Below are 57,303 nucleotides of genomic sequence, written 5' to 3' on the forward strand. Positions count from 1 at the left end.
TCTGCGGGAACGGGCTGAACGATTGGTCTTCGATGAATTCTTCGATGTAGCCGGTTTCCAGCACGGCTTCCGTCCGCACGCTCTCCAGGCGGCGCATGACGAGCTCGAGCAGCTCCGGGCGGACCACGCCTTCCACGTACGCGACCACGACGTTCGTCTTGGTCATCGTGCCGAGCGTGACCGGGCTCAGCTTGAGCTGCGGCGTTCGGATGCGTCTGCGGAGCAGGCTCGTATTGACTTGCAGCGTCTCGGTGAAGCTCTCCCGCGGGCCGCGAATGGCCATCTCGCTGGCCGGCTCGTCGACGGCGCGGTGCTCCCATCCGGCGGAATCGAGCAGGAGCGCTTCGGACTCGCCTTCGATGAACACGGCCAGACACGCCTGCAGAATCGATTCGGTAATCGCCCGCAGACCGCTCTCGCCGCGGATAGGCCGGACGACGGAGAAATGCTCCTTCACGGTGGGCGTGTCGACTGTTTGCTTGGCGCCGGGATGCGCCTTCTCCAGGACCCAGGATTGAAAGAGCGGCGATTGGAATACGTTCTTGTCGATCAGCCCGTCGATGTAGACCATGAGAATCGTGCAAGCGTCCGACAGCTCGACCCGTTGATAGACGATATCGTAGCAATGCGCGAAGAGCTGCCGCAGCAGCGCCTCGTTCTCGCCTAGGCTGGCGCCGATCGTGTCCCGGGGATAGGCGGCGGGATTCCGCGAGGAGCGCATGTCCACTCAACCCCCTTGAATTTTCCATATTATCCTTCGGGGCACGAAATTTATGCAGGGCGCATAGCGTTCGGCTGCCGACTCGGCAAACGTATAATTCGAGGGGATCGTAGTCAAGATACAGGCTAGCAAGCCCGATAGATGACGAATTGCAAAGGAGAAGGAAGCGTGGGAAAACTCGACGGGAAAGTGGCGCTCATCACGGGGGGCAGCAGCGGCATCGGACTTACGACCGCCAAACTGTTCATCGCGGAAGGCGCGAAGGTCGTGATCACGGGCCGGAAGCAAGCGGCGCTGGACGCGGCGGTGAAGGAGCTCGGCGCCGGTGCCCTGGCAGTTCAAGCGGAGGCGGCGGATCCCGCCGGCATGGAGCGGGCGGCAGCCCAAGCCGTCGAAGCGTTCGGCCGCTTGGACATCGTCTACGCGAATGCCGGCATCTCCTCGGCTACGCCGCTCGGGAGCACGGAGGTGCCGGTATTCGAGGACGTGCTCCGGATTAACGTGACCGGAAGCTTCGTCACGGTGCAGGCCGCGCTGCCGCACTTGAAGGAAGGCGCTTCGGTCATCCTGACCGGCTCCACGCGCGCGACGGACGGCGCGCCGGCGCGCGCCGCCTACGCGGCGAGCAAAGGGGCGATCAGCAGCATGGCGCGCGTGTTCGTCGCCGAGCTGTCGCCGCGGGGCATCCGCGTCAACACGATCGTGCCGGGGGCGACGCGCACCCCGATCTGGAATCAAGCGACAGCCGAAGAGACCGCTCGGCTGGAGGCCGCGCAGGCGCGCACCATTCCGCTGAACCGGATGGCCGATCCGGACGAAATCGCGCTCGCCGTGTTGTTCCTCGCGTCGGACGATTCTTCCTTCGTCCAGGGAGCGGAGCTTACCGTCGACGGGGGAGCCCGCTCGGCGCCGCTCGGCGCGCCGGTCTTCCGGCGGTAAAGAGCCGTAAAAAACGGCTATAATCGTTCTTTCGCTTGCCGGCCGGCGTCTGCGTATGCGTTAATATAGATGTCGGCCGACGAAATCTTCGCGAAAGGAGATGATCCCATTGATCACGCATACGGAGGTGATTTCCGCCTAACCGCGGAAATCGCCATCAGGAGGGAGGCCATTTCGGCCTCCCTTTTATTGCATCGCATAGTCGACGGATGGATCCGTTTTCATTTATAGTTAGATTAGGTGCGCATTCGCGCGCGAACATTCTGCGAGGACGAGAGGGGGAAGGAAACGTGAACAAGTTGATTTTCGGCTGTGGTACGACGGGCGAAACGATGAAGGAGGTTTACGTTGGCCTACAAAAACGGAAGAGATGTGCTTCCCCCTAATCTATTGGAGGAGCTCCAGCGTTATATTCAAGGCGAGCTGCTGTATATCCCGAAGCCGGACAACGAGCGCGCCGCGTGGGGGGAGAAGAGCGGCTCGCGCGTGCTGATCGCGCGGCGCAACGAGGAGATCTATAGGTGCTACCGGGACGGCAGCACCGTGCGGGAGCTTGAACGGCGGTATCATTTGTCCGGCGAAAGCATACGCAAAATCATATCCGCGATGCGATAACGCGATCGCGCCAAACGGCAGCCCTGCGAAGGGCTGCCGTTTTTTGCGCGTACGGGCGGCTTCGGCGCCTGCGACGGACGCACCCGCGCAACCGCTTCCTGAATAAGGGAAGTCCCGCGTGCGAATACTTCGTACAGTTCCTTAATATGGATTGACGCCGGGAGGTACGGATGGAACAGGTGAAGACACGGATCGCGGCCTCGGTTACCCGGAATGTGGACGCGCTGCGCCGCGAGTTCGCGGATAACGACCATATCTGCTTTCACCTGTTCGAGTCCGGCGCGGGCGAAGCCGCGGCCGCCCTGGCATACGTGAACGTTCTGGTCGACCAATCGAGGCTGCAGCAGCATATCCTTCCAAGGCTTAGCGCGCAAGCGGCCGCCGCCTCATTTGCCGAGGCAGCCCGTGCGCAAGGCATCGCGGGACCGGTGCCGGATCTGAACGAAGCCGTGCGCTTCATCGCGAATGCCGGTATCGTGCTGTTCATCGAGGGCAGGACGGACGCGCTCGGGATGTCACTGCCGGGGTACGGCAAGCGGGCGCTCGAGGAACCGGTGCTGGAAGTGAACGTGCGTGGGCCGCGCACGGGCTTCATCGAGGATCTCGACACGAATCTGGGATTGATCTACCGCCGGCTCAAGACGCCGAAGCTGAAGGCGAAGTCGTTCGTCGTCGGAGAGGAAAGCAAAACGGACGTCGCGGTGCTGTATCTGGCGGATCAGGCGGATCCCGAGGTGCTGCGCGAGGTCGAGCGCAGACTCGCCTCCATCCGGCAGAACGTCGTGGTCGACAGCGCCCAGATCGAAGAGTGGATTCAAGACAACCCGTATTCGCCGTTCTCGCAGATTCTGAACACGGAACGGCCCGACCGGGTCGCGACGGCGCTCAATCAGGGGAAGGTCGCGATTCTGACGGACGGCAGTCCCAACGCGCTGCTCGCGCCGTCCGTGTTCACGGATTTTCTCCATCCCAGCGAAGACCTTTACGAGAAGTTTTACTTCGCCAATTTTTTGCGCGGCTTGCGGCTGCTCACGCTCTTCATTTCACTATTCCTGCCATCCATCTACGTCGCGCTGACCACATTCCACATGGAGATGATTCCGACGCCGCTGATGCTGACGTTCCTCTCGACGAAGGCGGGCATCCCGCTGCCGACGTTCCTCGAAGCGCTGCTGATGGAGATTGCCTTCGAGGTGCTGCGGGAGGCGAGCCTGCGTCTGCCGCGGTCGATCGGCCAGTCCGTGAGCATCGTCGGGGCGCTCATCATCGGGGAAGCCGCCGTCCAATCGGGCATCGTCTCGAAGCCGGTGGTCATCGTCGTCGCGATGACCGGCATCGCGTCCTTTACGATCCCGTCCTTCAGCACGGCCATCACGCTGCGGCTGCTGCGGTTTCCGCTCATCATCATCGCGGCGTGGACCGGCGTGCTCGGCATCTCGCTCTGCATGTTCGCCGTCGTCCTGCATCTCAGTTCCCTGACGTCCTTCGGAACGCCGTACTTGCCGACGCTGGAATGGAAGCGCTGGAGAGAATGGGCCGGACGGTACGTCATGCTGCCGATCAAGCTCCGCCCGCTGTCCCGGCGCGAAGCCATGCCGGCGGGGGAAGGATCCGATCATGAGGAAGGTTAGGCGCGCGCTGCTCGGGTGCATAATGGCGGCCATGCTGGCCGGCTGCTCGCCGGATATGCAGGAGATCAGCGATATTGCCCTCGTCATGCTGACGGCGATCGATTACGACGCGCAGAAGCAGGAATTCATGTTCACGGTCAACTGCCTCAACGCCTCGACGAACAGCACCCAAAATACCCGGAAGCTCGAATGGGTGGCCAGCGCGACAGGCAAGTCGATCTACGACGCCGCCCGAAACTTGCGCAGCCACGCGGGGAAGGTCCTGATTTGGCAGCACGACAAGTTTTTTCTCGTCGGCGAGAATGCGGCCCGGCATTCGTTGTACGAGGTCGTGGACTTCCTGACGCGTTCCCGCGATATCCGGCTGACCAGCTACCTGATCATCGGGGACGGGAACGCGGCGGATCTGATGCGGTCGAGATCGGAATCCGGCGATTTGATCTCGAACGAAATCGTCGGCAAAATCAAAAACGAGCTCTTCTGGGGCAAAAGCATGACGCTGACCATTAAGGATATCGCGAGCGATTACATGAGTCCCTATCGCGGGGTAGCTACCGGAAAACTGAGCAAATCGAAGTCGCCGGATCTCGAACGGGACGTGCTCTTCCTGAACGGCGGATCTGTAATCCGCCAAGGGAAATTGGCAGGGTGGCTCTCGGGTAAGGACGTGCTCACGCTTCATATACTCCTTAAGAATAAGGAATGGGCGGGCTTGATGTTCGCGGAGACGGTGCCGTACCGATCCGCCAAGCTCAGTCTGCAGATGAAGGTGGTCAAACGCTCGATCCGCATGACGCAGACGCGCGGCCAACCCGGCTTCGACATTCGAATCGGCTTGTCCGGCGACATCAAGAATGTGGACCAGCCGGTGAATGCGGCGGATCCGGCCGTACTTCGGGAGATGGAGGAGGCCGCGGGCCGGCATGTCGAGCAGCAGCTGAGAACCAGCATTCGCGGGTTTCAGCACGACCTGAAGGTCGACGTCATCGGCCTCGCCGACCTCGCGAGACGCTATCACCCGACCGCGTGGGAGGGGATGAAGGATCGATGGGCGACCGACATCTATCCGGCGCTGCCGATTCGCGTCTCGGTCGACGTCGCGATTCCGAACATCGGCATGAGCGAAACGCTGGGAGGGACGTAGGATGATGGCTTATGCGTTTGTGGCGGTTTTTTTGGCGGGGACCGGCTGGAAGACCGTCCGCTTATGGCGGCGGCATCTGCGGCGAGAAGCGTTCGTCGCCGTCCTGCTGTCGCTCGCGGCGGCAGGCTACTTGATACCCGCGACCGGGCGCATGATGCCGACGGCGGCATCCCTGACAGCAGGATTGTACGAGCCGCTCTATACATTCGTATCGCGGCTGCTCGGCATCGAGGAGGCGATTCCATAACGTGAATACCGCGCGAATCACGCCGTTCCAGCTGACCTGCTTATGCTTCGCGTTTCTATCCGGCTTCTCGACGCAGTATTTGCTGGAAGCGAAGCTCGTCATGCAGGACGTGTGGCTGGCCAACGTGCTGGCCGTCTGCTGGATCCTGCTCGTCTTGAAGGTCAATACATACGTGCAGCGGCAATATCCCCACCGGAATATGACCGAAATCATCGAAGTGCTGTATGGCAAGTGGTTCGGCAAATTGCTGCTGGGCTACTATTCGATGAACATGGTCGGCCTCTCGGTATTGTCGCTCCGCTCGATCTCGCTCTTTTACACGACGGCCATCCTGCCGAACACGTCGCCGAAACTGATCATGCTGCTCGTCGTGATCGTGACGACATATGCCGCATCGCTCGGACTCGCCGCGGTCGCGCGCTCCGTGCTGGTCATTCTCCCGTTCTTCGCGGTAGCGATTCTGATCATCGGCGTATCCCTCTTCCGCAACGTGGACATGAACCCGTTCGTGCCGCAATTCCGGCACGGACTTCCGATCATGGTCTTCGGCACGATAATGTCGTACGGATTTCCGTTCGGCAAGTCGGTCGTCATGTCCTACTTGTTCTCCGAGGTTACCGAGCAGAAGAAGCTGTTCAAATGCTGCAGCATCGCCGTCGTCTTCTCCTGCGCCTATTTGCTGCTGGCGACGTACCTCTCGCTCGGGAGCTTGGGCGAACAGCTGTTCAGGGCGGCGACGTTCCCGTTCTTCTCCGCCGTTCAACTGGTCAAATTCGGGGAATACATCGAACGCATCGAAATCACCATCATCGCGATATGGACGATCTTGACGATGTACGAGATCATCACCGTCCAATACGTGTTCGTGAAGATGGCGGGCAGGCTGTTCGGGCTGAGCACGCTGAAGCCTTTGTATATTCCGGCCGGCGCGTTCATCCTTGGCGTCGCGGTCAACAGCTTCCCGAACCCGGCGGCGCTGATCTCGTACGATAACCGCATCCTTCCGGTCGTCAGCCTCGTGTCGGCTTTCCTGCTGCCGCTTTGCACATTGGGCTTGACGCTGCTCCGGAGGCAGGAGGCGCGGATTCCGCAGACGTGACCCGGCGGCGGCTCGCTTATCGAGTCTGCGTACCGGATTGGCCGTTGTCGTCCGTCGACCGGTCTCATCCAAGAAAGCCTTTTCATGATAACGGGATTCGCGTATACTAGCCGTGAAAGCGAGGAGAGGAAAACAATGGCAAAAGAACTGATTATCGGAGATGTCCGGCATGAACTGGCCAATACGCGCCGCATCCTGGAACGGCTGCCTGAGGAGCAGCTGGACTGGAGGCCGCACGCGAAGTCGATGACGCTCGGCGGGTTGACCACGCATCTGATCAACCTGCTGAATTGGCAGGTCGCGATCCTCGAGCGCCCGGACTTCGATCTGGCGACCGTGCCGCGCCGGCGTGAAGCGCTGACCCGGACCGCGGACGTCCTGGCGGAGTTCGACGCGAACGCCGCCAAACTCGAGCAGCTGCTGGCCGCCAGCGACCAGCAGTCGCTCGGCGAGGAATGGACGCTGCGAAGCGGCGACCGCCTCATCATGAGCCAGCCGCGGGCGCTCGCGCTTCGCACCGTCGGCATCAGCCACATGGTCCACCACCGGGCGCAGCTCGGCGTCTACCTGCGGCTGCTCGACCTGCCGGTGCCCGGCTTCTATGGGCCGTCGGCGGACGAGCAGGTCCAGTAACGCAGAACCGCAGATTAAGAACCGAAGCTGCCGCCGCGGCCGGATGCATCCGTAATTGACAGGCATGTCCGACTTGGCGGCGACGACATCGTACAATCGAAAAACGCTCATCCGGCGGACGGATGAGCGTTTTTCGATTGTGTCGAATCGCGGGCCGGGATTGCGGCTGGTCCTGACTCGAAGAGCGCCCCGGCGGCCGCGGGCTCGCGTTGGAGAGGCGCCGGCGGCAGACCGATCGGGCACCGGTTGACAAATATGTAATCTAGCGTTATTTTGTTTAAGTACAAATTAAATATTGTTAGGATATTTATTCGCCGACGATGGCCGGAGCATTCCGGTCTTTACCAAGCCGTATAAGGGGGCTGGCTGAGCATGACGGAACGCCATGAGGAAGGGAAGGAGCTCGACCTGCGGCTGACGCGCGTCATTCGCAACATGGTGAGCGAGCTGTACGGAAGCCTGGAACGCGATATTCGCGGGTACGGTCTCAGCCTGGAGACGTTCCGGATCCTGGAGTTTCTCTACAGCAAAGGACCGCATCCGGTCCAGAAAATAAGCGAAACCTTCGCGATCCCGAGCGGAAGCATCACTTACGTGGTCGATAAACTGGAGAAGCAGGGCTACGTGGAGCGGCAGCCGATTCCGGACGATCGGCGGAAGACGAATGTCGCCTTGACCGGGGAGGGCCGGACCTACTTCGATGCGATCTTCCCCCGGCACGCCGCGACCATTACCGACAATCTGTCCGACGCGACGGACGAGGAGAAGCTCGAGCTGATTCGCGTGCTGAAGAAGATTGGCTATGGCATCAAGCAGCGCAGGACCGCCGCAACCGGCGACGGAACGGCTTCGAACGGATCGCATCACGGCAATTAACTAGCATGGGGGGACTTTAAAATGGAAATCGGAATCGATTCTTTTGTGGAAACAACGCCGGACCCGCAGACGGGCCAAATGATGAGCCATGCGCAGCGATTGCGCGAGGTCGTGGAAGAGATCGTGCTGGCGGATAAGGTCGGCCTGGACATCTTCGGCGTCGGCGAGCATTATCGGAAGGAATTCGCGGACTCCGCTTCGCCCATGGTGCTGGCGGCAGCGGCGTCCATGACCGAGAACATTCGGCTGACGAGCTCGGTGACGGTGCTCTCCGCGGCGGATCCGGTGCGCGTCTTCCAGCAATTCGCCACGCTGGACGGCATCTCGAACGGACGGGCGGAGATGATCGTGGGCCGCGGCTCGATGGTCGACGCGTTTCCGCTGTTCGGCTACAACCTGGACGATTACGAGCAGCTGTTCGAAGAGAAGCTGGAGCTGCTGCTCCAAATCAGAGACGCCGAGCGCGTCACTTGGAGAGGCGGCCATCGTCCGGCGTTCACGAATCTGGGGGTGTATCCGCGACCGGTTCAGGATCAGCTGCCGGTCTGGATCGGCAGCGGCGGCAATCCGGAATCGGCCATTCGCGCCGGCGTGCTCGGCCTGCCGCTCGTGCTGGCGATCATCGGCGGCAATCCGCTGAAGTTCGCGCCGGTCGTGAAGCTTTACAAGGACGCGGCCGCCCGCGCCGGACACGATCCGTCGAAGCTGCGCATCGCGCTGCACTCGCTCGGCTTCGTCGCGGAGACGGATTCGCTGGCGGCGGACCTGTTTTACCCGCCGACCAAGGCGTCGATGGACTACTTCGGCCGGGAGCGCGGCTGGGGCACCTACAGCCGGGCCTACTTCGACGCCTCGTGCGGCCCCGAAGGCGCCATGTACGTCGGCGATCCCCAGACGGTGGCCGACAAGATCCTGTTCATGAGCGAGCAGCTCGGATTCTCGCGGTTCTTCCTGCATCTGCCGACCGGCACGATGCCGCACGACCAAGTCATGAACGCCATTGAACTGATGGGCACCGAGGTCGCGCCGCGCGTTCGCGGGAAGCTCGCCGTTAAGGGCTGAAACGGTTTCGCTTGACTTTGTACCTACTAAAAGGTAGACTGCAGCTATGACCAACAACAAAAACACGGCGGAGTTGATTCTCGATACGGCTCAAGCCCTCGTGCAAGAGGTCGGATTCAATGGATTCAGCTACGCGCATATCGCAAGCAAGATCGGCATTCGCACGGCGAGCATTCATTACCACTTCCCGAACAAGGAGGATCTGGGGGAAGCGCTCATCGCCAGGTACCACAGAGAGTTCCGTGCCGAGATTGCCCGAATCGACGCGGCGTCGTCGAACAACCTAGAGAAGATGCGCAGCTACGTGAAGATCTTCAGCATCCCGGTCGATACGTACTGCACCTGTCTGAGCGTCATGCTGTCTTCCGATCTGGCAACCTTATCGGAGCAGGTCCGCGAGAAGCTGAGCGCGTTCTTCACGTCGAACTTGGCGTGGGTGGAGCGCGTGCTGGAGGAGGGACGCCGCGAAGGGCATTTACGCTTCGAGGGCGCCGCGGACGTCCGGGCGCATCAGATATTGGCGTCGCTTCAAGGGGCGCAGCTGCTCGCGAGAACCTTCCGGGACGCGAACCGGTTCGGCATGATCTCTGAGAGCGTCTTATCCGCTTTAACGTAAGGGCGAAGCGGATTCTTTTTCCTCTTGTATCTACCTTTTAATAGATAGATTTATTAAGGCAACTTGCGATAGGAGGTGAACATGATGCTGTACGAATTGAGAATCTACGATGTGATGCCAGGCAAAATGCCGGCGCTGCTCGACCGGTTTCGCGATTCTGCGATCGGGTTGTTCGAGAAGCACGGCATGACGATCACGCAGTTCTGGCAGGACGCGGACGAAGCCCGCAACCGGCTGTATTATGTCGTCGAGCATCCCGACATGGAGGCGCGCAACGCGAATTACGAACGATTCCGCAGCGATCCCGAATGGCTCGAAGTCAGACGGGCATCCGAGCTAGGCGGCCCGCTCATTCAGAAGCAGGAAAGTCTATTCATGCATCAAGCGGCCTTCTTCCGCCGCCAATCCTAACCATAGAATGGAGCAACCAAAATGAAAACATTAGTGATCGTTACGCATCCTAACCTCGAGGCATCCAACTGGAACAAAGCATGGGTGGAGGAGCTGCAGAAGCAGCCCGACATCACGATCCACGACCTGTATAAGGAATACCCGGACGAGAACATCGACGTGCAGCGGGAGCAGCGGCTCGTCGAAGCGCATGACCGGATTATTTTCCAATACCCGCTGTACTGGTACAGCACGCCTCCGCTGCTCAAGAAATGGTTCGACGCCGTGCTCTTGTACAATTGGGCATACGGTCCGGAGGCGACCAAGACGACCGGCAAGCAAATCGGGGTCGCGATCTCGACATACGGCACGGCGGAATCGTACCAGCCGACAGGCTCCAACCGGTATACGCTGGATCAGATCCTGGCGCCGGTTCAAGCGCTGGCCCGGTTCATCAGCGCCGTCTATCTGCCGCACTTCGCGGTGAACGACACGTCCGACGTGACGCCGGAACGCCTCGCGCAAAGCAGCAAGGACTATGTGCGTCATCTGAACACCGTTCAACCGTTGGTGGAGGCGTAACATGAACGATAACGTAACGATCGACGTCTATCTGGATACCGTCTGCCCCTGGTGCCGCATGGGAACGGCAAGCCTGCGCGCCGCGCTCGAGATGCTGCCCGAAGGCAAGACCGCCACGATCCGCTATCATGCCTTTCAGTTGAACCCCGGCATCCGCCCGGAAGGCGAGGACTACCGTAAGATCATGATCGGCCGGCTGGGCGGGACGGCGCAGTTCGAAGCGCGAATGAAGCAATACAACGAGACCGGCGCGCATTTCGGCTTAACGTACAACATGGACCTGGTGAAGGTTACGCCGAACACGACGCTGTCGCATCAATTGATCGCCTTGACGCCGCCTGAGCTGCAATCGGAATTGATCGAACGTCTGTTTACAGCGTATTTCGAACAGGGCGTTAACCTCGGCGACGCGGATGAGCTTGCGGCGATCGCGGCCGCGTCCGGCGTGACGGACGATCCCGCCACCCTCAAGAACCGGCTGCTGCAGGGCGAAGGACTGGACCACGTGGAAGAAGGGCAGCGCAGCGCGCAGAAGCTCGGCATTCGAGGCGTGCCGTACTATATCATCAACGAACGGACGGCCTTAACGGGCCTGCAGTCGCCCGCCGACCTGGTTCGCGCCATCGGGCGGCACTAAGCTAAGCAGCCGGAATAGCCGGAACAACCGGAACAGCCGCGAACCGCCGCCTTCGGACGCGGCAAGCATGGAAACCCGCTCTTCAACCATACTAATCCTAACTTTCACCAAGCGAATGGAGGATATTTACATGCCGATCGTTACGATTCAAGTCACCCGCGAAGGCACGACGCCAGACCGCGATTCCGTTACGGCGGAGGAGAAGGCCGCGCTTATCAAAGGCGTCAGCGAATTGCTGCGCGACGTCCTGAACAAGCCGATGGAGTCGACGTTCGTCGTCATCGAAGAGGTCGACACCGACAATTGGGGCTGGGGAGGACTCCCCGCGCTGGAATACCGGCGGAAGCTCGCCGCTAAGAAGCAAACGGGCGAAGGCTGATCCGCACCTGCGCCGCATACACCATCGGACCGCTCGTTCAAGCCCGCCTCACGGCCGCTAGCCGGCCAAGCTCGCAGAAAGTCCGCGCTCAGCGCGGGCTTTTTATTTTTTCGGCGCTGCCGGTTCTATTCCGGAAATGCCGCCCGATTCGGGCGAATCGCCGGCCGGCTCGGCCGGCGGCGGCACCGGCTTGCCCTAGGCACGTGCACCTGAAACCGGCATATAGTATAGAGGCATCGAGTTAGGCGCTTATAAGGCTCACGCGCAATGAGAGTCAAAAACGAGGTGGGACGATGCAAACCTGCGAAATCGCGTATTTCTCGGCGGAGTTCGGACTTGATGAATCCTTACCGATTTATTCGGGCGGTCTTGGCATATTGGCAGGCGATCATATTAAGGCAGCGGCGGACTTGAACATAGCGCTTACGGGCGTCGGCATATTTTACGGCAATGGGTATTTTCAGCAGCGCATCGACGAAAGCGGCGCGCAGCAGCATCTCTATCCGGCGGTCGACCCGGAGGCCAGCGTCTATCCGGTTCGGCTCGTGGAGGACGATGACGGGCGGCCGCTCCTCGTCGAAGTGCCGCTGGGCGGCAGGAAAGTGCGGGCCAAGGCGTGGGCCGTGCGGCTCGGCTCCGTCTCGCTCTACCTGCTGAGCACGGACGTCGAAGCGAACGACGAGGCGGACCGGCGGTTAACCGACACGCTGTATCCCGGCGATCACGACATCCGGATCAGTCAAGAGATGCTCCTCGGCATCGGCGGCACGAGGCTGCTCGCGGCGCTCGGCATCCGGCCGGACGTCTGGCATATGAACGAAGGGCATTGCGCGTTTCTGACGCTCGAACGCATCCGAATGTTATCCGCGGAAGGCATGCCGTTCGAGACGGCGCTTGAAGCGGTCAAGGCCAGCACCGTCTTTACGACGCATACGCCGGTCCCGGCCGGGCACGACGTCTTCTCCCTCGAGCAGATGGACCGTTACTTCGGCGACTATTACTGGCAGCTCGGCACGGACCGCGAGCGCATCCTGTCGCTCGGCCGCGCGGACGGCGCGTTCAACATGACGCGGCTCGCCTGCAGCACCTCGTCGAAGGTGAACGGCGTAAGCAAGCTGCACGGCGACGTCACGCGGGAGCTGTTCCGCCGGTGGATGCCGCATATTCCGAAGCCGGACATTCCCGTCGATTCGGTCACGAACGGCATCCATATCGGGACATGGCTGGCTCCCGGCATGAAGGAGCTGTTCGACCGCTATCTGCCGTCCGGCTGGACCGCGCGGACCGCGGATCCCGAGGCTTGGCAAGCCGTCCGGCATATTCCGCAGCAAGAGCTGTGGCAGGCGCATCTGCAGGCGAAAGCGAACCTCATCGCGGCCTTCGGCCTGCCGCTTGACGCGTCCGGGGAAGGGCCGCTGATCATCGGGTTCGCCAGGCGGTTCGCGACGTATAAGCGGGCGCTGCTGATCTTCAGCGACCCGGATCGGCTCGCCCGCCTGCTCGGCGACGAGCGGCGTCCGGTGTGTCTCGTGTTCGCCGGCAAGGCGCATCCCGCCGACGGACCGGGGCAGGAGCTGATCCGCGCCATCGCGCGCTTGTCGCGGGAGGAACGGTTCAAGGGCCGCGTCCACCTGATCGAGAATTACGCGATGGACCGCGCGAAGAAGCTCGTGCAAGGCGTCGACGTCTGGCTGAACACGCCGACGAAACCGATGGAAGCAAGCGGCACGAGCGGGCAAAAGGCCGCGCTAAACGGCGTGATCAACTGCAGCGTTCTGGACGGCTGGTGGGTCGAGGGGTATAACGGGCGGAACGGCTGGGCGATCGAGAGCGCGGCGGAAGCCGACGCGGAGCTGCAGTCGATCCGGGACAGCGAGGCGCTCTACCGGCTGCTCGAGGAAGAGATCGTGCCGCTCTATTACAAGCGGGGCGACCGGAAGATCCCGATGGAATGGGTCCACGTGATGAAGGAGTCGATCTGTTCGCTCGCGCCCGTCTTCAATACCCATCGAATGCTCGACGAATACCGGCGCCGCGTATACGAACCCGCAAGCGCGAGGGGCATACGGTTCGCCGCGGACGGGTTCGAGGTCGCGTCGAGAGTGGCCGCCTTCAAGCAATTCATCCGCAGCGAGTGGGCGGGGGTTGAGGTCCGGAAAGTCGAGCTGCTGGCCGACAACAGCAGCCGGATCGGTCTGAACAAATCGGCGTTCCGGGCCGAAATCGGACTCGGCGCGATCTGGCACAAGGACGTCCGCGTGGAGGCGGTCGGCTCCGACGGCCGCCAGGGCATCTGGAAAGCGAAACTGGAGCCGGTTCAGCAGCTGGCCAAGGGCGTCTACATCTACGAGGGATCGAGTCCCGACGGATCAATCGACCTCTGGAAGGCGAACGTCAACGTGCGGGTCACACCGGTCAGCCCGGATTTCGCCAATGAGTTCGAGATGGAGCTATCCGCCTGGGGATAGATCGATTCGCTATTCTTGAACGGCGAGGATAGAGAGGCACGCGCGATGGATATTGTTTCCCCATGCTGCGACCTCGTATACCGCGCTCAGCGCCAGAGAGCGCCTTCACGACGGAGGCCGGCATCCCGCCGTCTTCCATCGCGGGAAGGCGCTCTTCTGGGAGCTTTTTACCGACTGTTCGCGCTCGTCCGCATGCGGCAGGCCCGTTTCTTGACCAATCGTTCCCGACATGCTACATTGGCTTCAACGGAAGGGGGACGAGCGCAATGGCACGGACTAAGGAATTCGATCAAGACGCCGTCATGGACAAGGCGATGCGGCTTTTCTGGGAGCGGGGCTACGAGAAGACATCCATGAAGGATCTGGTCACGCACATGGGGATTCATAAAGGAAGCATGTATGACACCTTCGGCGATAAGCAATCCTTGTACTTTAAAGCCTTGGACCGCTACAGCGACAAGGCCGAGCAGACCTTGCTGAGCCGCATCGCGGAGACTCAAACCGCGAAGGCAGCCATCCGGATGCTGCTGGAATGGACCATCCAAGAGGGGAATCCGTCCCCGAACGGCTGCTTCATCGTCAATACCGCGGTCGAGCTGGCCAAGCACGATCCGGAAGCGAAGGACCGGGTACTCCGGAACTGGGATCGAACGGAGCAGTGGTTCCGCGAGCTGGTCGCGCGAGGCCAGCGATCGGGCGAAATCGGCGGCGCGCTGAGCGCCGAAGCGCTGGCATCCTCCCTAATGAACGCCTACATCGGCCTGACTGTCATGGCGAAAACGGTAACGGACCGCGCGAAATTACGCACGATCATCGACACGCATATGAAGCTGCTGGACTAATCCGTACGTGATCCCGAGTCGGACGAGCCCGCTTCCGCATGTCAAGGGAAAAGGATCATGGCCTTTAGCCGTGATCCTTTTTTGGGTGTAAATCGCCGGCCTTCCGGGTAAATTATCGGGGATGAGTACGAATTTCTCGAAATTCAACTCAGAACCGAGCGCCGGAGGGATCATGATGAAAAAATACTGGACAATGATCGCGTTATTCGGAATGCTATCGAGCATCATCGCGGCAACCGCAACAGCCGCGCAGGCCGATGCCCGCGAAGCGGCCGGGAAGATCCGGCAGCTCAGCGCGAGCGACGCGGCGATGGCGCTGAAGGCGTTGAACAGCTTCTATAAACCTGCGCTGGCGGGTCAATTCCCGGGCGGTGCGAGGGGGCTTGTCATCGGAACCAGCACGCGGCAAAACGTCATCGCCAAGCTCGGCCAGCCGGATAAGAAGCGAACGGACGCGGACGGGTTCGACTTGTATCACGCGGAGATGGGGCATCCCGGCTATGCCATCGCCTACAAGCTGAACAAGGTTCGGGAGATGCGCTACTTTGGTACCCAGGTCGAACGGCAGACGAATATCGGCGGGATCTCGAAGCAGCTGCTGTTCCGGCAATGGGGAAAGCCTTCGGGTTCGGTCGTCATCCGGAACGGTTCGCTGGTGCAGCAAAAAATCACCTACAACCGCGGCAAGTTCAAGCTTTCGTTCGTCTTCAACAGCAGCACGAACCTCGACCATATCAATCTGCTGAAGCGTTAATCGTCCGAATCGTAACAAATGTAATCCGATTGCAATGTTGCGTTGATCCTGCCATGATGAAACCAGCCTATACTAGAACTCGACCCCCTTGATGTAAAACACTTTGGCCCGCGGTTTATGCTGCGGGTCTCTTTTTTGTCCTTGGCACGCTCAATCCGGAGCACAGGGACTAATTAATGATATCAATTTATTAATGACGTTAACTTACTTGGTTTACATAATAATTATTATGTTACTGCATGACCGAACCGCCCGCTCCTTTGGTTAATAGCATTAAACAATTAATCGGCTCCATCCTTTAGCGCCTCGCCGAAGTAGAGCGTATGGCCCTGGTCGTCCTCGATCACGAATTCCCTCGTGCTCCACGCGGTCTCGTGCACGTCCCGCACCAGGCGCACTCCCCGGGCTTTCAGCGCCGCTGCGAGGGACGCGGCATCGTCCGTCGCGAAGTAGAGCTGGAAGTGCCCGCATTCGCGCACATAGGCAACGGAAGGGTCCGGTTCATCGACCAGCTTGAGGTGGAATTCCTGATTGCCGGCACGAATGCCGGCATAGAAATCTTCGTGCCGGAAAGACAGCTCCATGCCAGCCTGAGTCGTGTAGAAGCGGATGGATCCATCGAGCTCCGTCGTGCGCAGTTGCGCGGTAATACCGGTTACGCGCATGGTTAGCCTCCTCGTGGGCGGCGAGTCGCCGCCGGGATATGTCCACCGATGTGACAACATCATCATACCATCGAAGCCGCTTCGATTGCGGGGGTTCGCATGCTCGGGAAGGGACATTTTTACTGGTCTCGAACTTGCCGATCGGACAGCCACTGCGATGTCGTCGGAAGCATCCGCGAACGGGATGCAACCGCTGAACCGGTCTACGGGGTCACGAGCGAGAAGGGTATTACCGGGCGTAGTACCCTACCCCGGATGCGGCTATGAAAGTTGGCACTGAGCAGCATTCCTCTTCGGGCTTACAATGGCGCTATAGAGAGGAGAGGTCAGCCATGAAGACGAAGAGAGCCGCCTCGCATCCCGACATCATCCTGCTGATCGACGGAGATTGTCCGCTCTGCCATTGGCTGGCGCGGTTCGTCAGCAAGCGCGATGCCGCGGGACGGTTCCGGTTCGCCGCGCTCGATTCGGCGGCGGGAAGACGATTTTGGGCGAAAGCCGGGCAGCCAGGGGACCGCGCGCATGCATTCGGCAGGCCGGGAACCATTAGGGGAGACGGCCGTTCGCCGGCAACCGGACTGAACCGGCGAAGCCGCCAAGACTCGGCGCCGGCGGACACGTTCGTCTTGATCGCGAAGGGCCACCGCTACGTCAAATCCGGCGCGGCTCTTCGCGTCCTGCGCGAGCTCGATGGGCCGTGGCCGCTGCTGTACGGCGCAATCCTGATCCCCGCGTTCATCCGCGACCGCGCGTATGACTTCATCGCGCGCCGGCGATATCGGTGGTTGGGCGGGGAAGGCATCCATTGTGCCCTGTACGATTCAAAGCTGCGCGGAAGACTGATCGAAGACGGGGAGGGGGACGAGCCATGACGGAGACGGGAAGGCCGGGATCGGATACGTCCGAAGCTGCAGGCGTGATGCGGCTTGCCCCTTCCGGCCCTGGGACGCCTGTGACGCAGTCCTGGTTCCCGTTCCGCTTCCGCTGCCGTTACCGCATGGCTTCGAGCACGCGATCCTCGGCCGTTCATCGCCTAATTTGCGACGAAGCTGAGCAAAGCATCCAGATCCTGGTTGACGCTGTCCGAAAGCGCGTGATATAGTTTCCTTATTCCAGATCCCATCCAAACGGATCGAGCAAAGGAGGTCTTCCCAATGGCAAACCAAATCGCAGCGATTCCATCCAACCGCATAGGCTTGAAACCATTGGCTGACCCTGCCGTGCGTATGCATTGATTCCCCTGTATACCTCGCTCCAGGCGGTTGCGCCTGGAGCTTTTTATTTTTTCCTCCAGGTCCCCGCCTGCACGGCCACGGTCAGCCGCGACTGCCAACGACAGAAAGGGGTTCTCCGCATCATGCCGCACAATCGAACGCGTGCATTCAAACCGCCCAAACCATCCATGACCTGGCTATTCCGTTACTTGCGACCCGTCAAATGGCGGATGTTCGCGCTCCTGCTCCTGCTGCTCGTCACGACGGTACTGCAGCTCTTGAATCCGCAGATCGTCCAGCGGTTCATCGACCAGGCGACCGGCTCGGGAAGCGTCTCCGGCCTGCTGTCGCTGGCGGGACTGTATCTCCTCGTTGCCGTATGCAATCAGCTGTTCACGGTTTCGGTCGACTACCTGGGGAACGACGTCTCCTGGCGGGCGACCAACCAAATCCGCGCCGACCTGCTCCAGCACGTCCTTCGGCTCGACATGCGGTTCCACAACGTCAAGACGCCGGGCGAGATGATCGAACGCATCGACGGCGACGTGACCCATATGTCGAATTTCTTCGCAATGTTCATTGCGAAAATCGTGGGCAGCTTCGTCCTGCTCACGGGCATCCTCGGCTACATGTACGTCTACAACTGGCCGATCGCCGCGGCGATGACCGCCTTCACCGCCTTGTCCGTCGGCGTCATGTTCCGCCTGCGGGACATCGGCGTGAGCGCCTCCCAGACGGAGCGCCAAGCGAACGCGTCCCTGTACGGCCTGATCGAGGAACGGATCGCGGGCATCGAGGACGTGCAGGCCAACGGCGGCGTGCCGCGCCTCATGAATCGCTATCACCGGGCGATGCGGGCGGTCTTCCTCGCCGGCCGCAAGGCGTGGATGCGCCGCGTCCTTCCGTGGAACGCCACGGTCGTACTGTTCACGATCGCCGTGACCGTGGTGCTGATGCTCAGCGTGCGCATGTACCTGACGGGGCAGATCACGCTCGGCATGCTGTTCCTCTTCTTCCAGTACACGCAGATGCTGAACGATCCGATCGAGCAGCTCGGCGATCAGCTGCAGGAATTCCAGAAGGCGAAGTCCGGTATGCGCCGCGCCCAGGAGCTGCTTTCCCTGCGAAGCGAGATCGCGGAGGGGGAGGCGGACGATCTGCCGCCAGGCCCGCTGTCCGTATCGTTCGAGCAGGTGAGCTTCGGTTACAACGCGGACCAGCGAATCCTGCACGACATCAGCTTCCGGCTGAGGCCGGGAGAACGGCTCGGCCTCATCGGGCGGACCGGCAGCGGCAAGTCGAGCATCAGCCGGCTGCTGCTCCGGCTCTATAACCTGGACGGCGGCGTCATTCGGGTCGGCGGTACGGATATCCGCGACTTGAAGCTGGCGGCGCTCTACCGCAGAGTCGGCATGGTCACGCAGGACGTGCAGTTGTTCGACGGTACGCTCCGCGACAACCTGACGCTGTTCAATCCGCAGCTCACGGACGAAGCGATTCTCGCGACCACCGAGCGGCTCGGGCTGCGCCCATGGATCGAGGCCATGCCGGGCGGGCTGCACGCGCGCCTCTCCGCCGGCGGCGCGTCGCTCTCCGCGGGGGAAGCGCAGCTGTTCGCGCTGACGCGGGTGTTCCTGACCCAGCCGAGCCTGGTCATCCTCGACGAGCCGTCCTCGCGCCTCGACGCCGCGACGGAGGCGATCCTGCAGAAGGCCGTAGACCAGCTGCTCGAGCGTTGCACGGGCATCGTGATCGCCCACCGGCTGGCCACGCTCGACCGCGTCGACAAAATCATGGTGCTGCGCAACGGCCGAATCGTCGAGTTCGGCGAGCGCGCGGCATTGGCGCAAGATCCGGCATCGGAATACGGCCGGCTGCTGAGAGCCGACCGACAGGAGGAATTAGCATGACCGTCACGCAATTCGTGGGGAGGTTATTTCGCTACAACCCCATGCTTTATCTCATAAACGGCCTCTTGTGGGGCATCTTCCACGCGATGCCCGTCGGCATCGGGCTCGGGATGAAATGGTTCTTCGACCGCACGACGACCCAATCCCACGACTACCTCTGGCTCGCGCTGCCGCTCATCGTCGTCGCGTTGATCCGCTTCGCCCGGGTCGGCATGTTTTTCGCCGCCTTCTACGAGTGGGTGACGTACATCTATCACCTGCAAGCCATCCTGCGCCGCAATATGCTGGCCGGCATCATGCGCTGGCCGGGGCGCAACCTGCCGACTTCGCCGGGGGATGCGATGACCCGGTTCCGGGAAGACGTGGACGAAGTCGTCGAATACGTCGAGTCGTGGGTCGACTTCTGGGGCCGCTTGATCTATGCGGCGGCCTGCATCGTGATCATGACGCGCATCAATTGGCAGATTACGCTGGTGGCCATTCTCCCGCTCGTCGTCGTCACGCTGCTCAATAACTTGTCCGGCAATCGGGCGCGGCGGTATTCCCGGCTCAACCGGGAAGCGACCGGCCGCATTACCGGCTTCATCGCGGAGACGTTCGGCGCCGTGCAGGCCGTGAAGCTCGGACGGGCGGAGGACCACGTGATGAACCGGTTCCTCGAGCTGAACGAGAGCCGGCGGAAGGCGGCCTTAAGAGATAATTTGTTCAAGCAGTGGATGCGCTCGATGAACCAGCACGTGCTCACCGTCTGCACGGGCGTCATCCTGCTGATGTGCGCATCGGAGATGAAGGCGGGCCGCTTCACCGTCGGGGATTTCGCTCTCTTCACGTCCTATCTGACTACCTTCTCGTTCAGCGTCTCGCTGTTCGGCTACATGGTCTTCCAGCATAAGCGGCTGCGCGTGGCGCTCGACCGGATGCGGAGGCTGTTCCGCCCGGGCGAGGAGGACCGCGTCATCGAGCACAGCCCGGTCTACCTGTACGGAGATCCCCCGGAGGCGGAAGCCACGGCCGCGAACGAAGGCGATCGCTTGCAAAGTTTGGAGGTTCGCGGCCTGACCTACACGTATCCGAACTCGGACAACGGCATTCGGGACGTCGGCTTCCGCCTGGAGCGCGGCAAATTCCTCGTCGTCACCGGCCGGATCGGCTCGGGCAAATCGACGCTCGTCCGCACGCTCCTCGGCCTGCTGCCGAAATCGGCAGGCACCATTCAGTGGAACGGGCGGCTGATCGAGGATCCGGCCGCATTCCTGAAGCCGCCGCGCACGTCGTACACGCCGCAGGTGCCGCGGCTGTTCAGTGACACGCTGGGCGAGAACATCACGCAGGGCGCGCCCGTCCCGCAGGAGGCGCTGGACCGCGCCATTCGGCTGGCCGTCATGGAGCAGGACCTTCGCACGCTGGAGAACGGGCTCGAGACATTCGTCGGCCCCCGCGGCGTCATGCTCTCCGGCGGACAGATCCAGCGCGCCGCCACGGCCCGGATGCTTCTGACGCAGTCGGACGTGTTCCTCTTCGACGATCTGTCGAGCGCGCTCGACGTGGAGACGGAGAAGCTCCTGTGGGAGCGGCTCTTCCGGGAGCCGGACGTGACCTGCATCGCCGTATCCCATCGCCGCGCGGCACTCGCACGCGCCGATCATATTCTCGTCCTGAAGGACGGGCGCATCGAAGCCGAAGGCACGCTGTCCGAGCTGCTCGCGACGAGCGTCGAGATGCAGCTGCTGTGGCAGGGCGAGGAATCGAAAACGGACGCCGAGGAAGAACAGGCCGAGCAGCCGGCATGAGGCGTCCGGCGGGCCTAGAGCGCGATCCGCATCGCAAGCGAACGAGCCGATCCGCGCGATCGGCTCTTTTTTTTTCGCGCCCGCTGAAACCTCCCCGTGCCGCCGCGCATCTAACCTACGTCTAACGGGAAGGAGGGAGACGCCTTGGACGAGGCCAAGGAAGTGAGAAGAGCGCAACAAGGCGATGCGCAATCCTTCGCGCGCCTGATTCAAGCGCATAAAACCGTGATGTACCAAGTCGCCAAGACGATACTGAAACGGGATGCGGATTGCGCGGACGCCATACAGGAAGCGATCGTCAAGGCGTTCGAGAAGATCGGGACGCTCCGGGAGGCGGCGTATTTCAAAACCTGGCTGCTGCGTATTCTGATCAACGAATGCAATCGCATCCACCGGCAGCGCAAAACCGTCGTCGCGCTCGACCGTTCGGCGCTTCCTGCCGCGCGCGACCATGGCTACGAACAAGTGGAGCTGGACCAGCTGCTGGGCACGCTGCCGGATGAGGAAAGCCGGCTCCTCGAGCTCTATTACCTGGACGACATCTCGGTGAAGGTGCTGGCCGAGCTCTACCGAAAGCCCGAGAACACGATCAAGACGTGGCTGCGCCGTGCGCGCGGAGCAGCACGCCGGATATGGGGGGAACAGGAGGGATACACGTGGAAAAATGGGAGCGATACGTGAGGCAGCACGTGAATCGCCCGCTGCCCGAGGCAGTCGATCAACGGATTCAGCAAACGCTGGACGCGCTCAAGCCGGCACGCAAACGGGCGTCGGGACGGAGACGGCTTGCCGGCACCGTGGCGGCAGCCACCGCCGCCATCGCCATTGTGGTGAGCGTGTCGTCGATGTCGCCGGCTATTGCCGAGGCGATGCGGTCCTTGCCGCTCATCGGGTCCGTCCTCGAGTTGGTCGGGGACGCCGGTATGAAGCGAGGCAGCGAGCTCCGATTGGCAAGCACGGTCGACCGGCAGGTTCGAATCGGCGATGAGGAGATCCGCTTCACGGAAAGTCTCTATGACGGCTCTTCGATTCTCCTCGCTTGGGTAGCGCAGGACGCCGACCGGGATCCATACGCATTCATGAACGATGTCGTCTACGCGGTAAACGGGAAGCCGCTAACCTACAGCGGAAGCGCCCCCGCCATCAAGCTGGAAGACGGCACCTATGCCGGGGCGATTAGCATTCGCGCGGCGGACCCGCTGCCGGATAAGTTCCAGCTTGAGCTGAGATCCCGTGAAGACGGGTCCGTCTACGCGCGGCTGCCGGTCGAGCGGCGTGGCCATTATCGAACCGCGTCCATCTCGAAGACCGGCACGTGGAATGGCATCGGGATGAAGTACCATGCGCTGTCGCTGTATCCGACCGCGACCGAATTGACCTTTGGCCTGTCGCATGCGGATCTGAACGAGGCCGCCGTCCTGAAGTTCAAGGTGAGCGACGAACGGGGCTATGTGTTGAACGGATCCGGCTCCTTCGCCTATCGCGCCGCCGGCTCGCCGAAGGAGAGCGGGGAATACGCGTATTTCTTCGATCCCTTCGAGACGGTGCCGGAGCAGATCGAGATCACGCCGTATATCAGCACGGCTTATTCTACGGTGCGCGTGGACGGCACCTGGAAGGGGACACCGATCGCATTGGATCAAGGCGCCATCGGCTCCGTCCTCGTCGTCGATCAATCGCTGGAGGATCGAACGTTAACGCTCGTGTGCGACGTGACGGGCGAACAGCTCGACGAGCAGATCAATCGGATAGGGGTCGAGGACGGCAATGGTAACGCGCTGCCGCGAGTTAGTCCGCCCGTTCGCATCCAAGGCCGCGCGCACGCGTACGAGCTGAAGTTCGGCGACGTCGACCGCGGCGACGTCATTCGGATTACCTCGCCCGTCTTTAATCCGACGACATATTTGAGGGATCTCAGCGTGACGGTCCAGGTGCCCGCGACGGAGGGGGGAAGCGGTTAGAGGCGGCGCCGGCGGCGCTTGGAACCGAGCGGTGAGAGACGAGTCGCGTGCTGATGGAAGGTCTAGGCATTTCAGAGCGTCCGCAGTTCACCCGCCAGGGGATACCCAGTTAAATGGAATCAGGCAGCCGACGGTTTCGCCGGCTGCCTGAGTTCGTTAGGGGGAATCATCTCGTTATGCCACGCTCATCTTCTGTAAAGTAGAGAGCCAGAGACTCTTACATATATCGCACTAGTTCTTCGCGGTTGTTCTTCATGGCTTCCACGAACGCTTGCTTCGCGGCGGTAAGCTTGCCTTCGGTCAGTCGCTCGTAAACCTCGGAATAGAGCTTGCGGCTGGTATACGGGCGATTCGGACTGTTGACGGTACGGTACAGGACGACGAAATACAGAATCTTGTCCTTGTATGTATCGAAGGTTTGCAGGATGCACTGATTGCGCGACGCAGCGAGCAGCGTCCGGACGAACAGGAGGCCGTTCTCGTAATAGTCGCGGTAGCGCTTGCGTTCGCTGGCATCGGCCAATTCGTCCAAGTACCGCTTCATCGTCGGCAGCACTTCCTCAAATTGCCGGGGTTCGAGGGCATCCAGCACGTAGACGTACAGCGCCGTCAACAAGTCGAACATGTCGTACAATTCCTTGATGTCGATGCCTTTGACGAGAATGCCGCGTTTCTTGAGCGTTTCGACGAAGCCTTCCCGCGACAGCACGGCCATGGCATCGCGTACCGGCGTCCGGCTCATGCTCAGCTCCGCCGCGAGTTCGTTCTCGGACAGCAGGGTTCCGGGCACATAATCGCCGTTCAGCAGCTTTTGGCGAATATGCCGGTAGGCGATGTCCACCAGCGGCAAATCGGACATGTGCAGCGTCTCCTTCTACGATTCGTGGTTGATCGGCGCTTCCCGGCGCGGCCGAGCCGGCAGGGAGACGAACGATCCTATATGCAAGCATTATGGTTCTTGTATGTAAGTCGAATGTTACGGGAGGATTAAGGTTTTGTAAAATTTCCGGAAGTCCCGCAGCAGCGTCCCAATTATTGCATGCGCGGCTGCCGCAGCAGCTAGCCATACTAACCACGAATCCCATTTCTTCTGCCTTTAGCGCTACATCCGACGGTATAAAGGAGCCCATCATCCATGAACCATTTGTTTAACGCGTTTCGAATAAAAGGCTTGGACTTGAAAAACCGCGTCGTCATGCCGCCGATGTGCCAGTACGCCGTCACGGCCAAGGACGGCATCGCGAACGAGTGGCATTATCTGCACTACGTCAGCCGCGCGATCGGCGGAGCAGGCCTCATCATTATCGAGATGACGGATGTCGAACCGGACGGCCGCATCACGAATTTCGACTTGGGCCTGTGGTCCGATGAACACATCGCGCCGCTCAAGCGCATCGTCGAGGCATGCCATCAATACGGCGCCAAAGTCGGGATTCAAATCGCGCATGCGGGCCGCAAAGCCGAAGACGCGGAGACACCCGTCGCGCCGTCGGCGATTCCGTACGACGAGCAATCCAAAGTGCCGCGGGAGCTGACGAGCGACGAGATTAAAGCCATGGTCGAGAAATTCCGCCAGGCCGCCGAAAGGGCCGTCAAAGCAGGCATGGACACGATCGAGCTCCACGCCGCGCACGGCTATCTGATTCACGAATTCCAATCGCCGTACACGAACAAACGGTCGGACGAATACGGCAGGGACAAGACCTTGTTCGGCCGCGATGTGATTCAAGCCGTGAAGCGCGTCATGCCGCACGAGATGCCGCTAATTATGCGCATTACGGCGCATGAATACGTGGCAGGCGGCTATGGCATCGAGGACAGCATCGCCTTCTCGAAGGCGTACCATGATGCAGGGGTCGACCTGTTCCACGTGAGCTCCGGCGGCGAAGGCCCGATTCTGGCGCACGGAAGACCGGGTACGCACGTGGCCTACCAGGTGCCGTTTGCCAGGGCGATCAAGAATGCCCTGAACGTGCCGGTCATCGCCGTCGGCCGGTTGGATGAGCCTTCGCTCGCGAACGCCGTCATCGGCAACGAAGACGCGGATCTCGTGGCCGTTGGCCGCGGCATGCTGCGCAATCCTTACTGGACGCTCGAAGCAGCCGCCAGGCTCGGCAAGGAAACGGCGATCCCCGGCGTATACGGCATCGGGTTCAAGGATTTGAACCGGTAATCGGCTATGGATCAACCATCACGACTTGACTCAACCACCGCAGGCTGCCGATCGAACGGCAGCCTGTTCGGCATTCGGCTGCGACCGCCCCGGACTAGAGGTTCCGGTCCAACAGCAGGCCCAGCTGCTTCGCCACCACGCCGGCCGGTTCCGACAACCCGCCGGCCAGCCACGATTCGACGAGCCCGACGATGGCCGTTCCGAGGAAACGGAGGACGATTTCCCTGCTGAATCCCTCGTTCACGCCTTCGGCGATGTCGACATAATCATCCAGCCGCTGGACGACATATTCCAAGAATCGGCTGCGAAAGGCAGCGGCTTCCTGGCTCCGCAGCATCGCCGCGAAGAACGCCGCGTTCCGCTCGAAATAGTCGAACCAAACGAGACTGCCTTCGGCAAAGCTCGCTTCGGTTGCCGCTTCGCAAATTCTCCGCAATTCAGCGATATGTTCCGCGACGAGCCGATCCAGGAGATCATATTTGTCCTGGTAGTGGAGATAGATCGTCCTCCGGCCGACGTTCGCCTTGTCCGAAATATCCTGCATGGTGATGTGCTCGAATTTCTTGCTGGCCATCAAGTCGACAAGCGCGGTCTTGATGGCTTCCCGCGATTTCGCGATTCTTCGGTCGACCTGTGCCATCGTTTCCCTCCCGTCATGGTCCGTTCCCGCACAATGCCGCGCGGCTTGCGCAATAATGCTCCGTTCGCCTGCATCTGATCCTTGAAGCATGCCCGCATCCGACTATAATCATACACAGATGTGCAACACTACATGCGCATGCACGCTACTCGAAAGGAAGGATTGAAATGGATCTGAAGCTTCTGGGAAAAATCGCGGTCGTCACGGGAGCGAGCGCCGGCATCGGATTGGCCTGCTCGAAGGCGCTGTATGAGGAAGGGGTGTCCGTCGTCATGGTGGCGCGCGACAGGGATCGCCTGCAGGAGGCGGCGGATGCGATCCGTTCGGCTCAGCCCGCGGCAGCGGCGGCGCGTCTCGTGCCGGTCGCGGGCGACATGACCCGGCCGGAAACCGTTCGGCAAGCGGTCGACGCGGCGATCGAGCACTTCGGGCGCATCGATATTTTAATCAATAACGCGGGGAACGCGCGTTTCGGCCCGTTCTTCGAACTGTCCGACGAAGCCTTTCAGGAATCGTGGCAGCTGAAGCTGCTCGGCTACATGAGAATGGTGAAAGAAGCGGTGCCGCATATGATTCGGCAGCGGGACGGACGCATCGTGAACATCGTCGGCAATTCCGGACGCACGCCGAATCCCGGCTATCTCCCGGGCAGCACTTCGAACGCCGCGCTGTTGAACTTCACGAAAGGCATCTCCAGCGAGCTGGCCGCATCGAACATCAGAATCAACGCCATTTCGCCCGGAGCCACGGCAACCGAACGGGCGGTTAGGTTCGCCCGGCAGCAGGCGGACGAGCAAGGAACCGGCGTTGAGGCCCAGCAGGCCGCTATGAGCGCGGCCATCCCGCTGAAGCGCCTGGTCGACCCGGCCGAGATCGCGTCCATGGCGCTGCTGCTCGTCTCCGATCGGCTTCCTTCCGTCACGGGCACGGAAATCATCATCGACGGCGGTCAAACGCCGGGCGTCTGACAGTTAACGAAGCGCTAGTCCCCTATATCGATCCTCTACGGACACCGGGAACGGTGTCCTTTTGGTGTTGGCCATTGAAGCCGTCGAATTCGAGGTACTGGCGGAAGCGCTCTCGCGCTCCAAGGAAAAGCTCGAATCGCTCAAGGACTTGAACGAATACGCCGTCAGCTTCCAGATGCTGATGTACAACCGGGCGAACCTGCCGCCGCAGCGGCTGCTGCAGAAGCAGGTCGAGCTCTTGCAATCGGCGCTCCGGCTGAAATACGCCCAGTGGAATACGCGAGTGCGCTTGGTGCACCTCTTCGACTAAAAGCTTCAGCCGCTGCTCGACGAATGCGGCATCGGCCGGCGCAGGCCGGTACCTGTTCATGCCGATGATCCAACGATTCTGCGTCACTTCACGTACGTGCTGGAGCAATGGATGCTTATCGGCGCGGTCAGACCAACAGCCACATAGACATATAGCCACCCAGACAGCCGGCCGACATGGCCGGCTGTCTGGGTGGCCGGGCCGCGGCTTGATGACGGATGCGATCGCGTGTATAGTTACAAACACGAGCATCGAGCGCCGCAATGGCGATCATGCCGAATGTTCATCATCATCGCATCGAAGGGGAGGGGTCATGACCGAATATTTGCGAAGCGAGCTTTATTGAACATTAAATTCGAACCCGCCGACAGACTCGCCCGCAAGTAGAACTAGGGGAGGAAGAGGGAATGGCTCCGAAACATATCGTCTCTGCGGCAACCATCGTCGTGAACGAACGCCGGGAAATCCTGCTGATCAAAGGACCGAAACGAGGCTGGGAAATGCCCGGAGGACAGGTCGAGGAAGGCGAATCGTTACGGGACGCGGCGATCCGGGAAACGAAGGAAGAGAGCGGAATCGAGATCGAGGTGACCAAGTTTTGCGGCGTGTTTCAAAATGTGAGCGCCGGTATCTGTAACATGCTATTCTTGGGAAGGCCCGTCGGGGGCGCGTTAACGACGTCGTCCGAGTCGCTGGACGTCGGATATTTTCCGATCGAGACCGCTTTAAGCATGGTCGAATGGGGGAATTTCAAGCAAAGAATCGAGCTTTGCTTGAACGAAGAACAGCATCCCTTTTATGTCGAGTTCTCGATTCCGCTGAAGGATTGCTAACGCACCCGGACCTTACCGTTCATGAGGCGCGCATACGCGCGCGGATAACGGGACATCATGTCAACAAACATAGAGAAAGCTCGGCTGCCGGCCTGGATCCGGACGAGTCGAGAGAGGAGAGAACATATGGCTAAACTGATGGTAATCTACGAGAAGCCCCTGGATGTCGAAGGCTTCGAAAAACACTATTTCGGCGTTCATATGCCGCTCGTGAAGAAGCTCCCGAAATTGATCGGAGCCTCAGCGCTTCGCGTCGCGAGCGCTCAGAATACCGACGAGGAGCTGTACCTTGTCGTCGAGGCTGAATTCGGCAGCACCGCCGATCTTCACGCGGCGCTGGCAAGCGCGGAAGGGCAGGCAGTGACCGCGGACGTCGCGAACATCACCCCTTTCCTGAAACGTCCGCCCGTCATTCTGATCGCGGAGTAAACGGCCGTTCCGGTCGCCAGCCCGCGCTCCATAAGCCCGGCCCGATTGCTTCTTAGGGAGCAGCGTACCGGGCTTTTTCCAGTGTGGTTCGCTTCCCTGGCAGGGCTGGTCAACATCGCATCGCAATGTTCATGGAATCTTCATCCAAACGATGTCCGCATGCCGAAGGCAGGGATACAATAATAGTAACGAATCGTTCCGCACCGCATCCTGTCCACCGTACGGCGTCTTCGCGCGGATCGATCCTGGCGACAAATCGGAACAGGCGGTGAGCTCATGTTTTTACGCTCCAACAAGCGCAAGAGTAAGCTTGCAAACCCGAACGCGCGCGAAGCGCTTCCCGGCGAAGCGCTTCCCGGCGATGCGCAGTCAGATGGCGATGGGCAGCCAGACGCCGGCATGGAAGTGGTGTCTTCGCACGAGACCGGGCAAGCGGAAGCGTCGGCGCGAAGCTATTGGAACGCCGGCGTGACCGTTCACGACTGGGTCAGCGAAATCTTCCAAGATGAGTGGAAGAAAGGCACCTTCGACGACTTGCCCGGCAAAGGCAAACCGATCGACGTGCCGTCGGGCGATATTACGAACGGCCTGCTGCGCCAGGCGAATTTCCTGCCGGGTTGGCTGACGCTGCAGCATGACATCCGGGACCGCTTGCGTCAATGGCTCCTTCGGGCCGGCAGCGGCAGCGATGAAGCGCTCGAAGATGAGCTTCGCGAGATCAATGCGATGATCGTCAAGTACAACGGCATGGTGCCTCATGCGGCCCTGCAGAAATTAACGATCACGCGGGAAAACGCAAGCCGCCTGCTCTCGCATTGGGAGTAGGATGGGGAGCAAGCACGTTTATGAAAAGCAGCCGCCGGATTGCGGATGCTTTTTTTTATGGTGCATTTACGGTGCATTTACCGGTACATGCGAAAAAATTGCGGCGGTTTCCCGGGAGGCTGCCCCATTATGCTGGTGTTCCGTTATAATTGTAATGAACGTTTACGAATCGCAGCACAACTTGAAGACAAAGGAGGCTGTATCGATGGTTAACGGCTTGAACTGGATATCGGCCGGCAAATTGGAAGCGCTTCAACAGGCGGGCGCGAAGGTGATACGCGGCGGCATCGCCGTCTTTTATCACGAAGGGCAAGTGCGTGCGGTAGACAATCGCTGTCCGCACCTCGGCTTCCCGCTTCACATGGGGAGCTTGTGCGACGGCATCTTGACCTGTCACTGGCATCATGCCCGCTTCGATATTTGCAGCGGCGGCACGCTCGATCCGTGGGCGGACGACGTGCCGTCGCATGCCGTGCGCATCGAGGACGGCGAAGTCTGGGTCAACCCCGCGTCCGCAAGCGCGAAGGACGCGAACGTCTACGCGCAGAAGCTGCAGGAAGGACTCGAGCAAAATATCGGCATCGTCATCGCGAAGGCAGTCGTCGGCCTGATCGAGGCCGGCGTATCCGAGCAGCGCATCGCCCGGATCGGCATCGCGTTCGGGACGACGCAAGGAACGGGCTGGAATGCCGGGCTTACCATCCTGACCGCGATGACGCGCATCGTCGGCAAGCTGGACAAGAACGGCAAGATCCTCGCCCTGTACCAAGGACTTGTCCATGTCGCGCGCGCGAGCGCGGGCCGCGCAACGCGCCACTTGCTCCCGGCGCTGCCGTCCGCGGACGTTCCGGCCGAACGGTTGACAGGCTGGTACCGGACCTGCATCGAGGTCCGGGATACGCAGGGCGCCGAGAAAGTGCTGAACACCGCCGTCCTGGCGGGCATCGACGCACAGCGGCTGGCCGACATGATGCTGATCGCCGCCACCGATCACTTCTACTTGGACGGCGGGCATGTATTCGACTTCCATAACAAGGCGTTCGAGGCGCTGGAATGGGCGGAAGCTTCGCAGACGCAGCGAATCTTAAGCTCGCTCGTCCCCATGATGGCCCGGCCGACGCGGAGCGAGGAGCTTCACCAGTGGCTGGCCCCGCTTAACCTCGTCGAGCCGATCCTTAATGCCGTTAACGACTTGACGCGGCACGCGGAGCAGGCGAAGCTAGACGGCCGTCCGGCGGCAAGCGGGGCGCCATTCACCGCCGAGGCGAAGATGCAGCTGCTGCAGCTGCTGCTCGGCGATTCGCCGGAGCAGACGATCGCGGCGCTGCGCGACCAGCTCTTGGCGGGCACGGCACCGGCGCAGCTGGCGCAGCTCGTGACGCTCGCCGCCGCGGAACGAATCGTGCGCTTCCACACGCAAAACGATTTCGGCGACTGGATCGCGGTGCTCCATACGTTCACGTACGCGCACGCCGTCCACGAGCGACTGCGGCAATCCGACGAACCGCTGCTGCAGCGGGCGATATTCCACGGAGCCGCCAGCGTGTATCTGGACCGGTTCCTGAACGTGCCGGCAGCCGCGCGGCCCAAGCCGTCCGGCGCCTCAGCCTCAGCGCCGGCCGACCATCAGGAGCTGCTCGAACTGCTCGACCGGCGCCAGCAGGTCGGGCCGGCCGCGCAATGGGTCGTGGACTACCTGCACGGCGGCGGCGAACCTGGAGGGCTGCTCAACACGCTCGGCCATGCACTGCTGCGGGAGGACGCGGAGTTTCATACGTTCCAGCTCTATGAGGCCGCGGTGACCGAGTACGACCATTGGCGCGCCGAAGCCGGTCCGTTCGCGGAGCAGGCCCGGGAAACGATGCTGCTCGCCTGCACCCGCTACTTGGCGGCTCACGCGCCGACGGCGCGCGAGCTCCCGCAAACCGCCCGAATCGCCTGGAGGCTGCATAAAGGCGAGCGATTGTTCGAAGAAGAATAGCGTCCCGAACGCCTCAAGCCGGAAGACAAGACGCGCGTCATCGATTAAGTCCAAACTCGAAAATCATGGAGGCACGATCACGATGAAAGTACTGGTAACCGGCGCATCCGGCAACGGGGGGCAAGCGGTGTGCCGCGCCCTGCTGCAGGCGGGCCATCAGGTGAGAATGGCGGACGTCATGCCCGCGAAAGCGGCGGAGTCGTCAGCGGCTGAATTCGTCCGCTGCGACACGCGGACGGTCTCGGACGTGCGGGATGCGGTTCGGGGCATGGACGGCGTCATTCATCTGGCGGCCTGGCACTGCGCCCATCAACCGCCGGTCAGCGACGACACGATCTTCGCGGTCAACGTAGACGGGACGTACAACGTGCTGGAAGCATGCCGGAAGGAAGACATCCGCTCGATCGTCTACGCGTCGTCGATGGCTTACGGCTGGTGGTCGGTCTACGGCGTCAGCAAGGTCATCGGCGAAGAGCTGTGCCGCGCCTATCGCGAGATGACGGGCGCCTCGATCGCGATGCTTCGCTATCATGAATTCATCCCGCGGCCGTACCTGGAATTCGGAGCGCGGCTGCTCCGCAACGGCGTGGACCGCCGGGATGTCGCGGCGGCCACGGTCCTGGCGCTGGAAGCTGCCGCCAACGAAGCGTTCGGCCTGTTCCGGACGATCGTCCATACCGACCACGGCATGCCCGAGGACGTAAGGGCCGACTTCGCGCGGCTAGGGCCAGAATGGTGCGAACGGCAGGTGCCGGGCGGGGCAGCGCTGCTGGAGCGGTACGGCATCGAGCTGCCGCAGGAGGTCGAGCAGCATGATCTATCCGAAGCTAGCCGGGTGCTCGGCTGGCAGCCTCGGGTCGGCTTCGTCGACTTCCTGCGGGATTTAAAGCGGCGGGAGGAGCAGGGACTCGCGATCCGAGAGTTGATCGTGCCTTCCGAGCTTCCTCCGTTGAACGGATAAGAATCGCAAGAATGGTTATCGTTGAACCTGTCACGATGGATACGACGGCTCGCGATGGACATGGATGCAATAGACACGATCGACACGATGGACATGATGGAAAAACGTACATGGAAGCAATACGGCATTATCGGGAGCTTGCGTGCCTCTGGGCGCGCGGGCTCTTTTTTTGTCATCGTCAAGCAGCGTGCTGAAATATCGCCAGTTATGGTCCTGCTGCCGCTGGCTTGGGCGCTCTCCGGCGGTGTGCCGCGTTTACGATGGCGTAGGACAGGGGAAGAGTGATAAAAGCAGACGTTTGGGCAATTTCCGGTTCGTCCGCGCAAAAAGCCCTATAGAAAGGAGACGCCCGGCGATGTCCATCCTGCATAACTTCCCGCTCCTGGCCGCCCTCCTCGCGATCGTGGCCGCCCAAATCGTCAAAGTACCGGTCTACCTGATTACGCACCGGACATGGAACATCGGACTCGGCTTCAGCACGGGCGGCATGCCGAGCTCGCATTCCGCGGGTGTCACGTCGCTCGCCACGGCGATCGGGTTGCAGGACGGATTCGATTCCAGCGGGTTTGCCATCGCGGCGATCGTGAGCGCGATTACCATGTTCGATGCCGCCGGCATCCGACGGCATGCCGGCATGCATGCCTCAATCTTGAACCAATGGGCCAGATCCGTGCCGGGCCTCATGCAGGAAGGTAAGCTATGGCGCGAATTGAAGGAGCTGCTCGGTCACCGGCCGAGCGAAGTGTATGCGGGGGCGTGTTTCGGCATTTTGGTCAGTTTGCTGCTGTATTACGCCGCGTTATTGCCGGTTTGATTCGGTCGGCTGATCTTGAATGGAGCCGTACGCGGCGCGATAAGCCTTCCATGCATGAAAAGCACGGCTTCGTGTCAATAATAGGAAGGACAGACGCGATAGCGACATACGGACGAGGAAGTGAAGCGGGCATGGCGACGAAATCGGCAGCCGGACGAAAAACAGAACGAGAGGGGAACGCGCTGTTCCTCACCATGAAAATCGGCGCATGGATGGCCCTCATTGTGGGCGCGTTTTTATGCGTTACCAATTACGCCGATTTCAGCGACCACAACCGGCGATTGATGGCCGGCATCGGTTTTCTGGTGGGCAGCGTGTTCATCTACATGATTGGTACGGCGATCAACCTCGTGGACAAGCGCAAGACGGACTCCGAATAAGCGGCGAACGAGTAAGGATTGTTTCCTTCGTTGGGGAACGGTCCTTTTTCATTGTCATAACCTGCCGCGGCGGACGCTGTAATATTGAACCGCTATCCGGGGAAAAATAATGCAATCCAAGGCGAGGATTAGGAGATGAGGAACTTATGTTTACTTCGAAGCTGATGCGGCCGCTCACCACCGGCGGCGTCTTGGCGAGCACCGTCCTGTTCGCATCGGGCTGCAAATCGATGATTGTCTTCGATCCGAAAGGGCCGATCGGCGAACAACAGCGTGATCTGATTTATTTCACCATGCTGCTTTGCCTGATCCTTCTCGTTCCAGTGCTGCTCATTACGGCCTGGATCATCTGGCGCTACCGCGACCGGAAGAACAACCGCGCGCCCTACCAGCCCGTCTGGTCTCACAGCACCAAGCTGGAAATCGTCTGGTGGGGCATTCCGATCGCCATCATCGCGATCCTAGCGGTCGTGACGGCGCGCTACACGTACGCGCTGGATCCGGCCAAGCCGCTCGTGTCCGATAAGAAGGCTGTCACGATCCAGGTCACGTCGCTGGACTGGAAATGGCTGTTCCAATACCCGGACCAAGGGATCGCCACCGTCAACTACTTGGCGATTCCGGAGAAGACGCCGATCAAGTTCGAGCTCACCTCGGACGGCCCGATGAACGGGTTCTGGCTGCCGCAGCTCGGCGGCATGATCTACACGATGTCCGGCATGTCGACGACGATGTACCTGCAGGCCGACGAACCCGGCAATTATATGGGAACCGGCGCGAATTTCACGGGACGTGAATTCGCGAAGATGGGCTTCACCGCCAAAGCGATGCCGCAGAAGGACTTCGATCAATGGGTGGCCGACGCGAAGGCGAGCGGGAACGCGCTCACCGAAGAAGGCTACCAGACGCTCGCGATGCCCGGGACGTCGGGCCGGATGACGTTCGCTTCCATCCCGTCCGGCCTGTTCGAGCGCATCGTCCATGACTATTCCATGAGCCGCGGAGCGCCTCCGGGCGTGACCCTGAAGCCGATGACGCTCAGCGATGAGAAGCGGCTCGAACGCGAGCAGGAGGGCCAGCTGCCGCCCGGAAACAACGCGCAGAAGGATGCCCCGGACGTCGGCAGCTTCGGACAATCCGACCCGCGATCGGGCCATATGCACATGATTCACGGCAAATGAGAGGAGGAGCTACCGTGTTTGATTCACTTACCGATTTCGCCTCGTGGTTCTTCGTCTCGGGCGACCCGCTGATCTACGGCGCGGACGTCGCGATTGCGCTGACGACGATCGCGATCGTCTTCGTCCTGAGCTACTTCGGCAAATGGGGCTGGCTGTGGCGCGAATGGCTGACGACAGTCGATCACAAGCGCGTCGGGATCATGTACATCATCGCGGCGCTGCTGATGCTGTTCCGCGGCGGCGTCGACGCCTTGATGATGCGGACGCAGCTGGCGTTTCCGGACATGAAATTCCTGTCGCCGGAGCATTACAACGAGGTATTCACGACGCACGGCGTCATCATGATCCTGTTCATGGCGATGCCGCTCATGTTCGGCCTGTTCAACATCGCCGTCCCGCTGCAGCTCGGGGCGCGCGACGTCGCGTTCCCGTTCTTGAACTCGCTCAGCTTCTGGCTGTTCTTCTTCGGCGCGATGCTGTTCAATATGTCCTTCGTCATCGGCGGCTCGCCGAATGCCGGGTGGCTGTCGTATCCGCCGCTATCGGAGCTGACGGGCAGCCCTACGGTAGGAGAAGACTTCTACATCTGGGGGATTCAAATTTCCGGGATCGGGTCCCTGATGACGGGCATCAACTTCATCGTCACCATCGTCAAGATGCGCGCCCCCGGGATGACCTGGTCGCGGGTGCCGATCTTCACGTGGTCGGTGCTTTCGAGCTGCATCGCGATTATCGTCGCGTTCCCCGTCCTGACGGTCACGCTGGCGCTGCTGTTCCTGGACCGCTTCCTGGGCGCGCACTTCTTCACGATGGACGGCGGCGGCAATGCCATGATGTACGTCAACCTGATCTGGATGTGGGGCCACCCGGAAGTGTACATCATCGTACTGCCCGCCTTCGGGATCTTCTCGGAGGTCGTCGCGGCCTTCTCGCGGAAGCGGCTGTTCGGCTACGGCTCCATGGTGTTCGCGATGCTCAGCATCAGCATCATGGCGTACTTCACCTGGCTGCATCACTTCTTCACGATGGGTTCGGGGGCGAACGTCAACCTGTTCTTCGCGATATCGACGATGATCATCGCGATTCCGACCGGGGTGAAAATTTTCAACTGGCTGTTCACGATGTTCCGCGGGCGGATCTCGTTCACGACGCCGATGCTCTGGACGATCGCCTTCATTCCGTGCTTCGTCGTAGGCGGCATGACCGGCGTCATGCTCTCGGTGGCGCCGGCGGATTTTCAGTTCCATAACAGCTATTTCCTCATCGCCCACTTCCATCAGGTTATCATCGGCGGGGTCGCGTTCGGCTACTTCGCGGGCTTGTATTACTGGTGGCCCAAAATGTTCGGCTTCAAGCTGAACGAGACCATCGGCAAATGGGCGTTCTGGATCTGGAACATCGGGTTCTACGTCTGCTTCATGCCGCAGTACGTGGTCGGTCTCGACGGCATGACCCGGCGCCTCAGCTCGTACGGCTGGGATTCGGGCTGGTGGGCGCTCAATTTCACGTCGACCGTCGGCGGCTTCCTCATGGGACTCGGCTTCCTGTTCCAGGTCTGGCAGATCGCGCACAGCATCAAGTTCATGGAGAGGGACGCGACTGGCGATCCGTGGAACGCCCGCACGCTGGAATGGTCCATCCCGTCGCCGGCGCCGCTCTATAACTTCGCCACCACGCCGATCGTTATGGACCGCGACGATTGGTGGGAGGAGAAGGAGCGCATCGCCGCGGGCAAGGCGCCCAAGGAGAAGCCGCCGCTCGAGCCGATCCATATGCCGAAAAACTCGCCGATCCCGTTCATTCAATCGGTCTGCTGGTTCACGGTCGGCTTCGGGCTCGTGTTCCACTGCCTCTGGATCGCGATTCCCGCTTTTATCGGCATCCTCTTGACGATGCTGGCCCATTCGTTCAATTACGACACCGATTACTACATTCCCGTAGACGAAATTCGCCAAACGGAAGCTAAAGCGGGGAGGATTGTCTGATGGCGCACGCTCATCATCCAACTGTCGGGCACGAGGGCGGTCATGAAGGCCATCACGATTTGGAGGAGCTTCGCAAATTCGGCTTCTGGATCTTTCTGATCACCGACTGTATCTTGTTCGCGACGCTGTTCGCCACCTTCCTCGTGATTCACAAGAATACGGCCGGCGGCCCCGGGCCGAAGGAGCTGTTCGAGCTGCCCGGCGTCATCGTCGAAACGTTCATCCTGCTGACGAGCAGCTTCACGAGCGGACTCGCCGTGCTGGCCATGAATGCGGGCAGCCGGAACGGACTGGTGGGCTGGCTGATCGTGACGATCCTGCTCGGGGCCAGCTTCGTCGGCATGGAAGTGACGGAATTCCTGAAGCTCGTGCACGAGGGGCATACGATTCATTCCAGCGCGTTTCTTTCCGGCTTCTTCACGCTGGTCGGCACGCACGGGCTGCACGTCTCGCTCGGCATCTGCTGGATCACGGCGCTGATCGTACAGCTGTCCCAGCGCGGCCTGACGCCGGTTACGACGCGGAAAGTGCAGATCACGAGCTTGTATTGGCACTTTCTGGACGCCGTGTGGATCTTCGTGTTCACGTTCGTATATTTGATGGGGGTGATCTGACGTGGCGAAGCATAACGCAATCGGACACGGAAGCCACGGCGGACATGCCGGGCATCACGGCTCGCTGAAGGAATATGTGATCGGCTTCGCGCTCTCCATCGTCCTGACGATCATTCCGATCCTGGCCGTCGTGGACGACTGGTTCGGGAAGACGGCCACGATCGTCGTGCTGCTGATCACGGCGGCGCTGCAATTCGCGGTGCAGCTGCTGTTCTTCATGCATCTGCGGGAAGAAGAGGGGCCGCGCTATAACCTCGTTACGCTCATTCTCGGCTTGATCATCGTCATCGTCGTCGTCTACGGATCCATTTGGATCATGGAGCATAACGCGATGTATTAAGCGCCCGAGCGCAGGAGGGGAAGGGCGGTTCTGCGATGTTGGCTAGGGATTACGAAAAAAACGTGCCTTTACCCTTGAATCTTCGCATAGAGTGAAGAGGAAAGGAGGTGAGGCGCAATGTTGTTCGATATCCAAGCCTTCATGCATTCCCTCTCCAAATGGCTCATCTTGCTCGGCTATGGCGGGTAGGTTGACAGGAACGTTACTTATATAAAGAGCCTCGAATCAGCGATGATCATGTTGAACGCTGTCGAGTTAATCAAGTTTAACGCGAAGCCCCGTTAGCGATTGTGCCTGCGGGGCTTTTGTTTTACCGTGCACATGTCCGATTTCCCCTTATTGAAAGTCGCGTTCCCCCCTACATGGAAGCTTGCATCCGGCTTATACTGAGTGCAAGAACGTAAGCAAGCGACATGGAATGGAGCGTGGGCGTAAAAATGAGTTTAATTGTGGAATCGCTTACATGCGAGTATCGCAAGAATCTGCTGGGCACGGACGTCAAAGTGCCTCGATTCGGATGGAAGCTGCGGTCGGACCGCCGGGGCACGCTGCAAGCCGCGTATCGGCTGCAGGTTGCGGGGGCTGACGGCGATTTCTCCGCGCCGGTCTGGGATTCCGGCTGCGTCGCGTCGGAGGCGTCGATTCAAGTTGCGTACGCCGGGCCCGAGCTGCGGTCGCGGACGGGCTACCTGGCGCGGGTGAAGGCGTGGGACGGCTTCGGCCGCGAATCGGCGTGGAGCGAGCCCGTCCGGTGGGAGACGGCGTTCTTGACGCCGTCGGAATGGCAGGCGAAGTGGATTACGCTGTCCGCGGCGGCGATCGATCCGCAAGCGAAGCCGGCCTTCCTGCTGGCGAAGCGATTCGCCGCTAAGGCAGACGTCGTATCCGCCCGCGTCTACGCGACGGCCGCGGGGGTGTACGAGCTGTACGTGAACGGCGAGAAGGTCGGCGACGAGCTGCTCGCGCCGGGCTGGACCAGCTACCGGAAACGGCAGCAGTATCAGACGTACGACGTGACGGACCAGTTGGCGGCCGGCGGCTTGAACAGCATCGGTGCCATGCTCGGCAACGGCTGGTACAAGGGCCGCCTCGGCTGGGCGACGGCCTCCGGTCTGTACGGCGACCGCCGGGCGCTGCTGCAGCTGCACATCGTCTATGCCGACGGGACGGAGGAGATCATCGGCAGCGATGATTCGTGGAAAGCGGCCGAACGCGCGATCCGCGAGGCTGAGCTGTACGACGGCGAGTCGTACGACGCGAACCTGGAGCAGCCCGGCTGGAGCACGGCGGCATTCGATGATTCGGCGTGGTGCGGCGTGGAGTGTCTCGCGCTGCCCGTCAAGCATCTCGTCGCCCAAGAGCATCTCCCGATGCGCGTCATCGAGACGATCAAGCCGCAGGCGCTGATCCGAACGCCGCGAGGCGAGGTCGTGCTCGACATGGGCCAGAACATGGTCGGCCGCGTTCGGATGACGCTGGACGTCCCGGCCGGCACGACCATTACGGTGAAGCATGCGGAGGTCCTCGATAAGGACGGCAATTTCTACGTCGGGAACCTGCGATCCGCCAAGCAGTTGATCGTCTACACCGCGGCCGGCGTGCCGGGCGAGACGTATGCGCCGACGTTCACGTTCATGGGCTTCCGCTATTTGTGCATCGAAGGATGGCCGGAGGCGCAGGAAGCAGGACTGCCAGGCGCCGTCGTAGGCGAAGTCATCCATACCGACATGGCGCCGACCGGCGAATTCGACTGCTCAAGCGAGATGATCAACCAGCTGCAGCGCAATATCCTATGGGGTCAGCGGGGCAATTTCGTCGACGTGCCGACGGACTGCCCGCAGCGCGACGAACGGCTAGGCTGGACAGGGGACGCGCAGGTTTTCGTGCGGACGGCCGCGTTCAACTATGACGTGGCGGCGTTCTTTACGAAGTGGCTGCGCGACCTGAAGGCCGACCAGAATCCGAACGGCGGCGTGCCGTTCGTCATTCCGAACGCGCTGAACGAGACGGACCCGCCGACGCCGCAGGAGAAGATCCCGTCCTCGGCCGCTTGGGGCGACGCCGCCGTAATCGTGCCGTGGACGATGTACCTCTGTTACGGCGACGTTAGGCTGTTAGCGGAGCAATACGAGAGCATGCGCGCGTGGGTCTCGTACATTCGCAGCCAAGGCGAGCACGAATATTTGTGGAACACCGGCTTCCATTTCGGCGACTGGCTGGGCTTGGATGCCAAGGAAAACAGCTATGTCGGCGCAACGCCGCGCGATCTGATCGCCACGGCCTTCTTCGCGTATTCGACCCGGCTCGTCCGCGAGACGGCGGTCGTGCTCGGCAGGGCGGCGGACGTGCGCGCCTACAGCGAGCTGTACGACCGGATCCGGGAAGCGTTCAACCGCGAATTCGTCACGCCGAACGGCCGTCTGGCCGCGCCGACGCAAACCGCGCACGTGCTTGCGCTGATGTTCGGCCTCGTCGAGGGCGACGTGAAGAAGCGGGTCGCGCGCGAGCTGAACGACCTGGTCGTACAAAACGATTACCATCTCACGACGGGCTTCGTCGGCACGCCGTACCTGTGCTTCGCCCTGTCGGATAACGGCTACCACGCGACGGCAGTAAAGCTGCTGATGCAGGAGACGTATCCGTCTTGGCTTTATTCCGTTACCAAAGGCGCGACAACGATATGGGAGCATTGGGACGGCATCAAGCCGGACGGCTCGTTCTGGAGCGACGACATGAACTCGTACAACCACTATGCATACGGCGCGATCGGCGAGTGGATGTACCGCTACGTGGCGGGGCTCGACATGGACGAATCGGAAGCGGCGTACAAGAAGCTTCGCATTCGCCCTCGATTCGCGGACGGGGCGCTGACGCACGCGCGCGCGGCGCTGGAATCGCCGTACGGCCGGATCGAAGCGGGCTGGGCGCAGGAAGCGGAGGAGACGATCGTGCGCATTATCGTTCCGGCGAACGCGACGGCCGAGCTGGTGCTGGACGGCATCGCGCTGGCGGAGCTGAAGGAGGACGGCCTCGCGGCTGAGCTGGCCGAAGGTGTCACGGCAGCCGAAGAAACGGACGGCGGCGCAAGGCTCACGCTGGGCTCGGGCAGCTATGCGTTCCGCTATCCGGCGAAACGCCCGGCGGAGCAGGAGACGGTCATGGCTTAGCGTGAAGTTAACGGCATGAATTAACGACTTAAAGTAAATGTAAAAACCGTAGCGGTCCGTTGTTGCGACTGCTTCGGTTTGGTGCGATTATGCGGCGGTTGAGGGAGATGACGCCATCTATTAACCCCGTTAAGTATATCGGGTGAATCTCGCCGTATTCCTCCCGATATAGAGCGCCGTTTCGGCTGCCTATCTTGCGTATGCGGTAACGTTCAAGTATAAGCGTGTTTTCCTCGTCCGCGCAGAGCGCGATATGATAGGATGAATGGGAGATGATGGCAGGGCCATCCATTTCATCCTAATACGCAATCTGCGACCGACCGAGAGGAGACCTTTATATGGCCGATCAACTATTCGAAGAACCGCGCCTTGCGGACCTTTACGATCTATTCGATTCGCCCGAACGGGAGGATCTGGATCCTTATGTCGCCATGGCGGCGGAATTTGACGCGCAGTCGGTTCTTGACCTTGGCTGCGGGACCGGCAATCTTGCCTGCCGGCTGGCTGCCCTGGGCAAGACGGTCACCGGCGTCGATCCGGCGCTTGCGTCGCTCGCCGTTGCCCGCCGCAAGCCGTTCGCGGAACGGGTCCAGTGGCTCCACGGCACGGCGGCCTCGATTGCCGGCATGCGCGTCGATATGATCACGATGACCGGCAACGTCGCCCAGGTCTTCGTCACGGACGTAGAATGGGCAGCCACGCTTCGCGATTGCCGGGCGGCGCTGCGGCCCGGCGGTAGGCTGGTATTCGAGGTTCGCGATCCCGCCCGTGAAGCCTGGCAGAATTGGAATCGGGCGCGGACCTATGAGGAGATCGTCACGCCTGCCGGCGAAAGAGTAGAATCTTGGACCGATCTGCTGGATGTGCAGCTGCCGCTCGTCACCTTCCGCCATACCTTTGTCTTCCACGGCGACGGCCAGGTGCTGACCTCGGACTCGACGCTGAGGTTCCGAAGCAAGGCCGAAATCACGGACGACTTGACGGCAGCCGGCCTGTGCGTCGAAGACGTCCGGGACGCGCCGGACCGCCCCGGACTGGAATTCGTCTTCGTCACGACGCGCCCCTTGTCCGAGTGACCGTCCGGAAACGCTGCCGGCAAGCAGCGAACCAACTCCATCCGAGAAGGAGCCGATTCCATGCTAGAAAGCATCAGCGAGCATCTGTATCTCTACGAAGACACCTGCAACGTGTACGTGATTCGACAGGATAACGAGGCGGTCCTGATCGATTTTGGATCCGGGGCCGTGCTGGAGGAGCTCCGGTCCATCGGCGTGGAACGGGTCACAGATATTTTGATGACCCACCATCACCGGGATCAGGTTCAAGGACTGAATCGGGCCGTCGCCGCCGGAGCGCGGCTATGGGTGCCGCATCATGAGCAGGACTTGTTCACGAATGTCGATCTTCACTGGCACGGACGCGAAATTTACAATAACTACGATGTCCGCCAGGATAAATTCTCCTTGTTGGAGCCGGTCGCGATTGCCGGCACGTTTACAGACCATTCCCGTCATATGTTCGGCGGACGCGCCTATTCCATCTTCCCGACGCCCGGTCATACCATCGGCTCGATCTCGATCCTTACTGAGGTTGACGGCAAGCGGGTGGCGTTTACGGGCGACTTGATCGCCGCGCCCGGCAAGGTATGGTCGATGTCGGCGACGCAATGGTCCTATAACGGATGCGAAGGCGTGATGAGCACCGTCCTATCGGCGATGGATTTACTCGGCCAAGAACTCCAGCTGCTGCTTCCTTCCCACGGCGAAGTCATGCGGGATCCCGCTTCGGCCCTTGAGCTGCTGACGGACCGGATGAAGCGTCTCTTGCGCCTGCGCGGGCAGGATGCGGGCTTGGAGGAGGTGTTGAATCCCGTCTTCACGGAAATCACGCCTCATCTGATCTGGAATCCCCGTTCCTTCGCCAATACGTACGCGCTGCTGTCCAAGAGCGGCAAAGCGCTGCTGATCGACTTCGGCTATCCGAACGTTCATCAAACCTTCTACGCGGGCACTGACCGTTCTTCGCGCCGTCCGGGGTTGCGGCAGATCGAGCAGTTGAAGCGGCGCTATCGGCTGAAATCGATCGACGTCGTCATCCCGACGCACTATCATGACGATCATGTCGCCGGCCTGAATTTGCTGCGAGACGTGGAGGGCGCCGAGACGTGGGTCGCGGACAATTTTGCCGATCTGCTCGAACATCCGTCGCGCTACGACGTGCCGTGCATCTGGTACGATCCCATCCCGGTCGACCGCAGGCTGCCGCTCGAGCAGCCGATCCGGTGGGAGGAATACGAGCTTCAGCTGTATGCGCAGCCCGGCCATACGCTCTATGCGGTCGCGATCGCCTTCGAGGTCGACGGGAAGAAGGTCGTGGCCATCGGCGATCAGCAGGGCACGGACGGGAAGCTGAACAATTATGTCTATAAAAACAAGTTCCGTACGCACGATTATACGTTGAGCGCCGAGCTGTATCGCAGGCTGAACCCCGACATCATCGTCTCCGGACATTGGGACCCGCTGCACGTTACGGCCGAATACTTGGACCGGCTTGCCCGCGACGGCGAGGAGCTGAGGGCGCTCCACGAGCTTCTGCTGCCGCTCGATCGGATCGATATGGGGGCCGAAGGGTTCTGTGCCTGGATCAAGCCGTATCAGCTGGAACTCAAGGACGGGGAAGCGGCCGAGATTACGGTGGACGTGTTGAATCCGTTGGCAGCCCGTGAGAAGGCCACGGTGACGCTGGTTGCTCCGCAAGGCTGGGACGTCGAGGATAACGGCCGGCAGCTCGAGATCGAACCGAAGGCTATCGAACAGGTACGGTTTCGCTTAACCGCTCCCGCCGGTCTCTCTGTGAAACGGGCGCGAATCGCCGCCGACATCACGGTCGGCGCGCGACGATTGGGCCAGCAAGCCGAGGCGCTGATCACGGTAACGGGCTGTCAGCCATCATAAATTTTCCGAAAAAGCGCCGATAAGGTGCTTTTTCTCGTCTGCGATCCGTCTGCTGATTCGTCACAGCTGCCCAAGAACAGATGATCGTACATGATTTCTGGATGATGATCGATCGGGCATCGGGCTATCAATGAAGCATTTATTCATAGCGGCGGATGTGGTAAGTTTGGAGGAGATAAGCAGGTAGCGTAAACAAGGAGCTGGGCCGCATGTATTTGAAAAACATCTCACTCGAACGGAAGGAGGACGCGGATCCGCGTGAATATCCGTTCTCGATTCCGGCCGTCCGTTCATTAACGACATTAAATTTCACCTCGAACGTCACGTTCTTCGTCGGAGAGAACGGCTCCGGAAAGTCGACGCTGCTGGAAGCGATCGCCTACCAGTGCGGCTTCAACACGGCCGGGGGCGGGCGAAGCAACGCGTACGAGGTGGACGCTTCCGCCTCCGCGCTCGGCCGCCATCTGCGGCTGTCGTGGATGCCGAAGGTTACGAATGGCTTCTTCCTCCGGGCCGAGACATTCTATAATTTCGCCAGTCATATCGACACGCTGCCGGGATCGCTGCCGTATTACGGCGGCCGGTCGCTGCACGCGCAGTCGCACGGCGAGGCGTTCCTGTCGCTATTCAAACATCGGTTCGGCGGACGCGCGATCTATCTGCTGGACGAACCGGAAGCCGCGTTGTCGCCGGCCAGACAGCTGGCTCTGCTGCGGATTATCCATGATCTCGAGCATGATGCGCAGTTCATCATCGCCACGCATTCGCCGATCTTGCTCGGGTACCCCGGCGCGCACATCTGCGACTTCGATGCGGTGCCGATCCGCGGCATTCGGTATGAGGATACGCTGCATTATTTGCTCACGAGAAGATTTCTGGATAACCGAGAGCGCGTGCTCCAGGAACTGTTCGAGGACAGCGAAGACGACGATAGCGATTGATGCGGCCGGCAGCTATATGCGCCGCCGAGCATCCGGTGGCGCGCCGCGCTTCGCCTATACAGCTATACATAGACGCGCATCACGCAGCGCGTAACGAAAACCCCCATGTTCGCAGCGGCCATCCGCTGAACATGGGGGGTGTCCTTGCGTATCCTTGCGACGATTTGGCGGCCGGTCAGGCATCCTTCGATAGGCGGCCGACGAGCAGCAGCATGAGGAACGAGAGCATGATCATCGCGCAAGCCCAAGCCCAAGCCATCGTCATGCTTCCGCCGTCGGACGCCACGTAGATGGCGGTCGGGATCGTCTGCGTCCGGCCGGGGATGTTGCCCGCGACCATGAGCGTTGCCCCGAATTCGCCGAGCCCCCGGCAGAAGCCGAGGATGTAGCCCGAGGCGAGCGAACGCGCGGCGAGCGGCACCGAGATATGGCGGAACACCTGCCATTCGTTTGCGCCCATTGCGCGTGCGGCGTTCTCCAGGTCGGTGTCGACGCCTTGCAGGCCGGTCTTGATCGTCCGGTACGCCAGCGGGAACGCGACGACCGCCGCGGCGATGACAGCGGCTCCCCACGTGAACAATATCGGTCCGCCGGAGAGCGACTCATACGCTTTGCCGATCCAGCCGCGCCGTCCGATCACCACGAGCAGGATGATACCGACGACGGTCGGCGGCAGCACGAGAGGGAGGAGTAGGACCGTTTCGAGCACCCGCTTGCCGAAGAACCGGGCCCGCGCCATCGGCCACGCGATGAACAGCGAAGCCGCGAACACAAGGACGCTGGCGACGATGGCAATTTGGACGGATAATCCGATCGGATTCCAGAAGGTAGACCAATCCATGTTGAACTCCTTGAAGAAAATAGGATCACGGCGGCTGCAGCTTTGTATGGAAGTTATCGTAACATATCCCTTAGAGGTTTGAGTAGTATTCAGGATGATTTAGACCTATTTAGACATAATTAATAAGCGGAGTGGACCATAAAAAAGCATCCGCAAGCTGACGGCGGAATGGCCATCAGCTTACGGATGCCGGAGGCAAGCGAGCGCTGTGATTGCATAATGGTTTACATAATAATAATTATGTTATTCCTAAATGAAGATAACGAATGCGCCACATGATTATTTTGACGCTTCAAATGGCTCGATATGAATATGGACATGCGAAATCTGATGCAGATCGAACATTTGCCGTTCGACTTGTTCGGTGATGACATGGCTTTCTTCGACGTTGAGCCAACGATCGACGCCGATCGTCACGTCGACGAGCTTGTTGTTTCCATGAGCCCGTGCTTTGATGTCGATGATTTTTTCGACGCCGGGCACGCTCCGAATCGTCTGCTGCATGATTTGAAGCTCGCCATCGTCAAAGCCGTCCGTGAGCGCATGCGTCGCGTCGCGGAAGATGCACCACGCCGTCCGGCAAATAATGAGGCCGACGATGCCTGCCGTAAGCGGATCCAGCCAAGGCAATCCCCATCCGGCTCCCAAAATGCCGACGAATGCGCCGATACTTACGAGTGCGTCCGAACGGTTGTCCTGCGCCGCGGCCATAAGCGCCTGGCTGTTGATGCGTTTCGCGAGCCTAAGATTATACAGATAGACGAGATAGATTGCCGCAGCCGAGAACAGCGCCGTCCATGCCGCGATGCCGCCTTCCGTAGCGAGCTTCGGATCGCGGAACGAGCCAACCGCTTGTACCAGCACCTGAATGCCGACCGCGAACATAATGAATGAGGCGACTAGCGCGGATATCGTCTCCGCCCGGAAATGACCGTAGCGATGATCGGCATCCGGCGGCTTGCGCGAGATGCGCAGACCGATTAGGACCGCTAACGACGCAACGATGTCCGTCGAGTTGTTCAGTCCGTCCGCCGACAGCGCCTCCGAACCGGTCCAGAGACCGATCGTGAGCTTGAGCGCAGCGAGGCATAGATAAGCGGCAATGCTGACCCATGCGCCTTTTTCGCCTTTCTTCATATTTTCGTAAATGCTTTCCATTCCCAACCTCCATCGATAGTGCTTCGTTGGTAATGATATAAGACGATTACCATGTGGGTCTAGAGAAACAGTGTTGTCGGCATCCTCAAAAATAAGCGGGCTTCAACAATGTTGCGCATGTCCAAATTGTCGTTAGTTTACATAATATTAGTTATGTTTTTTAATGCAGCGAATTAAATTCCGTTCACTGCCGAGGCGCTACGCTTCCGGCTATTAGCAGTCTTCCCAGGAAAGCGGCGTTTTGCGCGTTAGGGATTTATATTAAGGGCGTTAATCATATGAAATGACATGCACTTGTAAGGCAGCTTTTTTTATTTTGGATAGGTCAAAATAAGCTTAAGGATATCCAAATAGCGGGGACGATACCCTTCTTGACTTTGAGTATACTCCAAGTTATAGAATGCAATTGATCAGGCCGACTACCGGATAAACCGGCTTGCAGAAAGGAGCGAGTATGGAGACATTCACGATCTCGGACATTGAGCAACGGACAGGGTTCAGTCAAGATACGATTCGCTATTACGAAAGGATTGGGCTGCTGCCGGAGATACGGCGTAAAGCTAACGGACGGCGAGAGTACAGCCAAGCCGATCTCGATTGCTTCACGTTTGTCGCTTTTCTAAAGCGTGCCAACATGCCGTTGAAGGAAATCGAACGATATATCATGTTCTATAATGCCCAAAATTACAAAGGATGTATTACCGTTCTTCAAGACCATAAGATCATGATTGAAGAGCAGATAGCGGACATGTTGACGGCTTTGGATATGATGAAATACAAGATCGCGAATTATCAGGAGCTCATGGGCCACGACCCGTCGCAGACGGGACCCGCGAATGAAGGGGGACATTTACTTGAGGATAACTAATGAATATACGATCACGCCGCAGGAACCGATACGATCCGGCTATGGACATCATACGACCGCGAAGGAGGCGCTTGGCGGACGTGATTTGTCGGGAAAAACCGCCGTCGTAACGGGAGGTTACTCGGGAATCGGACTGGAGACCGTTCGCGTTTTGACGGAGGCGGGTGCTGCGGTCATCGTGCCGGCGCGAACATTGGATAAGGCCCGTGCTTCTCTCGCCGGCATGTCGCACGTGGAACTAGAGGAACTAGATCTCATGAACCCGGCATCGATCGACGCCTTTGCACAGCGATTTCTCGATTCTGGCCGCCCGCTTGATATGCTCATCCACAGCGCCGGCATCATGGTACCGCCGTTAAAGCGCGACGCCAGAGGGTATGAGTCCCAGTTTGCTACCAATCATCTGGGTCACTTCCAGCTTACCGCCCGGCTGTGGCCGGCATTAAAAAAGGCGGGTGGAGCTAGAGTTGTCGTGGTCTCATCGTCAGCTATCAGCATGGGCGGGGTCGATTTCGACGATCCTCATTTTGAGCGTAAGGAATATGACCGTTGGATTGCTTATGCGCAGTCCAAATCCGCCAATTCGCTGTTCGCCGTTGAACTCGACAAGCGCGGATATTCATCTGGCGTACGTGCCTTTGCTCTTCACCCGGGTATAGTAGAGACCGATTTGGCGGTCAACCTGACGGATGACGAAATGCTAGCGATTTATGCACACGATAATAAGGGGCGCCGCAGCGAGAACCCCCTTTTAAAAACGGTCGAGCAGGGAGCCGCAACTTCCATTTGGTGCGCGACAAGCCCGCAACTTGACGGAAAAGGCGGCGTTTACTGCGAAGATGTCGATATCGCCAACATTTCAACTGCTGATTCCTCGTCTGCGCAGTCAGGAGTGACGCCATGGGCCATCGATCCCAGCTTGGCTTCGCGGCTTTGGCGGCTTAGCGAGAAATTGACTGGCATCACATTTGAAACCTGAGTAGTAACTAGATTGCTGAAATTAATAGAAGATTCGCGATATTGCGCAATAATAATGGATAAAAACTCACAAATGGAGGTTACACAATTGAAAACGCAAAACCATACCGTACCGCAAACGCCGATTCCATCCGGATTCGGGCCTCGAACGACTGCCCTAGAGGCTTTAGGCGGTCAGAACTTGGCCGGCAAGACCGCCATCGTGACAGGGGGTTATTCCGGACTTGGTCTGGAAACGGTAAAAGTACTTGCATCGGCCGGAGCGTCCGTCATTGTTCCAGTGCGTACACCCGAGAAAGCAGATGCCGCTTTAAAGGAAGTACCTGGCGTGGAGGTAGAGCGAATGGATTTAATCAATCCGGCTTCCATTGATTCGTTCGCTGAGCGTTTCTTATCCTCCGGTCGTCCGTTGCATATCCTTATCAATTCCGCAGGAATCATGGCATCACCGCTTAACCGTGACTCGCGGGGCTATGAATTGCAGTTTGTTACGAACCATTTGGGGCATTTTCAGCTTGCATTACGCTTATGGCCCGCGCTTAAAGCAGCGGGAGGCGCTAGAATCGTTACCGTATCTTCGCGCGCTCATCAACTTGCCGGCATCGATTTTGAAGATCCCAACTTTCAGGATCGCCCCTATGACAAATGGCTGGCGTACGGGCAGTCTAAAACGGCTAACGCTTTGTTCGCCGCTGCGATTGACAAACGAGGGGAGCCACACAAGATTCGGGCCTTTTCGGTTCATCCAGGTACGATCGTGACAGACTTGTCCCGTAATCTGAGCACGGATGAATTGCGGGCAATGGGAGCGCTGAATGAACAGGGGGAGCACGTATTTACGGAGTACAACGATGAACGAAAGACGATCGAAGAAGGGGCGGCAACGGTGATCTGGTGTGCAGTTCATCCCCAACTCGAAGGGAAGGGAGGCGTCTATTGTGAGAATGTCGATATTGCGGTTATCACGGACACTCCCTACGCCCCTGGTGTATTTGAATGGGCAGTGAACGATACGGACGCCGAACGGCTTTGGACTTTAAGTGAACAATTGAGCGGCTTGAAATTCATCGTATAAATAAATAGTCGGAGGTGATTTCGTGTCGGTATATGTGCTCATCCACGGCGCTTGGCACGGGGCGTGGTGTTGGCGGAAAGTGATTCCTTTACTCGAATCAGCAGGCCACCGTGCCATTGCCATTGATTTACCAGGGCACGGGGAAGACAGAACGCCACTATCAGAGGTAACGCTCGAAGCCTATGCGAAACGTGTTACCTCTGTCATTGATGGAATCGATCAAGAGGAGGTTATACTGGTCGGCCACAGCATGGGCGGGATGGCAGTATCGCAAGCTGCTGAATATCGACCCAATCGAATTAAATCGATTGTTTATATATCGGGATTTTTATTTAAGAATGGTCAAACTATGCTCGATGTGATTCCGCCTCATCCATATGTCCATATTTCTGATGATGGTGCTACGATGACCGTTTCAAAACTTAAAGTAGAAGATATGTTATACAACAACTGTCAAATGGAAGACATTCTAGAGGCTATATCCCGGTGGGAGGTGATACAGACCATACACCGATATTTTCAACTCCTGACCAACTAAGCAGCATTCTTCTATATCTAGAAGCTCGGTGATTTGGCGAGCGGAAGAAGCAAACCAAACCGTTCATCCTAATAGGCTGGCGGTTTGGTTTGTATATATTTAACTATTTCACAAAACCCGTATTTTATACAGATGTCTATATAATTACTCAATGCCTTGCCTTGCCGTTTCGTGTAACGACCTCTCTTCGTAATCTTCGTTTGTCCCTTGTGTTTACCGGACGTGTTTACTTTTAGATTCAAGCCGGCGAGCTTAACGGCAGCCTGTTTTGATATGGATGCCGTTTTGATTAAGTTTCAAAGCCAGCGCTTTAAAGCTTACCAATGGCGCAGGGTCTCGGACAGCGTACGGTGCTCGTCAAGCTGGCAGCCGGTATCATCATTATTTCGCTCGCCGGCGGTTCCGTCGCCATCGCGGGGCCAGTCGGCTTCATCGGGTTGATCGTTCCGACGGCCGCCCGCCTGTTCGGCGGCAACGATTATCGCTGGCTCGTCCCCTACAGCGCCGTGCTCGGTGCACTCCTAGTCGTGGCGGCCGACATCGCCGGCCGCTTCGTCATTCGGCCGGAAGAGCTTCCGGTCGGGGTCATGACCGCGATTATCGGCATTCCGGCCTTTATCTTTATTGCTCGAAGGGGAGGCCTCAAGCGATGAAATCTTCTTCGTCCATTCGGTCCAACCCACCTCCCTTGTATCAAGCAGCCCCGAAGAAACCGATATCGTTCGTGCTGCCGCTCGCCGTTATCGCTTTGACGACCATGTTGGCAGGGGCTTCGCTCGGCGACATGCGCATCCATCCGTTCGACGTAATCCTCGCCCTGTTCTGCAGCGGCTCAGAGGAACATGAACTTGTCGTTCTATCGCTTCGGCTTCCCCGGATCGTGGTCGGCTTCCTCGTCGGCATGGCGCTTGCCGCGGCCGGTTCGATTCTGCAGGGCATTATTCGCAATCCGCTCGCCTCCCCCGATATGATCGGCATTACGAGCGGGGCTTCCGTGGCGGCAGTCGCGTTCATTAGTTATCTGTCGGGGACGGTCGGCATTATTTGGCTGCCAGCGGCGGCAATGGCGGGCGCGGCCGTAGCCGCGATCTTGATTTACCTGCTTGCCTGGAAACGAGGCGTAACCTCGATCCGGCTCGTGCTGGTCGGTATCGGAATCAACTTCCTGCTCGCTGCCGGAACCAAGGTGATGCTGCTCAAAAATCCGGAGTATTCGTGCCTCCAATAGTTTGTGATTAATTTCACATAATTCGAGAAAAGAAAACCAAGTTCTTGATTAAGAACTTTGGTTTTCAAAAAGCAACCGCGAGTTACATCGGCAAATCGTAGCCGGTGATCGACTTCGTCTCCAAGCAGTCTTTCAGCCCGTGCACGCCGTATTCGCGGCCGATGCCGGAATGCTTGTAGCCGCCGAACGGAGCTTTCATCTCGAAGCCGGCGCCGTTGATGAGCACCGAACCGGCTTGAATCCGGCTAGCCAGCTCGTTCGCTTTCTCCAGGTTGCTCGAGCTGATATACGCGCCAAGGCCATAGTCCGTGTTATTCGCCATTTCGATGGCTTCTTCTTCGGTTTTGAACGTCAAGATCGAAAGTACCGGTCCGAATATTTCTTCCTTGGCGATCGTCATGTCTTCCGTAACGTTGGCGAATACGGTCGGTTTTACGAAGTTACCTTGCTCCAGTCCCGCTGGGTGGCCTGTACCGCCGACCACGAGCTCCGCGCCTTCTTGTAGGCCGACGTTAATATAGTGCTGAACTTGATTGTATTGCTTCTCCGACACGATCGGACCGAGATTCGTATCGGCTTCGGTCGGCAAGCCGACTTTCATCGATTCGACCGTCGCGCGTGCCAACTGTTTTACTTCTTCCAAGCGATGCTCGGGGACGAACAATCTCGTGCCGGCAACGCAAGCTTGACCGTTGTTCGAGTAGCACGATTTGACGGCGGCCGGAATCGCTTTGGAGAAATCCGCGTCGTCGAGCACGATATAAGGCGATTTGCCGCCCAACTCCAAAGTCACGCGTTTCATCGAGTCTACCGTTGCTCTGCGGATTTCTTTGCCGACCCGAGTCGAGCCGGTGAAGTTGACCATCGCGACGTTCTTATTGCGAGTCAATTCCGCCCCGACCGTTGCGCCAAGACCGTTAACGACGTTAATGACGCCTGCAGGAATACCGGCCGCATCGAAGCATTCGGTCAACAGCTGGGTTTGCAAGCCGCTCATTTCGCTCGGTTTAATGACGACCGTGCAGCCCGCGGCGATAGCGGCGCCAAGCTTCGCCGTAATTTGCGAATAGCTCGCGTTCCATGGCGTGATGATCCCCATGACGCCAACAGGCTCGGAGACGACTTTGGCTTTGCCGATATAATGAACGAATTCGAATTCCTCGAGCGCTTCTTTGCTGATCATCAAGTTCATCGCGGCCAGTTGCACGCGAGGAACGGAGAGCATTCTGGGAGCGCCGTATTCGAGAATGTTGGCTTCCGCCAGTTCGTCGGTTCTCGCCAAGATGGCATCGTTCAGACGTTGCAGCATTTCCGCTCTTTCTTGCACGGTCGTTCTGGAGAAAGCGGGGAATGCAGCTTTGGCAGCCGCGATTGCAAGTTTAGCATCTTCCTCGTTGCCGAGCGCCAATGTCGCGAATACTTCCCTCGTCGAAGGATTCACCAATTCTTGGCGCTCCGTGCCGCGCGGGGTTACGAATTCGCCGTTAATATAAATTTTGTCAATGTGTCTCATTAGGAAGCACCGCCTGTTATTAGTTTTTTGTTGCGGATGGCGACGTTGCGCGCATCTTGTTGCTGGAAAAAAGCAGGAATCCGACGGCAACCGCGGCCAAACTGAAGGCTACGGCCGCGAACACGTCGCGGGTCGAATCCGGACGAAGCAGCTCTTCGACTCCTTTAACGAACAACGGGCTCAGGAACTGACAAGTATATACGCACGCGAGCAGCAAGGAAATGCCCGTCGTAACGATTATTTTCGGAACGACTTCCGACGTTTTGATGAAGGATAACGGGAAGAGCACCCCTTCGGCCAAACCGATCATGAACACCGCCAAGGCGACCGTCCATACCGCGTGGGCCGAAGAAATGAGCAGGAAACCTCCGCCCATCAAAATTAAAACGAGCGGAACGAGCATTTTTTTGAATGCTTTGGTTACTCTAGTTACGGAAAGTCCGCCGATAAAAACGCCGACTAACGCAAAGGCAATCAAGTAACCTGCCGACGATACGCTGCCGATTCCATTATTCGCGATGAACAGCGAAAGATTCGTCGGAATCAACGCGAACAACATCGTATGCAAGCCGCCCGCGATCGCGACCGCGATGAAAAACTTCGGCAGCTTCGCAGAAGATTTCGTCGATTGACTGGTTTGAAGAGGCGGAAATTTAGGAAGAAACGCGATTACCAAGATCAGCAGCACCACTGCGTAGAAATAGGTCATGAAGACGTCTCTCCACCCCAGCGATGCGATAAACCCGCCGATCGAAAGGAAAATGGCGCCGCCGATACCGTTAATCGACGTTTGAATGCCGTTCATGCGCGACCGCTCTTCGCCTTGAAAATTTTCCGCGATCAACGAATTGAAGGTCGGAGAGATTAAGCCGATGCTTAGACCCAAAATCGCCCTGCAAACCAAGATTAAATCGAACGAATGCATGAAAGCCGGGCCGACGCCTCCGATCAAATATAGGACCAGACCCGCGATCAGAATCGATTTACGATTGAATCTTCTGCCCAGAGTTCCGGATAAAAATAAAGTTGGCAATATGAATAAAGAAGATAGCGTAACGACCCATTGTATCAATAGAGCGTCCGTATTCGGAAACGCCACGGCCAGCGGTTTAACCGCCGGAGCGGCCATCATCGTTCCGAATGTGGTCGTTACGACCATCGACAATAATGCGATTCTTGCGCTTGCTTTCAATGAACGAAACCTTCTTTCGCTTAGAAATTAGAAATCGGTCGAACGCAGCTCGCCGATTTGGCGGACGAATCGCGACGCTGGACGTTAATCAGTACGATCAAGCTCAAGCGGCCATTAAAGCCGGGATCGAAGCGTTCGGTCGTCTGGACGTGCTCGTGAAGCTTCGGCGAGACTGCGGCCGAACCCGCGCGAGCTGCCCGTAATCAACCATACCTTTTGCATATTCATGATCTCCTTGGCGCTGATGTCCGGAATGTTTGTTCCATAGATAGTATAGCTCTTCATCTTCGCATAAGTCAACGAAATTCGGAATGTACATTCCAAGAAATCCGGTAAGAATTATACTTTCCGCGATTTGCTCATGCATTTCTACATTGTTATGAGGATCTTGATCGTTATTATACATGGCAAGCGTCAAATTAATCTTTTCAATCAAGTGCGTTATATGGAATTCATATTCCGCAATGTAATTGGATATCATGGTCATTCAAACAAGCAACGCTTTCCAGGACGACTCCAAAACTTGCTGCGTCTGGCTCTCGTTTAACGGATATTTCCGCACGTAATAGCCTTTCAGAATCGAAGACACGATGCCGTGAATGAATTGATGGCATTCCCCCATGAGCATTCGCGCTTCCTTATAGATGGCGTTGACGAATTCTTCTTTGTTCGAAAAATAATTATAAATCGTGCCGGCTCCGACTTTCTTGAATATTTTCGAGAAGGTCACCGACTGCAGCCCTTCCTCGTGAATCAAGTCGAGCGTGGCATCCATAATATCCTGTTCACTTGCCCAACCTCTCCTTAAAACGAATGCCCTTAATCGCTCCTGCCGGAACGACTAAGGGCAAAGGGGTTTGTTGAACGGCCGGGGTTTACGCCCTTTCGACCTTATCTTTTAATTAGATGTTGATCGCTTTATGCTCGACGAACGCGCCTAAGCCGACTACGCCGAATTCGCGGCCGATGCCGCTCGCTTTATAGCCCCCGAACGGACCTTCGTACGACACCGTCGCGCCGTTGACGACGAAGTTACCCGTGCGAATTTGGCGAGCGATTTCCAGACCGTGTTCCTTCGTGCCCGACCAGACGCCTCCGCCTAAGCCGTATGGCGAATCATTCGCGATGCGCACGGCATCGTCTTCGTCTTCGTAAGGAATAACGACGAGCACAGGGCCGAAGATTTCTTCTTGCGCAATGCGCATGCTGTTGTCGACGTCCGCGAAGATGGTCGGTTTGACGTAGAAGCCGCCTTCCAAGCCCGCGGGAACTTCCGTTCCGCCGGTAACGAGACGCGCACCTTCTTTAATTCCCAATTCGATATAGGATTGAACGCGTTTTTGTTGATCTTCCCGTACCATTGGGCCGATGAAGGTCGCAGGATCCGCGGGGTTGCCCACGACGAGGTTTTCGGTCATTGTTTTGATTAAGGCGACCGCTTCTTCGTAACGTTTTTTGGAGACGAGCACGCGGGTATGCGCGACGCAGCTTTCTCCGTTGTTAACGAAAGACGTATATTTCAAGCCTTGAACGGCGGATTCGAGATCCGCGTCGTCGAGAATGATCGTCGCTGATTTGCCTCCGAGCTCCAAGCTTACACGCTTGAGCTGCTCGCCCGCGATCGAAGCGATGCGGCGACCGGCTCCGGTCGAACCCGTAAACGCGATTTTGTCGACGCCTGGATGGGAGACGAGATATTCACTCGTTTCGCGGCCGGCCGGCACGATGCTTACGACGCCATCGGGAAATCCGGCTTCGGCGAAGATTTCGCCCAGCAAGAGCGCGTTAATGGACGTTTCCGGCGATGCTTTCAGGATGACCGTATTACCGGCAAGCAATGCAGGAATCATTTTGGCAAGAGCGGATTGGTGCGGCGCGTTCCAAGGAATGATCGCGGCAACGACGCCGACCGCTTCGCGGCGAATCATCGGACCTTTGCCGTCGTTCAGCGTTTCTTCCCAAGCGTACGATTTCGCGGCGCGAAGATAAGCGTTCGTTTGCTCGGACAGAGTGTGCTGCAGTCCGTTCGTGAACCAGCTAGGCGTACCGTTCTCGGAAGTGATCAGAGCTGCGATTTCGTCCGCACGTGCTGCATGCAATTCATTGAAGCGAGCGACGAGATCTTGGCGTTCGCCCGGCGTCATTTTCGGCCAAGGACCGTTATCGAACGCTTTTCTGGCCGCGGCAACAGCCAAATCGATATCGGCCGGCGAAGCTTGAGCCGCTTTGCCTACAACGGATTGGTCATGCGGGGAACGAATTTCGATGACTTCTTGGTTGATTGGCGCTTTCCATTGACCGCCGATAAAGAGTTTGTCGTATATTTTCATTTTCGTTTCTCCTTTAGGATCGGATAGTTTTTGACTCCATGGCTTGGCGACGGGGAGACGAGTCTTTCGGTAATTGGTTTTCGCTGTATGCCGTTCGCCTCCTCTGTATCGAATTAGTTTGGAATTTTTGTTCCACGAGACCTAGTATACCCGCTCGACTGCATGTGAGTCAAGCATTTTTGGAATGTATATTCCATTCAAATTAAAAAAGTGAACCTTGGGCTGTTCAACATAACACTCAAATTTGTGAATTATATCGGAACTTGAATTCCAATATGTAAGGGTTCGATCATTACGGTTTAGCTTTTGCATTCCCGATCGTTTTTTCGTTTATAAATGCAAGAAAGACCGATTCGCCATGGAATCGCTCTTTCTTGCAACGGCTGTCGTATGCCGTTTACAGAAACATGCCGCCCGATGCCTCGATTCTTTTGCGTTGACCCCGCCCATTCCGGCGAGCAAAGTTCGGCGACGACGCCTCCGATATCGTCGGCTTACCCTGCTCTGCCGAGCGCCATAACGGAGCGGATTTGTGCCTGAAGAGCCGGGATTATTCCGAAGTGTTCCTCCAGCGATATCCGTCATGATCGCTCCTGGCGCGACGGAATTGACGCGAATGCCGCGTCCGCCGGGTTCCTTCGCCCAATATTTCGTGAGAATTTCGATGGCGCTTTCATCGATGCGTAAGCAGACCCCTTTTCGCGAGGCTCAGCGATCGATGCAGGTAAAGAAGCAATTACGACCATCAGAATAATTTGGGTCCAAATGAACTTAAAAGCATTGTAACCAGTGTCATTTTTAAGGCATACTACACCTTAGTAGGTTCAAATGTTTTAACGACTTCATATGAACCGGGCTCGAATTTCGCTATCGTCATCGCTTCTTGTAAATACGGAAGAGGTTTTGGGTCA

The 57,303-nt window shown here is 59.0% G+C and carries 59 protein-coding genes and 1 pseudogene (2 of these 60 only partly in view); 47 read left to right on the plus strand and 13 right to left on the minus strand.

Features of this window, described 5'->3' with window-relative positions; genetic code table 11:
- A protein-coding gene (locus ACFPB1_RS01005; protein WP_379220915.1) for a spore germination protein crosses the window boundary here: on the minus strand, nt 1–721 show its 5' portion. 770 nt of this gene lie to the left of the window's left edge; 721 of the gene's 1,491 nt are visible here — the first part of the coding sequence; the start codon lies at nt 719–721; its stop codon lies beyond the left edge, outside the window.
- Between the two features lie 168 nt (nt 722–889).
- Here ACFPB1_RS01005 and ACFPB1_RS01010 point away from each other — a divergent pair, with 168 nt between their 5' ends.
- The 17 genes from ACFPB1_RS01010 to ACFPB1_RS01090 all read left to right on the plus strand — a co-directional run bounded on the left by ACFPB1_RS01010 (nt 890) and on the right by ACFPB1_RS01090 (nt 15,635).
- The gene (locus ACFPB1_RS01010) at nt 890–1,660 is read left to right on the plus strand and encodes a glucose 1-dehydrogenase (protein WP_379220917.1); all 771 of its coding nucleotides are present in this window, start codon (nt 890–892) and stop codon (nt 1,658–1,660) included.
- Between the two features lie 348 nt (nt 1,661–2,008).
- Nucleotides 2,009–2,275: a CD3324 family protein gene (locus ACFPB1_RS01015; protein ID WP_379220919.1), complete on the plus strand. Its 267-nt coding sequence runs from the start codon at nt 2,009–2,011 to the stop codon at nt 2,273–2,275.
- 170 nt (nt 2,276–2,445) lie between these two features.
- The gene (locus tag ACFPB1_RS01020) at nt 2,446–3,906 is read left to right on the plus strand and encodes a spore germination protein (RefSeq protein WP_379220921.1); all 1,461 of its coding nucleotides are present in this window, start codon (nt 2,446–2,448) and stop codon (nt 3,904–3,906) included.
- Nucleotides 3,893–5,050: a Ger(x)C family spore germination protein gene (locus ACFPB1_RS01025; protein ID WP_379220924.1), complete on the plus strand. Its 1,158-nt coding sequence runs from the start codon at nt 3,893–3,895 to the stop codon at nt 5,048–5,050. Before ACFPB1_RS01020 ends, ACFPB1_RS01025 begins: the two co-directional genes overlap by 14 nt.
- 1 nt (nt 5,051) lies before the next feature.
- The gene (locus ACFPB1_RS01030; RefSeq protein WP_379220926.1) at nt 5,052–5,297 is read left to right on the plus strand and encodes a hypothetical protein; all 246 of its coding nucleotides are present in this window, start codon (nt 5,052–5,054) and stop codon (nt 5,295–5,297) included.
- 1 nt (nt 5,298) lies between these two features.
- A complete protein-coding gene (locus ACFPB1_RS01035; protein ID WP_379220928.1) occupies nt 5,299–6,396 on the plus strand; it encodes a GerAB/ArcD/ProY family transporter in 1,098 nt (365 codons plus the stop codon).
- A 135-nt stretch (nt 6,397–6,531) separates the two neighbouring features.
- Entirely contained in the window at nt 6,532–7,029 is a 498-nt protein-coding gene (locus ACFPB1_RS01040) for a DinB family protein (protein WP_379220930.1), read from the plus strand.
- A 372-nt stretch (nt 7,030–7,401) separates the two neighbouring features.
- Nucleotides 7,402–7,905 carry a MarR family winged helix-turn-helix transcriptional regulator gene (locus ACFPB1_RS01045; RefSeq protein WP_379220933.1) on the plus strand — a complete coding sequence of 168 codons (504 nt, stop codon included), beginning with the start codon at nt 7,402–7,404 and terminating at the stop codon, nt 7,903–7,905.
- 21 nt (nt 7,906–7,926) lie between these two features.
- The gene (locus ACFPB1_RS01050) at nt 7,927–8,967 is read left to right on the plus strand and encodes an LLM class flavin-dependent oxidoreductase (RefSeq protein WP_379220935.1); all 1,041 of its coding nucleotides are present in this window, start codon (nt 7,927–7,929) and stop codon (nt 8,965–8,967) included.
- A 46-nt stretch (nt 8,968–9,013) separates the two neighbouring features.
- Complete coding sequence (locus ACFPB1_RS01055) at nt 9,014–9,583, plus strand: TetR/AcrR family transcriptional regulator (RefSeq protein ID WP_379220936.1); 570 nt, start codon at nt 9,014–9,016, stop codon at nt 9,581–9,583.
- An 81-nt stretch (nt 9,584–9,664) separates the two neighbouring features.
- Nucleotides 9,665–9,994: an NIPSNAP family protein gene (locus tag ACFPB1_RS01060; protein ID WP_379220938.1), complete on the plus strand. Its 330-nt coding sequence runs from the start codon at nt 9,665–9,667 to the stop codon at nt 9,992–9,994.
- A 21-nt stretch (nt 9,995–10,015) separates the two neighbouring features.
- The gene (locus ACFPB1_RS01065) at nt 10,016–10,555 is read left to right on the plus strand and encodes an NAD(P)H-dependent oxidoreductase (RefSeq protein ID WP_379220940.1); all 540 of its coding nucleotides are present in this window, start codon (nt 10,016–10,018) and stop codon (nt 10,553–10,555) included.
- Between the two features lies 1 nt (nt 10,556).
- Nucleotides 10,557–11,192: a DsbA family oxidoreductase gene (locus ACFPB1_RS01070; RefSeq protein WP_379220942.1), complete on the plus strand. Its 636-nt coding sequence runs from the start codon at nt 10,557–10,559 to the stop codon at nt 11,190–11,192.
- 130 nt (nt 11,193–11,322) lie between these two features.
- Complete coding sequence (locus tag ACFPB1_RS01075; RefSeq protein ID WP_379220944.1) at nt 11,323–11,571, plus strand: tautomerase family protein; 249 nt, start codon at nt 11,323–11,325, stop codon at nt 11,569–11,571.
- A 293-nt stretch (nt 11,572–11,864) separates the two neighbouring features.
- A complete protein-coding gene (glgP, locus tag ACFPB1_RS01080; RefSeq protein ID WP_379220946.1) occupies nt 11,865–14,039 on the plus strand; it encodes an alpha-glucan family phosphorylase in 2,175 nt (724 codons plus the stop codon).
- A gap of 266 nt (nt 14,040–14,305) precedes the next feature.
- Complete coding sequence (locus ACFPB1_RS01085; protein ID WP_379220948.1) at nt 14,306–14,881, plus strand: TetR/AcrR family transcriptional regulator; 576 nt, start codon at nt 14,306–14,308, stop codon at nt 14,879–14,881.
- Nucleotides 14,882–15,056: 175 nt separating this feature from the next.
- A complete protein-coding gene (locus ACFPB1_RS01090) occupies nt 15,057–15,635 on the plus strand; it encodes a YjgB family protein (RefSeq protein ID WP_379220950.1) in 579 nt (192 codons plus the stop codon).
- Nucleotides 15,636–15,916: 281 nt separating this feature from the next.
- Here ACFPB1_RS01090 and ACFPB1_RS01095 read toward each other — a convergent pair whose 3' ends face one another.
- Nucleotides 15,917–16,300: a VOC family protein gene (locus ACFPB1_RS01095; RefSeq protein WP_379220952.1), complete on the minus strand. Its 384-nt coding sequence runs from the start codon at nt 16,298–16,300 to the stop codon at nt 15,917–15,919.
- Nucleotides 16,301–16,632: 332 nt separating this feature from the next.
- Here ACFPB1_RS01095 and ACFPB1_RS01100 point away from each other — a divergent pair, with 332 nt between their 5' ends.
- The 5 genes from ACFPB1_RS01100 to ACFPB1_RS01120 all read left to right on the plus strand — a co-directional run bounded on the left by ACFPB1_RS01100 (nt 16,633) and on the right by ACFPB1_RS01120 (nt 23,175).
- Nucleotides 16,633–17,172 (plus strand): thiol-disulfide oxidoreductase DCC family protein, encoded by a 540-nt coding sequence (locus tag ACFPB1_RS01100; protein WP_379220954.1) that lies wholly within the window; start codon nt 16,633–16,635, stop codon nt 17,170–17,172.
- Between the two features lie 485 nt (nt 17,173–17,657).
- Entirely contained in the window at nt 17,658–19,424 is a 1,767-nt protein-coding gene (locus tag ACFPB1_RS01105; protein WP_379220956.1) for an ABC transporter ATP-binding protein, read from the plus strand.
- Nucleotides 19,421–21,214, plus strand: a complete 1,794-nt coding sequence (locus ACFPB1_RS01110; RefSeq protein WP_379220959.1) for an ABC transporter ATP-binding protein — start codon at nt 19,421–19,423, stop codon at nt 21,212–21,214. The genes ACFPB1_RS01105 and ACFPB1_RS01110 overlap by 4 nt, the downstream gene beginning before the upstream one ends.
- A gap of 144 nt (nt 21,215–21,358) precedes the next feature.
- Nucleotides 21,359–21,895, plus strand: coding sequence for a sigma-70 family RNA polymerase sigma factor (locus ACFPB1_RS01115; protein WP_379220961.1), 537 nt, complete (start codon nt 21,359–21,361; stop codon nt 21,893–21,895).
- Nucleotides 21,871–23,175, plus strand: a complete 1,305-nt coding sequence (locus ACFPB1_RS01120) for a DUF4179 domain-containing protein (protein WP_379220963.1) — start codon at nt 21,871–21,873, stop codon at nt 23,173–23,175. Before ACFPB1_RS01115 ends, ACFPB1_RS01120 begins: the two co-directional genes overlap by 25 nt.
- A gap of 217 nt (nt 23,176–23,392) precedes the next feature.
- On the opposite strand, the gene ACFPB1_RS01125 is transcribed toward ACFPB1_RS01120, so the two are convergent.
- Complete coding sequence (locus ACFPB1_RS01125; protein ID WP_379220966.1) at nt 23,393–24,034, minus strand: GntR family transcriptional regulator; 642 nt, start codon at nt 24,032–24,034, stop codon at nt 23,393–23,395.
- A 276-nt stretch (nt 24,035–24,310) separates the two neighbouring features.
- Here ACFPB1_RS01125 and ACFPB1_RS01130 point away from each other — a divergent pair, with 276 nt between their 5' ends.
- Nucleotides 24,311–25,348 (plus strand): NADH:flavin oxidoreductase/NADH oxidase, encoded by a 1,038-nt coding sequence (locus ACFPB1_RS01130; protein WP_379220969.1) that lies wholly within the window; start codon nt 24,311–24,313, stop codon nt 25,346–25,348.
- A 94-nt stretch (nt 25,349–25,442) separates the two neighbouring features.
- On the opposite strand, the gene ACFPB1_RS01135 is transcribed toward ACFPB1_RS01130, so the two are convergent.
- Complete coding sequence (locus tag ACFPB1_RS01135) at nt 25,443–25,988, minus strand: TetR/AcrR family transcriptional regulator (protein ID WP_379220971.1); 546 nt, start codon at nt 25,986–25,988, stop codon at nt 25,443–25,445.
- 167 nt (nt 25,989–26,155) lie between these two features.
- Between ACFPB1_RS01135 and ACFPB1_RS01140 the strand changes: the two genes are divergently transcribed.
- The 18 genes from ACFPB1_RS01140 to ACFPB1_RS01225 all read left to right on the plus strand — a co-directional run bounded on the left by ACFPB1_RS01140 (nt 26,156) and on the right by ACFPB1_RS01225 (nt 44,671).
- Entirely contained in the window at nt 26,156–26,956 is an 801-nt protein-coding gene (locus ACFPB1_RS01140; RefSeq protein WP_379220973.1) for an SDR family oxidoreductase, read from the plus strand.
- 61 nt (nt 26,957–27,017) lie between these two features.
- On the plus strand, nt 27,018–27,266 hold the full coding sequence (locus tag ACFPB1_RS01145; protein ID WP_379220975.1) for a hypothetical protein: 249 nt from the start codon (nt 27,018–27,020) through the stop codon (nt 27,264–27,266).
- Between the two features lie 407 nt (nt 27,267–27,673).
- A complete protein-coding gene (locus ACFPB1_RS01150) occupies nt 27,674–28,099 on the plus strand; it encodes an NUDIX hydrolase (RefSeq protein ID WP_379220977.1) in 426 nt (141 codons plus the stop codon).
- Between the two features lie 126 nt (nt 28,100–28,225).
- Nucleotides 28,226–28,528, plus strand: coding sequence for an EthD family reductase (locus ACFPB1_RS01155; protein ID WP_379220979.1), 303 nt, complete (start codon nt 28,226–28,228; stop codon nt 28,526–28,528).
- 276 nt (nt 28,529–28,804) lie between these two features.
- The gene (locus tag ACFPB1_RS01160) at nt 28,805–29,353 is read left to right on the plus strand and encodes a DnaJ family domain-containing protein (protein ID WP_379220981.1); all 549 of its coding nucleotides are present in this window, start codon (nt 28,805–28,807) and stop codon (nt 29,351–29,353) included.
- 205 nt (nt 29,354–29,558) lie between these two features.
- On the plus strand, nt 29,559–31,334 hold the full coding sequence (locus ACFPB1_RS01165) for a Rieske (2Fe-2S) protein (protein WP_379220983.1): 1,776 nt from the start codon (nt 29,559–29,561) through the stop codon (nt 31,332–31,334).
- Between the two features lie 82 nt (nt 31,335–31,416).
- Entirely contained in the window at nt 31,417–32,295 is an 879-nt protein-coding gene (locus ACFPB1_RS01170) for an NAD-dependent epimerase/dehydratase family protein (protein WP_379220985.1), read from the plus strand.
- A gap of 54 nt (nt 32,296–32,349) precedes the next feature.
- Nucleotides 32,350–32,580 (plus strand): hypothetical protein, encoded by a 231-nt coding sequence (locus ACFPB1_RS01175; protein WP_379220987.1) that lies wholly within the window; start codon nt 32,350–32,352, stop codon nt 32,578–32,580.
- A gap of 70 nt (nt 32,581–32,650) precedes the next feature.
- On the plus strand, nt 32,651–33,109 hold the full coding sequence (locus ACFPB1_RS01180) for a divergent PAP2 family protein (RefSeq protein WP_379220989.1): 459 nt from the start codon (nt 32,651–32,653) through the stop codon (nt 33,107–33,109).
- A gap of 131 nt (nt 33,110–33,240) precedes the next feature.
- Nucleotides 33,241–33,489 carry a hypothetical protein gene (locus ACFPB1_RS01185; RefSeq protein WP_379220991.1) on the plus strand — a complete coding sequence of 83 codons (249 nt, stop codon included), beginning with the start codon at nt 33,241–33,243 and terminating at the stop codon, nt 33,487–33,489.
- 146 nt (nt 33,490–33,635) lie between these two features.
- The gene (cyoA, locus tag ACFPB1_RS01190) at nt 33,636–34,670 is read left to right on the plus strand and encodes a ubiquinol oxidase subunit II (protein WP_379220993.1); all 1,035 of its coding nucleotides are present in this window, start codon (nt 33,636–33,638) and stop codon (nt 34,668–34,670) included.
- A 14-nt stretch (nt 34,671–34,684) separates the two neighbouring features.
- On the plus strand, nt 34,685–36,655 hold the full coding sequence (locus ACFPB1_RS01195; protein ID WP_379220996.1) for a cbb3-type cytochrome c oxidase subunit I: 1,971 nt from the start codon (nt 34,685–34,687) through the stop codon (nt 36,653–36,655).
- A complete protein-coding gene (gene cyoC, locus ACFPB1_RS01200) occupies nt 36,655–37,269 on the plus strand; it encodes a cytochrome o ubiquinol oxidase subunit III (RefSeq protein WP_379220998.1) in 615 nt (204 codons plus the stop codon). Before ACFPB1_RS01195 ends, cyoC begins: the two co-directional genes overlap by 1 nt.
- A gap of 1 nt (nt 37,270) precedes the next feature.
- A complete protein-coding gene (gene cyoD / locus ACFPB1_RS01205; RefSeq protein WP_379221000.1) occupies nt 37,271–37,609 on the plus strand; it encodes a cytochrome o ubiquinol oxidase subunit IV in 339 nt (112 codons plus the stop codon).
- Between the two features lie 437 nt (nt 37,610–38,046).
- The gene (locus ACFPB1_RS01210; RefSeq protein ID WP_379221002.1) at nt 38,047–40,776 is read left to right on the plus strand and encodes an alpha-L-rhamnosidase; all 2,730 of its coding nucleotides are present in this window, start codon (nt 38,047–38,049) and stop codon (nt 40,774–40,776) included.
- Nucleotides 40,777–41,114: 338 nt separating this feature from the next.
- Nucleotides 41,115–41,852, plus strand: coding sequence for a class I SAM-dependent methyltransferase (locus ACFPB1_RS01215; RefSeq protein WP_379221004.1), 738 nt, complete (start codon nt 41,115–41,117; stop codon nt 41,850–41,852).
- 60 nt (nt 41,853–41,912) lie between these two features.
- Nucleotides 41,913–43,730 (plus strand): MBL fold metallo-hydrolase, encoded by a 1,818-nt coding sequence (locus ACFPB1_RS01220; RefSeq protein ID WP_379221006.1) that lies wholly within the window; start codon nt 41,913–41,915, stop codon nt 43,728–43,730.
- A 209-nt stretch (nt 43,731–43,939) separates the two neighbouring features.
- The gene (locus ACFPB1_RS01225) at nt 43,940–44,671 is read left to right on the plus strand and encodes an AAA family ATPase (RefSeq protein ID WP_379221008.1); all 732 of its coding nucleotides are present in this window, start codon (nt 43,940–43,942) and stop codon (nt 44,669–44,671) included.
- A 175-nt stretch (nt 44,672–44,846) separates the two neighbouring features.
- On the opposite strand, the gene modB is transcribed toward ACFPB1_RS01225, so the two are convergent.
- Together modB and ACFPB1_RS01235 are read right to left on the minus strand one after the other, a co-directional pair.
- A complete protein-coding gene (gene modB, locus ACFPB1_RS01230; protein WP_379221010.1) occupies nt 44,847–45,512 on the minus strand; it encodes a molybdate ABC transporter permease subunit in 666 nt (221 codons plus the stop codon).
- Nucleotides 45,513–45,791: 279 nt separating this feature from the next.
- On the minus strand, nt 45,792–46,670 hold the full coding sequence (locus tag ACFPB1_RS01235; protein WP_379221012.1) for a cation diffusion facilitator family transporter: 879 nt from the start codon (nt 46,668–46,670) through the stop codon (nt 45,792–45,794).
- A 454-nt stretch (nt 46,671–47,124) separates the two neighbouring features.
- Between ACFPB1_RS01235 and ACFPB1_RS01240 the strand changes: the two genes are divergently transcribed.
- The 4 genes from ACFPB1_RS01240 to ACFPB1_RS01255 all read left to right on the plus strand — a co-directional run bounded on the left by ACFPB1_RS01240 (nt 47,125) and on the right by ACFPB1_RS01255 (nt 50,129).
- Entirely contained in the window at nt 47,125–47,538 is a 414-nt protein-coding gene (locus ACFPB1_RS01240; protein ID WP_379221014.1) for a MerR family transcriptional regulator, read from the plus strand.
- Complete coding sequence (locus tag ACFPB1_RS01245) at nt 47,525–48,517, plus strand: oxidoreductase (protein ID WP_379221017.1); 993 nt, start codon at nt 47,525–47,527, stop codon at nt 48,515–48,517. Before ACFPB1_RS01240 ends, ACFPB1_RS01245 begins: the two co-directional genes overlap by 14 nt.
- Nucleotides 48,518–48,604: 87 nt before the next feature.
- Nucleotides 48,605–49,591, plus strand: coding sequence for an SDR family NAD(P)-dependent oxidoreductase (locus tag ACFPB1_RS01250; protein ID WP_379221019.1), 987 nt, complete (start codon nt 48,605–48,607; stop codon nt 49,589–49,591).
- A gap of 22 nt (nt 49,592–49,613) precedes the next feature.
- Complete coding sequence (locus ACFPB1_RS01255) at nt 49,614–50,129, plus strand: alpha/beta fold hydrolase (protein ID WP_379221022.1); 516 nt, start codon at nt 49,614–49,616, stop codon at nt 50,127–50,129.
- A gap of 149 nt (nt 50,130–50,278) precedes the next feature.
- Here ACFPB1_RS01255 and ACFPB1_RS01260 read toward each other — a convergent pair.
- Nucleotides 50,279–50,395: pseudogene (locus tag ACFPB1_RS01260) on the minus strand (transposase); the annotation flags it as partial.
- Nucleotides 50,396–50,452: 57 nt separating this feature from the next.
- Between ACFPB1_RS01260 and ACFPB1_RS01265 the strand changes: the two are divergent.
- Both ACFPB1_RS01265 and ACFPB1_RS01270 read left to right on the plus strand, forming a co-directional pair.
- Entirely contained in the window at nt 50,453–50,782 is a 330-nt protein-coding gene (locus ACFPB1_RS01265) for a FecCD family ABC transporter permease (protein WP_379221024.1), read from the plus strand.
- On the plus strand, nt 50,779–51,357 hold the full coding sequence (locus ACFPB1_RS01270; RefSeq protein WP_379221026.1) for an iron chelate uptake ABC transporter family permease subunit: 579 nt from the start codon (nt 50,779–50,781) through the stop codon (nt 51,355–51,357). Before ACFPB1_RS01265 ends, ACFPB1_RS01270 begins: the two co-directional genes overlap by 4 nt.
- Before the next feature lie 82 nt (nt 51,358–51,439).
- Here the strand turns inward: ACFPB1_RS01270 and ACFPB1_RS01275 are convergent, their stop codons facing one another.
- The 6 genes from ACFPB1_RS01275 to ACFPB1_RS01300 all read right to left on the minus strand — a co-directional run.
- Nucleotides 51,440–52,870 carry an aldehyde dehydrogenase family protein gene (locus ACFPB1_RS01275; protein WP_379221028.1) on the minus strand — a complete coding sequence of 477 codons (1,431 nt, stop codon included), beginning with the start codon at nt 52,868–52,870 and terminating at the stop codon, nt 51,440–51,442.
- A 19-nt stretch (nt 52,871–52,889) separates the two neighbouring features.
- Nucleotides 52,890–54,062, minus strand: a complete 1,173-nt coding sequence (locus tag ACFPB1_RS01280) for an MFS transporter (RefSeq protein WP_379221030.1) — start codon at nt 54,060–54,062, stop codon at nt 52,890–52,892.
- A gap of 487 nt (nt 54,063–54,549) precedes the next feature.
- Nucleotides 54,550–54,837: a TetR/AcrR family transcriptional regulator gene (locus tag ACFPB1_RS01285; RefSeq protein WP_379221032.1), complete on the minus strand. Its 288-nt coding sequence runs from the start codon at nt 54,835–54,837 to the stop codon at nt 54,550–54,552.
- 127 nt (nt 54,838–54,964) lie between these two features.
- Nucleotides 54,965–56,392 (minus strand): aldehyde dehydrogenase, encoded by a 1,428-nt coding sequence (locus ACFPB1_RS01290; protein WP_379221034.1) that lies wholly within the window; start codon nt 56,390–56,392, stop codon nt 54,965–54,967.
- A gap of 330 nt (nt 56,393–56,722) precedes the next feature.
- Nucleotides 56,723–57,073, minus strand: coding sequence for an SDR family oxidoreductase (locus tag ACFPB1_RS01295; protein ID WP_379221668.1), 351 nt, complete (start codon nt 57,071–57,073; stop codon nt 56,723–56,725).
- A 127-nt stretch (nt 57,074–57,200) separates the two neighbouring features.
- Nucleotides 57,201–57,303 carry the end of an antibiotic biosynthesis monooxygenase family protein gene (locus tag ACFPB1_RS01300; protein ID WP_379221036.1) on the minus strand. The gene runs 230 nt beyond the window's last position, so only the last 103 of its 333 coding nucleotides appear in the window; the start codon falls outside the window, past its right edge; its stop codon occupies nt 57,201–57,203.

Origin of the sequence: Paenibacillus sp. GCM10023250, assembly GCF_042653205.1 — a bacterium.
Classification (GTDB): domain Bacteria; phylum Bacillota; class Bacilli; order Paenibacillales; family Paenibacillaceae; genus Paenibacillus_Z.

Coding starts and splice junctions, on each gene's coding strand:
- ACFPB1_RS01175 (WP_379220987.1), top strand. CDS start 32,350: ATGGACATGGATGCAATAGACACGATCGACACGATGGACATGATGGAA.
- ACFPB1_RS01130 (WP_379220969.1), top strand. CDS start 24,311: ATGAACCATTTGTTTAACGCGTTTCGAATAAAAGGCTTGGACTTGAAA.
- ACFPB1_RS01110 (WP_379220959.1), top strand. CDS start 19,421: ATGACCGTCACGCAATTCGTGGGGAGGTTATTTCGCTACAACCCCATG.
- ACFPB1_RS01095 (WP_379220952.1), bottom strand. CDS start 16,300: ATGCGCGTAACCGGTATTACCGCGCAACTGCGCACGACGGAGCTCGAT.
- ACFPB1_RS01090 (WP_379220950.1), top strand. CDS start 15,057: ATGAAAAAATACTGGACAATGATCGCGTTATTCGGAATGCTATCGAGC.
- ACFPB1_RS01210 (WP_379221002.1), top strand. CDS start 38,047: ATGAGTTTAATTGTGGAATCGCTTACATGCGAGTATCGCAAGAATCTG.
- ACFPB1_RS01165 (WP_379220983.1), top strand. CDS start 29,559: ATGGTTAACGGCTTGAACTGGATATCGGCCGGCAAATTGGAAGCGCTT.
- cyoC (WP_379220998.1), top strand. CDS start 36,655: ATGGCGCACGCTCATCATCCAACTGTCGGGCACGAGGGCGGTCATGAA.
- ACFPB1_RS01150 (WP_379220977.1), top strand. CDS start 27,674: ATGGCTCCGAAACATATCGTCTCTGCGGCAACCATCGTCGTGAACGAA.
- ACFPB1_RS01075 (WP_379220944.1), top strand. CDS start 11,323: ATGCCGATCGTTACGATTCAAGTCACCCGCGAAGGCACGACGCCAGAC.
- ACFPB1_RS01240 (WP_379221014.1), top strand. CDS start 47,125: ATGGAGACATTCACGATCTCGGACATTGAGCAACGGACAGGGTTCAGT.
- ACFPB1_RS01170 (WP_379220985.1), top strand. CDS start 31,417: ATGAAAGTACTGGTAACCGGCGCATCCGGCAACGGGGGGCAAGCGGTG.
- ACFPB1_RS01100 (WP_379220954.1), top strand. CDS start 16,633: ATGAAGACGAAGAGAGCCGCCTCGCATCCCGACATCATCCTGCTGATC.
- ACFPB1_RS01155 (WP_379220979.1), top strand. CDS start 28,226: ATGGCTAAACTGATGGTAATCTACGAGAAGCCCCTGGATGTCGAAGGC.
- ACFPB1_RS01105 (WP_379220956.1), top strand. CDS start 17,658: ATGCCGCACAATCGAACGCGTGCATTCAAACCGCCCAAACCATCCATG.
- ACFPB1_RS01180 (WP_379220989.1), top strand. CDS start 32,651: ATGTCCATCCTGCATAACTTCCCGCTCCTGGCCGCCCTCCTCGCGATC.
- ACFPB1_RS01025 (WP_379220924.1), top strand. CDS start 3,893: ATGAGGAAGGTTAGGCGCGCGCTGCTCGGGTGCATAATGGCGGCCATG.
- ACFPB1_RS01225 (WP_379221008.1), top strand. CDS start 43,940: ATGTATTTGAAAAACATCTCACTCGAACGGAAGGAGGACGCGGATCCG.
- ACFPB1_RS01135 (WP_379220971.1), bottom strand. CDS start 25,988: ATGGCACAGGTCGACCGAAGAATCGCGAAATCGCGGGAAGCCATCAAG.
- ACFPB1_RS01050 (WP_379220935.1), top strand. CDS start 7,927: ATGGAAATCGGAATCGATTCTTTTGTGGAAACAACGCCGGACCCGCAG.
- ACFPB1_RS01070 (WP_379220942.1), top strand. CDS start 10,557: ATGAACGATAACGTAACGATCGACGTCTATCTGGATACCGTCTGCCCC.
- ACFPB1_RS01215 (WP_379221004.1), top strand. CDS start 41,115: ATGGCCGATCAACTATTCGAAGAACCGCGCCTTGCGGACCTTTACGAT.
- ACFPB1_RS01065 (WP_379220940.1), top strand. CDS start 10,016: ATGAAAACATTAGTGATCGTTACGCATCCTAACCTCGAGGCATCCAAC.
- ACFPB1_RS01045 (WP_379220933.1), top strand. CDS start 7,402: ATGACGGAACGCCATGAGGAAGGGAAGGAGCTCGACCTGCGGCTGACG.
- modB (WP_379221010.1), bottom strand. CDS start 45,512: ATGGATTGGTCTACCTTCTGGAATCCGATCGGATTATCCGTCCAAATT.
- ACFPB1_RS01085 (WP_379220948.1), top strand. CDS start 14,306: ATGGCACGGACTAAGGAATTCGATCAAGACGCCGTCATGGACAAGGCG.
- ACFPB1_RS01055 (WP_379220936.1), top strand. CDS start 9,014: ATGACCAACAACAAAAACACGGCGGAGTTGATTCTCGATACGGCTCAA.
- ACFPB1_RS01185 (WP_379220991.1), top strand. CDS start 33,241: ATGGCGACGAAATCGGCAGCCGGACGAAAAACAGAACGAGAGGGGAAC.
- ACFPB1_RS01235 (WP_379221012.1), bottom strand. CDS start 46,670: ATGGAAAGCATTTACGAAAATATGAAGAAAGGCGAAAAAGGCGCATGG.
- ACFPB1_RS01270 (WP_379221026.1), top strand. CDS start 50,779: ATGAAATCTTCTTCGTCCATTCGGTCCAACCCACCTCCCTTGTATCAA.
- ACFPB1_RS01290 (WP_379221034.1), bottom strand. CDS start 56,392: ATGAAAATATACGACAAACTCTTTATCGGCGGTCAATGGAAAGCGCCA.
- ACFPB1_RS01140 (WP_379220973.1), top strand. CDS start 26,156: ATGGATCTGAAGCTTCTGGGAAAAATCGCGGTCGTCACGGGAGCGAGC.
- glgP (WP_379220946.1), top strand. CDS start 11,865: ATGCAAACCTGCGAAATCGCGTATTTCTCGGCGGAGTTCGGACTTGAT.
- ACFPB1_RS01060 (WP_379220938.1), top strand. CDS start 9,665: ATGATGCTGTACGAATTGAGAATCTACGATGTGATGCCAGGCAAAATG.
- ACFPB1_RS01275 (WP_379221028.1), bottom strand. CDS start 52,870: ATGAGACACATTGACAAAATTTATATTAACGGCGAATTCGTAACCCCG.
- ACFPB1_RS01125 (WP_379220966.1), bottom strand. CDS start 24,034: ATGTCCGATTTGCCGCTGGTGGACATCGCCTACCGGCATATTCGCCAA.
- ACFPB1_RS01030 (WP_379220926.1), top strand. CDS start 5,052: ATGATGGCTTATGCGTTTGTGGCGGTTTTTTTGGCGGGGACCGGCTGG.
- ACFPB1_RS01020 (WP_379220921.1), top strand. CDS start 2,446: ATGGAACAGGTGAAGACACGGATCGCGGCCTCGGTTACCCGGAATGTG.
- ACFPB1_RS01285 (WP_379221032.1), bottom strand. CDS start 54,837: ATGGATGCCACGCTCGACTTGATTCACGAGGAAGGGCTGCAGTCGGTG.
- ACFPB1_RS01265 (WP_379221024.1), top strand. CDS start 50,453: ATGGCGCAGGGTCTCGGACAGCGTACGGTGCTCGTCAAGCTGGCAGCC.
- ACFPB1_RS01160 (WP_379220981.1), top strand. CDS start 28,805: ATGTTTTTACGCTCCAACAAGCGCAAGAGTAAGCTTGCAAACCCGAAC.
- cyoA (WP_379220993.1), top strand. CDS start 33,636: ATGTTTACTTCGAAGCTGATGCGGCCGCTCACCACCGGCGGCGTCTTG.
- ACFPB1_RS01040 (WP_379220930.1), top strand. CDS start 6,532: ATGGCAAAAGAACTGATTATCGGAGATGTCCGGCATGAACTGGCCAAT.
- ACFPB1_RS01220 (WP_379221006.1), top strand. CDS start 41,913: ATGCTAGAAAGCATCAGCGAGCATCTGTATCTCTACGAAGACACCTGC.